At 34.3% G+C, this 57,671-nt stretch carries 51 protein-coding genes, 2 pseudogenes and 1 riboswitch (1 of these 54 running past the window's edge); of the genes and pseudogenes, 39 read left to right on the forward strand and 14 right to left on the reverse strand.

All coding sequences use genetic code 11. The features are described 5' to 3' along the window. Positions 1-84 (forward strand): annotated as a pseudogene (locus tag EC501_RS18780) (IS200/IS605 family transposase); the annotation flags it as partial. A 253-nt stretch (positions 85-337) separates the two neighbouring features. Beyond that, entirely contained in the window at positions 338-607 is a 270-nt protein-coding gene (locus EC501_RS04765; RefSeq protein WP_122971158.1) for a hypothetical protein, read from the forward strand. A gap of 33 nt (positions 608-640) precedes the next feature. Here the strand turns inward: EC501_RS04765 and EC501_RS04770 are convergent, their stop codons facing one another. After that, positions 641-934, reverse strand: a complete 294-nt coding sequence (locus EC501_RS04770; RefSeq protein WP_122971159.1) for a YxcD family protein — start codon at positions 932-934, stop codon at positions 641-643. Then, positions 922-1,380: a hypothetical protein gene (locus EC501_RS04775; RefSeq protein ID WP_122971160.1), complete on the reverse strand. Its 459-nt coding sequence runs from the start codon at positions 1,378-1,380 to the stop codon at positions 922-924. Before EC501_RS04775 ends, EC501_RS04770 begins: the two co-directional genes overlap by 13 nt. A 246-nt stretch (positions 1,381-1,626) precedes the next feature. Between EC501_RS04775 and EC501_RS04780 the strand changes: the two genes are divergently transcribed. From EC501_RS04780 to EC501_RS04790, 3 genes are all read left to right on the forward strand, one after another. Then, complete coding sequence (locus EC501_RS04780) at positions 1,627-1,890, forward strand: YhdT family protein (protein WP_122971161.1); 264 nt, start codon at positions 1,627-1,629, stop codon at positions 1,888-1,890. Further along, a complete protein-coding gene (gene panF / locus EC501_RS04785; RefSeq protein ID WP_174232652.1) occupies positions 1,890-3,335 on the forward strand; it encodes a sodium/pantothenate symporter in 1,446 nt (481 codons plus the stop codon). Before EC501_RS04780 ends, panF begins: the two co-directional genes overlap by 1 nt. A gap of 110 nt (positions 3,336-3,445) precedes the next feature. Further along, complete coding sequence (locus EC501_RS04790; protein WP_122971163.1) at positions 3,446-4,027, forward strand: transcriptional regulator; 582 nt, start codon at positions 3,446-3,448, stop codon at positions 4,025-4,027. A 40-nt stretch (positions 4,028-4,067) separates the two neighbouring features. On the opposite strand, the gene EC501_RS04795 is transcribed toward EC501_RS04790, so the two are convergent. Continuing rightward, on the reverse strand, positions 4,068-4,439 hold the full coding sequence (locus EC501_RS04795) for a nucleotide excision repair endonuclease (protein ID WP_122971230.1): 372 nt from the start codon (positions 4,437-4,439) through the stop codon (positions 4,068-4,070). Positions 4,440-4,615: 176 nt separating this feature from the next. On the opposite strand from EC501_RS04795, the gene EC501_RS04800 reads away from it, so the two are divergent. The 12 genes from EC501_RS04800 to EC501_RS04855 all read left to right on the forward strand — a co-directional run bounded on the left by EC501_RS04800 (position 4,616) and on the right by EC501_RS04855 (position 19,194). Next, positions 4,616-5,041, forward strand: a complete 426-nt coding sequence (locus tag EC501_RS04800; protein WP_122971164.1) for an acyl-CoA thioesterase — start codon at positions 4,616-4,618, stop codon at positions 5,039-5,041. A 145-nt stretch (positions 5,042-5,186) separates the two neighbouring features. Beyond that, entirely contained in the window at positions 5,187-8,975 is a 3,789-nt protein-coding gene (locus EC501_RS04805) for a DEAD/DEAH box helicase (RefSeq protein ID WP_122971165.1), read from the forward strand. Positions 8,976-8,987: 12 nt separating this feature from the next. Beyond that, the gene (locus tag EC501_RS04810; RefSeq protein ID WP_122971166.1) at positions 8,988-9,764 is read left to right on the forward strand and encodes a hypothetical protein; all 777 of its coding nucleotides are present in this window, start codon (positions 8,988-8,990) and stop codon (positions 9,762-9,764) included. 51 nt (positions 9,765-9,815) lie between these two features. Further along, positions 9,816-9,926, forward strand: a riboswitch (SAM riboswitch). Positions 9,927-10,035: 109 nt separating this feature from the next. Next, complete coding sequence (metA, locus tag EC501_RS04815) at positions 10,036-10,974, forward strand: homoserine O-acetyltransferase MetA (protein ID WP_122971167.1); 939 nt, start codon at positions 10,036-10,038, stop codon at positions 10,972-10,974. A 151-nt stretch (positions 10,975-11,125) separates the two neighbouring features. After that, positions 11,126-11,635 carry a sigma-70 family RNA polymerase sigma factor gene (locus EC501_RS04820; RefSeq protein WP_122971168.1) on the forward strand — a complete coding sequence of 170 codons (510 nt, stop codon included), beginning with the start codon at positions 11,126-11,128 and terminating at the stop codon, positions 11,633-11,635. Further along, entirely contained in the window at positions 11,632-12,933 is a 1,302-nt protein-coding gene (locus EC501_RS04825) for a DUF4179 domain-containing protein (protein ID WP_122971169.1), read from the forward strand. The genes EC501_RS04820 and EC501_RS04825 overlap by 4 nt, the downstream gene beginning before the upstream one ends. Positions 12,934-13,025: 92 nt before the next feature. Beyond that, a complete protein-coding gene (locus EC501_RS04830) occupies positions 13,026-13,886 on the forward strand; it encodes an MBL fold metallo-hydrolase (RefSeq protein WP_122971170.1) in 861 nt (286 codons plus the stop codon). 299 nt (positions 13,887-14,185) lie between these two features. Further along, positions 14,186-15,496, forward strand: a complete 1,311-nt coding sequence (locus tag EC501_RS04835) for a GntP family permease (protein ID WP_122971171.1) — start codon at positions 14,186-14,188, stop codon at positions 15,494-15,496. Positions 15,497-15,516: 20 nt separating this feature from the next. Continuing rightward, entirely contained in the window at positions 15,517-16,452 is a 936-nt protein-coding gene (locus EC501_RS04840) for a 3-hydroxyacyl-CoA dehydrogenase family protein (protein WP_122971172.1), read from the forward strand. Between the two features lie 151 nt (positions 16,453-16,603). After that, entirely contained in the window at positions 16,604-17,293 is a 690-nt protein-coding gene (locus tag EC501_RS04845; protein ID WP_122971173.1) for a CoA transferase subunit A, read from the forward strand. After that, positions 17,280-17,930 (forward strand): 3-oxoacid CoA-transferase subunit B, encoded by a 651-nt coding sequence (locus tag EC501_RS04850; protein WP_122971174.1) that lies wholly within the window; start codon positions 17,280-17,282, stop codon positions 17,928-17,930. Before EC501_RS04845 ends, EC501_RS04850 begins: the two co-directional genes overlap by 14 nt. Then, positions 17,920-19,194: an MFS transporter gene (locus tag EC501_RS04855; RefSeq protein ID WP_241559275.1), complete on the forward strand. Its 1,275-nt coding sequence runs from the start codon at positions 17,920-17,922 to the stop codon at positions 19,192-19,194. The genes EC501_RS04850 and EC501_RS04855 overlap by 11 nt, the downstream gene beginning before the upstream one ends. Positions 19,195-19,251: 57 nt before the next feature. On the opposite strand, the gene EC501_RS04860 is transcribed toward EC501_RS04855, so the two are convergent. After that, entirely contained in the window at positions 19,252-20,646 is a 1,395-nt protein-coding gene (locus tag EC501_RS04860) for a hypothetical protein (protein WP_122971175.1), read from the reverse strand. A 362-nt stretch (positions 20,647-21,008) separates the two neighbouring features. Here EC501_RS04860 and EC501_RS04865 point away from each other — a divergent pair, with 362 nt between their 5' ends. The 11 genes from EC501_RS04865 to EC501_RS04915 all read left to right on the forward strand — a co-directional run bounded on the left by EC501_RS04865 (position 21,009) and on the right by EC501_RS04915 (position 34,434). Further along, a complete protein-coding gene (locus EC501_RS04865) occupies positions 21,009-22,028 on the forward strand; it encodes a CapA family protein (RefSeq protein WP_277749709.1) in 1,020 nt (339 codons plus the stop codon). A gap of 111 nt (positions 22,029-22,139) precedes the next feature. Then, positions 22,140-22,349 carry a hypothetical protein gene (locus EC501_RS04870; protein WP_122971177.1) on the forward strand — a complete coding sequence of 70 codons (210 nt, stop codon included), beginning with the start codon at positions 22,140-22,142 and terminating at the stop codon, positions 22,347-22,349. A gap of 55 nt (positions 22,350-22,404) precedes the next feature. Then, the gene (locus EC501_RS04875) at positions 22,405-23,298 is read left to right on the forward strand and encodes an alpha/beta hydrolase (protein WP_122971178.1); all 894 of its coding nucleotides are present in this window, start codon (positions 22,405-22,407) and stop codon (positions 23,296-23,298) included. Positions 23,299-23,411: 113 nt separating this feature from the next. Beyond that, entirely contained in the window at positions 23,412-24,422 is a 1,011-nt protein-coding gene (locus EC501_RS04880) for a VanW family protein (protein ID WP_122971232.1), read from the forward strand. Between the two features lie 250 nt (positions 24,423-24,672). Next, positions 24,673-26,673, forward strand: a complete 2,001-nt coding sequence (locus EC501_RS04885) for a methyl-accepting chemotaxis protein (RefSeq protein WP_158599667.1) — start codon at positions 24,673-24,675, stop codon at positions 26,671-26,673. Between the two features lie 136 nt (positions 26,674-26,809). Next, positions 26,810-28,375, forward strand: a complete 1,566-nt coding sequence (locus EC501_RS04890; protein WP_122971180.1) for a spore germination protein — start codon at positions 26,810-26,812, stop codon at positions 28,373-28,375. After that, positions 28,372-29,481 (forward strand): GerAB/ArcD/ProY family transporter, encoded by a 1,110-nt coding sequence (locus EC501_RS04895; RefSeq protein ID WP_122971181.1) that lies wholly within the window; start codon positions 28,372-28,374, stop codon positions 29,479-29,481. Before EC501_RS04890 ends, EC501_RS04895 begins: the two co-directional genes overlap by 4 nt. After that, a complete protein-coding gene (locus EC501_RS04900) occupies positions 29,478-30,599 on the forward strand; it encodes a Ger(x)C family spore germination protein (RefSeq protein ID WP_122971182.1) in 1,122 nt (373 codons plus the stop codon). The genes EC501_RS04895 and EC501_RS04900 overlap by 4 nt, the downstream gene beginning before the upstream one ends. Before the next feature lie 124 nt (positions 30,600-30,723). Next, complete coding sequence (locus EC501_RS04905; protein WP_241559276.1) at positions 30,724-31,668, forward strand: VanW family protein; 945 nt, start codon at positions 30,724-30,726, stop codon at positions 31,666-31,668. A gap of 170 nt (positions 31,669-31,838) precedes the next feature. After that, entirely contained in the window at positions 31,839-32,681 is an 843-nt protein-coding gene (locus EC501_RS04910) for a DMT family transporter (RefSeq protein WP_122971183.1), read from the forward strand. Positions 32,682-32,850: 169 nt separating this feature from the next. After that, positions 32,851-34,434, forward strand: coding sequence for an amidohydrolase (locus EC501_RS04915; RefSeq protein WP_122971184.1), 1,584 nt, complete (start codon positions 32,851-32,853; stop codon positions 34,432-34,434). Positions 34,435-34,481: 47 nt separating this feature from the next. On the opposite strand, the gene EC501_RS04920 is transcribed toward EC501_RS04915, so the two are convergent. Then, on the reverse strand, positions 34,482-35,402 hold the full coding sequence (locus EC501_RS04920; RefSeq protein ID WP_122971185.1) for an oxidoreductase: 921 nt from the start codon (positions 35,400-35,402) through the stop codon (positions 34,482-34,484). Between the two features lie 174 nt (positions 35,403-35,576). On the opposite strand from EC501_RS04920, the gene EC501_RS04925 reads away from it, so the two are divergent. Next, complete coding sequence (locus tag EC501_RS04925; RefSeq protein WP_122971186.1) at positions 35,577-36,224, forward strand: glycoside hydrolase domain-containing protein; 648 nt, start codon at positions 35,577-35,579, stop codon at positions 36,222-36,224. A gap of 41 nt (positions 36,225-36,265) precedes the next feature. Here the strand turns inward: EC501_RS04925 and EC501_RS04930 are convergent, their stop codons facing one another. Further along, entirely contained in the window at positions 36,266-37,162 is an 897-nt protein-coding gene (locus tag EC501_RS04930; protein WP_122971187.1) for a 3-hydroxyacyl-CoA dehydrogenase, read from the reverse strand. A 185-nt stretch (positions 37,163-37,347) separates the two neighbouring features. Here EC501_RS04930 and EC501_RS04935 point away from each other — a divergent pair, with 185 nt between their 5' ends. The 3 genes from EC501_RS04935 to EC501_RS18785 all read left to right on the forward strand — a co-directional run bounded on the left by EC501_RS04935 (position 37,348) and on the right by EC501_RS18785 (position 40,903). After that, complete coding sequence (locus EC501_RS04935; protein ID WP_122971188.1) at positions 37,348-37,920, forward strand: flavodoxin family protein; 573 nt, start codon at positions 37,348-37,350, stop codon at positions 37,918-37,920. A 365-nt stretch (positions 37,921-38,285) separates the two neighbouring features. Next, on the forward strand, positions 38,286-40,343 hold the full coding sequence (locus EC501_RS04940; RefSeq protein WP_122971189.1) for a thioredoxin domain-containing protein: 2,058 nt from the start codon (positions 38,286-38,288) through the stop codon (positions 40,341-40,343). A gap of 308 nt (positions 40,344-40,651) precedes the next feature. Further along, positions 40,652-40,903: a DUF3221 domain-containing protein gene (locus EC501_RS18785; RefSeq protein WP_421930385.1), complete on the forward strand. Its 252-nt coding sequence runs from the start codon at positions 40,652-40,654 to the stop codon at positions 40,901-40,903. 64 nt (positions 40,904-40,967) lie between these two features. Here EC501_RS18785 and EC501_RS04950 read toward each other — a convergent pair whose 3' ends face one another. Next, positions 40,968-41,258, reverse strand: coding sequence for a HesB/YadR/YfhF family protein (locus EC501_RS04950; RefSeq protein WP_122971190.1), 291 nt, complete (start codon positions 41,256-41,258; stop codon positions 40,968-40,970). Between the two features lie 34 nt (positions 41,259-41,292). Continuing rightward, positions 41,293-41,895, reverse strand: coding sequence for a glycerol-3-phosphate 1-O-acyltransferase PlsY (gene plsY, locus EC501_RS04955; protein WP_122971191.1), 603 nt, complete (start codon positions 41,893-41,895; stop codon positions 41,293-41,295). 374 nt (positions 41,896-42,269) lie between these two features. On the opposite strand from plsY, the gene parE reads away from it, so the two are divergent. Beyond that, positions 42,270-44,246: a DNA topoisomerase IV subunit B gene (gene parE, locus EC501_RS04960; RefSeq protein WP_122971192.1), complete on the forward strand. Its 1,977-nt coding sequence runs from the start codon at positions 42,270-42,272 to the stop codon at positions 44,244-44,246. Next, positions 44,243-46,684 (forward strand): DNA topoisomerase IV subunit A, encoded by a 2,442-nt coding sequence (gene parC, locus EC501_RS04965; RefSeq protein ID WP_122971193.1) that lies wholly within the window; start codon positions 44,243-44,245, stop codon positions 46,682-46,684. The genes parE and parC overlap by 4 nt, the downstream gene beginning before the upstream one ends. A 68-nt stretch (positions 46,685-46,752) precedes the next feature. Here the strand turns inward: parC and EC501_RS04970 are convergent, their stop codons facing one another. The 3 genes from EC501_RS04970 to EC501_RS04980 form a co-directional block, all read right to left on the reverse strand. Next, a complete protein-coding gene (locus tag EC501_RS04970; protein ID WP_122971194.1) occupies positions 46,753-46,968 on the reverse strand; it encodes a hypothetical protein in 216 nt (71 codons plus the stop codon). Positions 46,969-47,079: 111 nt separating this feature from the next. Beyond that, the gene (locus EC501_RS04975; RefSeq protein ID WP_122971195.1) at positions 47,080-48,624 is read right to left on the reverse strand and encodes a solute symporter family protein; all 1,545 of its coding nucleotides are present in this window, start codon (positions 48,622-48,624) and stop codon (positions 47,080-47,082) included. Next, positions 48,621-48,950, reverse strand: a complete 330-nt coding sequence (locus EC501_RS04980) for a DUF485 domain-containing protein (protein WP_122971196.1) — start codon at positions 48,948-48,950, stop codon at positions 48,621-48,623. The genes EC501_RS04975 and EC501_RS04980 overlap by 4 nt, the downstream gene beginning before the upstream one ends. A 756-nt stretch (positions 48,951-49,706) precedes the next feature. On the opposite strand from EC501_RS04980, the gene EC501_RS04985 reads away from it, so the two are divergent. Next, entirely contained in the window at positions 49,707-50,363 is a 657-nt protein-coding gene (locus EC501_RS04985) for a potassium channel family protein (protein ID WP_122971197.1), read from the forward strand. A 1,156-nt stretch (positions 50,364-51,519) separates the two neighbouring features. On the opposite strand, the gene EC501_RS04990 is transcribed toward EC501_RS04985, so the two are convergent. Both EC501_RS04990 and EC501_RS04995 read right to left on the reverse strand, forming a co-directional pair. Further along, complete coding sequence (locus EC501_RS04990; RefSeq protein WP_122971198.1) at positions 51,520-51,846, reverse strand: YnfA family protein; 327 nt, start codon at positions 51,844-51,846, stop codon at positions 51,520-51,522. Between the two features lie 229 nt (positions 51,847-52,075). Beyond that, entirely contained in the window at positions 52,076-52,381 is a 306-nt protein-coding gene (locus EC501_RS04995) for a YciI family protein (RefSeq protein ID WP_122971199.1), read from the reverse strand. A gap of 271 nt (positions 52,382-52,652) precedes the next feature. On the opposite strand from EC501_RS04995, the gene EC501_RS05000 reads away from it, so the two are divergent. Continuing rightward, positions 52,653-53,144: a hypothetical protein gene (locus EC501_RS05000; protein WP_122971200.1), complete on the forward strand. Its 492-nt coding sequence runs from the start codon at positions 52,653-52,655 to the stop codon at positions 53,142-53,144. Between the two features lie 152 nt (positions 53,145-53,296). Here EC501_RS05000 and EC501_RS05005 read toward each other — a convergent pair. Further along, a pseudogene (locus tag EC501_RS05005) lies at positions 53,297-53,804 on the reverse strand (sulfite exporter TauE/SafE family protein); the annotation flags it as partial. Positions 53,805-54,419: 615 nt separating this feature from the next. On the opposite strand from EC501_RS05005, the gene EC501_RS05010 reads away from it, so the two are divergent. The 3 genes in view from EC501_RS05010 to EC501_RS05020 are tightly spaced (at most 1 nt apart) and all read left to right on the forward strand, a layout consistent with a single transcriptional unit that may run on beyond the window. Beyond that, complete coding sequence (locus EC501_RS05010) at positions 54,420-55,538, forward strand: GerAB/ArcD/ProY family transporter (protein WP_122971201.1); 1,119 nt, start codon at positions 54,420-54,422, stop codon at positions 55,536-55,538. Between the two features lies 1 nt (position 55,539). After that, a complete protein-coding gene (locus tag EC501_RS05015; protein WP_122971202.1) occupies positions 55,540-56,997 on the forward strand; it encodes a spore germination protein in 1,458 nt (485 codons plus the stop codon). Further along, positions 56,994-57,671, forward strand: partial view of a Ger(x)C family spore germination protein gene (locus tag EC501_RS05020; RefSeq protein WP_122971203.1) — the 5' portion only. 465 nt of this gene lie beyond the right edge of the window; 678 of the gene's 1,143 nt are visible here — the first part of the coding sequence; its start codon is at positions 56,994-56,996; the stop codon falls past the right edge of the window. The genes EC501_RS05015 and EC501_RS05020 overlap by 4 nt, the downstream gene beginning before the upstream one ends.

Consider the following 57,671-nt stretch of genomic DNA (forward strand, 5'->3'; position numbering starts at 1 on the left):
TACATTAGGGAACAAGAAGCTGAAGATCGATTACGTGATCAAATGACGAGTAGAGAATATATAGACCCATTTAAACGAGATTAAAGAACAAATACGGTTGACGGTCAATTAAAAAAGCCCCTTTAGGGGCAGTTAGTAAGGAGCCCTTATAGGGCGTTACTAAAACCGCCTGTTTTACAGGCGGATATTTATTATAATTAAAACTCTTTTATATAATAGGGAATGAAAAATTCAATTTACATACGATAGAAATTTTTATTGAAAAGGATACTTACTGTTAATAAAATAAAAGAAATAAAATATATTATTTTATAACGAAAAATAAGAGGGAGGAATTATGAATAATAGATATAGCATTCTTGCGAAGTTTCGAGATGGGCGTTATTTTTATTTAAACTTTAACAATCCGAACATATTGGATTGTTTAGAACAAATTCCTCCACCTCAAGGATTGCTAGCATTAGCAAAGTGGCCCGTATATAAACATGCAGAAATCGAATTTTTCGTAGAATTAATCAATGGGAATATTAAATATTATCATTTAAAAGATCGCAATACGAACGTTAGAAAAACCGTTACATTAGATAAAACCGAATTAGATTATTAAAAAAGAGGTGTCTACTAGGACACCTCTAATTTTTTACCATTCAATATGCGCAATGATTCCTTCTTCATCATGAAGATCTAACATAATTCGAGCGGCAATCGAATCACGGTGTAATTGTTCATCAAGATAAAGTCGAATAGCCGTAATAAAATTCACAGTATTATAGAAATCCATTTGCCCATTCACATAAGCTTCAGCAGTAAAACCAGCCGCATCATCATACATTAATTCAACTTCTACATCTGTCGGTTGAACATGCTTAAATTTTGCGTGGAAATAGCAAAGAGCGTTGATTACTTCTTGTTCAGATAATGTTATCTTTTCCAACTGTCCGTTACCTCTTTATCTTTTTTACGTTTCATCATTTGATATATTTTCATACAAATGAAAACAATCAAAAGAATGGCCGCTGCATTGATCGCAAATCCTAAAATGTTCCCGATCAATCCCATATCAGAGAAAAGGCTACCAAACAATAATCCAGCTAACCCACCAACGAATAATCCTTTCATAAGACCACCGCTAGTAAAGCCACCTTTCGTAGTAGTACTAGTTGATTTGTTTGTAGTAGAAGTTGATTTATTTACAGTAGAGTTTGTCCCTGTATTATTATCTTGGAAATTATTCGTTGTACCAGTATTATTATTGTAGCTTTTTTTACCAGACTTGTACGATTTTGCTTCAACTGTTTGAACATCATCAACAAGCATAACAGTTCCTACACTTGAGAAAGCTAAAGCAAAGGCCATTAAAATTGCAGAAAGTTTTTTCATAACGTAAATCCTCCATCCTAATTAACACACAATAACGTGTGAATACTCTATTATTATAACAAAATATGTTTGCGTAAAAAAACAATTTCCCTCTAGTAAAACGTTTTATTTCTCTTTCCTTCATATTTTGAATAATTAGATGATGAACTATACAAGAAAAATGGCTCATTAAAATCTTCCATTTCCATAAATGACAAAGTATGATAGAAAAGTATCCAAGTTTTTTTGATGAAAGGATGAATGATGTTGCAAGATAAGCGTTTTCAAATTGCAAATCGCGAGGCGTTAATTGGCGTAGCGCTTGTAATAATTAACTTTGCTATTTGGTTTGGATGTGCATATGGATTAGGTTCCGGTGATCCAACAGAATATCAATATATTTTAGGTTTTCCCACTTGGTTTTTCTTTAGCTGTATAGCTGGATCTATTTTTATGATTATTCTCATTTGGTTTACAATGAAAGTATTTTTCAAAGATGTACCCTTTGAAGATGGGGAGGGAGATCAATGATTCATTGGCAAGTAATTATTCCGCTCCTGCTCTTTTTAGCAATAATTTTTATTATCGGTTTTTGGGCCAATAAACAAGTTCGTACTTCTAATTCTTTCTTACAGGAATATTTCTTAGGTGGTCGTGAGATGGGAGGATTCCTACTTGCGATGACGATGATGGCTACTTACGGTAGTGCATCAAGTTTTATCGGTGGACCAGGGGTTTCATATAATTTAGGACTCGGTTGGGTTCTTCTTTCGATGGCTCAACTTCCAGCAGGCTATTTTGTTTTGATGATTTTAGGTAAGAAATTTGCCATTATTTCTAGACGTTATGAAGCCATTACATTAATTGACTTCTTAAAAAAACGATATGAAAGTAATATTGTTATTTTTATTTCAGCTATTAGCATCATTGTTTTCCTCTTTGCATCCATGACTGCCCAATGGGTAGGGGGAGCACGATTAATTGAATCATTAACGGGACTTAATTATACCGCCGCTTTACTCATATTTGCTGTGACAGTACTTGTCTATGTTATTATTGGTGGATTTCGTGCTGTTGCCTTAACAGATGCAATGCAAGGAACGGTAATGATTATTGGAACGGTTATTTTATTAATTGGGACGATCATGGCAGGTGGGGGATTGGATAATATTATGAACTCCCTTGTAACAGAGGATCCTGAAATGTTATCACCCTTTGGTTCTGATGGTTCTCTAACTCCTTTATATGTTTCAACCTTTTGGATTTTAATCGGATTAGGAGTAATTGGCCTACCTCAAATCGCTGTTCGTGCAATGAGCTATAAAGATTCCAAAAGCTTGCATCTAGCCATTTTAATCGGAACAATTGGTATTGGAACAATTATGTTCGGTATGCATTTAATCGGCGTACTTGCTCGACCTGTCGTACCAGGAATTGAAGTGGCAGACACAGTCATGCCAATATTGACACTAGAAGTACTTCATCCCGTTTTAGCTGGTATTGTGTTAGCAGCACCGATGGCAGCAATAATGTCGACGGTAAATGCTTTGTTGATTCTTGTAAGCTCAACGGTGGTGAAGGATATTTACCTTAATTTCATTAATCCGAAGGCATCAGATAAACAAATTAAAAATAGAAGCTTTCTCGTCACAACCGTAATTGGACTAGCAGTCGTTTTCTTTGCATTAAAGCCACCTGAATTTTTAATCACGTTGAATCTTTTTGCCTTTGGCGGTTTAGAATCTGCCTTTTTATGGTCTGTCGTGTTCGGACTATATTGGAAAAAAGCGAATAAATATGGCGTTATTTCTTCAATGATTACAGGTCTTTTGCTTTATATTTATATTACGCGTGAATTTCCGAACATTTTTGGGATGCACAGTGTAACAATTCCTGTGCTAGCATCCTTCATTGTATTTATCGTCGTAAGTTTATTAACCCAGCATAAGACAAAATTAACCTCAACGGATATTTAGAAAAGCTTTTAAATGACGTTGTCTATCTTTCTATGGTAATGTCATACATGATGATATAAGGGACTTTCTTTACGAAATGACCAAAACAAAAACGAAAGGGGTCATTTCATATGACAAATAAGGTAACAACACAATATAACGGTATGATTTTACTAACAGGTTATTTACAGCGATTATTCGTTGCTGAAACCATTTATCGAAGAGTAGGGGAAACATATGAGCAAGAGCGGTATGATAAAGTAAAGGCACTTTTAGATGAAGCCTATACGATTTTACCAGTATTTGAAGAAACCCATACTTTAACAGCTGCACAAAAAATCCAACTTCAGTTAATCGCACACCAAACAGAAGAATTAATGAAGACTTATTTTAAACAAATGCCGTTATCCTTTAATCAAAAGCTTGCTATTGTAGGTTCATCATTATACGCTGAACAACATGTAAACGCAGGAATTATTCGTTTAGGAAAAATGTTTAATGTGGAAATAAATAAAGATTTCCACCAACGTACTAAATTTTATGAAGAACGCACAAAAATGATTGATTACTTAGTTTTTGTTCTCCATCATGAAGAACAACCAGAGGAACAATTTAAAAAACCAATTGATCCATGGTTTAACGATGTAATAAAAAATAAAGATTTCGTATTAGAAGATTTTAAACAAATTGCTGAAATGCTAGAATTCAACTAAAAAGAAGCTGATTGGTGAGTTTCCCAATCAGCTTCTTTTATTAATAAAACACTTTCTCTACGTTATATTTTGCACGTAAAGTATTTATCGCATATGTTTCATAAATTTCCCGTTCCATTGGATCTTCGATTTCATATACTTCAATTTTATAAATTTCATCCCGATGATTTTTCATCGGAGAAACGTTATCTTCAAAATGTTTCTTAATGCGTTGACGAATTTTACGTGCTTTTCCTACAAATAATAACTCGTTTTCTTTATTGTAAAAGAAGAAAATTCCGCCTTTATCACGGGTAATTTTGTGAAAATCAATAAAGCCATGGTAAGGTGTAATCGGCACGTCCCCTTCCTTTAATTGTTGTTGTCGTTGATAAATGACAACATTCGGTTTTGGTAATTCAATTTTAATCAAAGTCATTTCACGTCCTTCATTTGTATAGAGTTTTATGCTACCATAAATGCCAAGCAATTGCTATAAAGGAAAATGTTCTTTCACTATATTTCAACATTATTATCACCCAATGTGTCAACTGTTATTATTGTTAAAAATAGAAGGAAATACGTTATAATAAATTTGAGGTGAAAGAAATGTTTGTAAGTGAAAAACAAATTGAAATACGGTATGCAGAAACAGATCAGATGGGTGTTGTATACCATGCAAATTATTTAGTTTGGATGGAAATCGGACGTACCCAATTAGTAAATGATATTGGCTTTAATTATGCCGGACTTGAAGAACAAGGATACATATCTCCTGTATTAGATTTATCCATTCAATATAAAAAAGCAATGCGTTATGGACAAGTTGCAACGGTTCGTACATGGGTTGAGTCCCATTCAAAATTAAAAACGATTTATGGCTATGAAATTTTGCATGAAGACGGTTCTGTTGCTGCAACGGCTACTTCACTTCATACATTAGTGAAAAAAGATAGTTTTAGACCTTATCCATTAAGTAAAGTAGACCCAGAGTGGGATACCAAATATTTAGAAATTGCCAAAGTAAATAATTAAATGGAAAAGATCAGGCTAGCCAAAAGCTAGTCTGTTTTATTTTTACCAAATTTCAAATTATTTTTGTCCGTCTACCACGATTCCTTGAATGTTGATATAATAATCTTTATGAGCAAAAAAAGAAAGACTGAAAGGAGGTGTGTTCATGGTACAACAAATGGGAGCAATGGAGACAATTAAATGTTTTATTTTGTTAACGAATACTGCCAGAGAAGCTTTGAAACAACATTTCCAGGATGAACACGCCTTCTTTAAATTGCAGCATGGCTTCGACGTATATATTGAAAAACAATCAGTGGAACAGACGACATTAAATTTAACTTTCTTTTTTGATAATAAACGGAACGAAAAATTAACAAAAAAATTTGGTGATCGTGTAGTTATCATCGACTGTGCCTTTGACTTAAAAAATGGGCTCGTTGCAAAAAGTTTTAGAACACGGGGAAGAAATACACCGGTTATAACGAATCGAAGACAAAAAATGCGCATTCATTTTGTGCCATCCCGTATTAGCGGTCATACATACTCCGATAAATTTATTTCGACAATTGCAGAACTTCCCGTTGCTCAAGAACGGTTTGATTATGTAAATAAACGAATTTCCAGTTGGGAAGGGTACTTAAAGGTTTTATATAAAAATGCTTCTATTGATGATATTGACGCTACCTTTCATTCCCTTCAATATAGTCAAGACTTTTCGAAAGTAACGATACGATGTAACGGCATTGACGATAAACAATGGAAACAACTAAAAGGCTTAAGTGCATATGTCAAAGGTTATCCTAGAGAAATTGGAGAAGTTATAAAAGTTCACCAACAATCGAGGACGATTGATATTGAATTAAACGCAAAAGTTGCTAAACTTGCCCGCACTAATGACTTTGACTTTACAAGTGAATACATTACATTTAGTAATGCTTCAACGAAATCCCAATTGAACCGACTTTTAAAAGGATTTGAACATTTAAAGGAAGGATTAGCCGCCAATCCAAATCTCGAAAATATTTTATTTGAAGATACTCCGAAAATCGCGGAACGTAAAAAAGATATTTCATTAGAATTCCATAATCCTTTAAATGAATATCAACGAGAAGCCGTTAGTGGAGCAATGTCAGCCGAAGACTTATATGTTATTCAAGGTCCTCCAGGAACAGGGAAGACGACGGTTATTTCAGAAATTTGCTATCAAAACGCAAAGGCTGGTTTAAAAACGTTAATTGCATCTCAGTCGAATCTAGCTGTTGATAATGCCCTTAGTCGATTATTAAACAATAAGGATATCCGTATTTTACGCTATGGCCGTACTGAAAGTATTGAAGAAGACGGTAAAAAATTTATAGAAGAAAATGTTGCTGATTATTGGAAAAAGCAAACTTACGAAGCTATTACGAAGGAAATTGAAGATCACCAACTAAAAGAAAAGCAATTGAAGAATGATATTACCCAATACGAGAAGGAAATTGAATCTTTAAAGCAAAAAGAGAGTCAATTACAAGAGGATATCGCAAAAAAGGAAGCTGCTGAAAAAGAGCTTAAAATTGTAACAGAAGAAATCGGTCAGCTGAAGAAACAAATTATCCCTCTGAAAAAAGAACGAGAAAAGACTGAACAAGCATTGGAAAAGCTTAGCGCTTCCAATGAACGCATTTCAGAAAAGATCAATGAACTAAATCATTCATTAGTTACCATTGGAACAAACGAATCGATTGATGAACAACTGTTTGAAGCGCAAGAAAAATTGAAAAAAAGTAAGCAACTTCTAGAATATATTCAAGTAACCCAACAACTCATGGAAATAGAGTTGCAGCTTGCAAATGTTCAGAAGGAATTGGAAGACATTGAAAGCAGTTCCGATACGATTAATTCCATTATCGAATCCGTTGAATCGATGAAAAAAATACATGAAATTGAATCTTTCATTGAAGATCAAAACATTCACCGTGGATATGTATTAAATCAACTGTTTCATGACATGGATAAAATTCATGAACAACTTTTACCTTTTAAATCTTTAAAGGAAATTACAATCCGTTTAGATAAGGCAATTGAATATAGTAAAACATCCCTCGGTATTGAAGGACAGATGAATCCTTTACCAAATAATCATCATTACTCCTTACAAGAAATCGAGGAGTTTTTAACGAAATTGAGCTATGCTTTTGCCCAAAAGAAAATAACGAGAGAAAATGGAGCCCGATCAATCCAAGGCCTCTATTTAAGAAAGCAATATTTAAATCAGTTAGTTCTTCGTTACAGAGCACTTGTAGATGAGTCCCTTCTAGTTTTTAGTAAAATAAAAGAAGAAGTATGTGATCAGCTTAAGCAAAGGGAAGAAGCAGATCAATCTTCTTTAAACCTTTTAAAAGCAAAAGAACAAAACTTATTACAATCTCAAGAGAAGTATAAAGAACAACTAAACACTTTCGAGTCTATCATTCAAGAGGATGACATTATCCCTTCTATCGAGGAAATTCATACGATTTGTGAAGCATTGGAAAATGAAATGCAAATATTATTGGAAAACAAAGAAAAAACATCCATTCTTGAAGAACAGTTATCAAAAAAACAACAGGAATTAGAAAGTGTTCAAAAGGAAATGACAAGTGGCCAAACATTATTAAAACAATTTATTTCCCAGTTAAAAGAACTAAGCTCGAAGGGATTACAGCTTGAAAAGAAATATGAACAACTTGAACAATTGACAAAACAACATCCGGAACTTGAACTGGAAAAAACAAAATCCAAAATGGAGTCAATTACGGTAGAAATTGATAAAGTCCATAAGAAAATTGAGATGCTTCCGATTGCTCAAAAAATGCAGCTTCAATGGAAAACATTATTAGAGCAAGCTACGGAACATGACTTAGATGAAATACGAAAACTTTATGTTAAACATGCAAATGTCATTGGTACAACATGTGTTGCTTCTGCCAACAAAGAGTTTATGGACAATTATCCGATTTTCGATGTTGTGATTATCGATGAAGTATCAAAAGCAACTCCGCCAGAATTATTGTTACCGATGTTAAAAGGGAAAAAGGTGATTCTAGTAGGCGATCATCACCAGTTACCACCACTAATTGGGGATGATACATTTGAAGAGACATTAGAAACGGTTTTAAAAGAAAGCGACACCTTTGAGGAAAAACGAGAATTAGAAAAATTACTAGAGGAGTCTTTATTCGAACGTCTATATAAAAACTTGCCTGCAACGAATAAAAAAATGTTAGCCATTCAATACCGGATGCATGAAAATATTATGCAAACAATCGCTCCATTTTATAAAAATGGCAATGATTCATTGAAATGCGGGCTATCTGATTCAGATGTATTACGGGATCATAAATTGGAAGGTCCATCTATAAAACGAACGGATCATTTACTATGGATTGATATTCCGAATAGACATCCGTATTTTGAAGAACGGATGAAGGAAGGTTCAAGTCTATATAATGAAGCTGAATTAGAAGTTGTTCGTACTATGTTGCTTGAACTAAATGAAGCGACTGCAAAAGCTAAATCGGAAGAATTAATAGCCCAAGATGAATTAAAATCTGTAGGGGTAATTAGTTTTTATGCTGAACAAGTAAAGCGGATTAACCGACTCATTGAACATGAGTTGAACATTCCTCATTTACATATTCGTACAGGTTCAGTCGATAAATTCCAAGGTATGGAAATGGACGTCATTTTAGTAAGCATGGTTCGTAACAACGATCATAAACACGGCGATATTGGATTTGCGAAGGACTACCGGCGACTGAACGTAGCCCTTTCCCGAGCTCGTGAGTTACTCGTATTAATCGGTAGTATAGAGATGTTTACGAATCGTCCTAAAAAGGAAGAAACGAGAAGCATGTACCGAAACTTGCATCAAATTGTCCAATCACAAAATGGTTACCGAAATCATAACGAATTACTAATTACAACGTAGTAAGGTGGATTTATGGAATTACTTTCATTACAACAATCATTATCTACTCAACTTTTAAAGAAATCGAATATCTCCATTTTGAAGACGGATACTTGGAGTGTACCTGTTCACAGTGTAAATATTACATATAAACCGATATCCCGTACAAAAATGGATATTTTAATGAAAATGATTCTTCAATCCGTTGCGAACAACGCCTTTGAAAATGCAGAACAGCTAAGTGAAATTCTTCTTGTAGAACAACTCTTCATACAAGATTTGTTATCTAAAATGCAAAAAACTGGATTAATTACGAAGGTGGATTCCCATTATCAACAAACGGAAAAGGGACAAAAACAATTACAAAGCGGTGTTTTTGAAGAAGAACAGGATATAAAAACGATAGAATTGCTTTATAGCCCATCCCACCATTTATTTTTAAATGGAGATATTGAAGAAGTACTAGAATATGAAGATTTTCCAGAGCAACTGTATCGATATCATAAACAAGAAGAGGAATTATCGATACAAAACGAACAGGTGATAAAGGAAATTCAAGCATTTGAACAACCCGATTTAGACGATAATGGGGAAAATTTGTCCGTAACCCCATCGATTGATTCTATCGAAGATATCCAAATTAATGATATTCCCTGTATTGAGTTTATTTTATACGACGAAGAACAGGATCATTTCACCGTACGCGTTTGGAATACATTAATTGATAATTGGGATGAAAAGCTCGAACAGGTAATATTCCAAAAAGAACAATCAACTTGGCGGGAAAATTATTTACAGAAAAATAATTAATGAATATTGCAAATATTAGCTTTACGTGATAGTATTATTTTAATTTCATCAATCTTATCAAGAGAAGCAGAGGGACATGGCCCAATGAAGCTTCAGCAACCTCTAACAACCGGTTAGAAAGGTGCTAATTCCAGCAAGACAATTTGTCTTGGGAGATAAGAGTGCGCGTATATAAAATTGTACCCTCTCATTCTCACGCTGGAATGAGGGGGTTTTTATTTATCTTCTCTTTTTAAGATGAAATGAAAGTTAAGAAATGGGGGAACAAAAAATGCCTATTAATATACCAAAGAGTTTGCCTGCTGGAGAAATATTGCGCAAAGAGAAAATTTTCGTTATGGAAGAAGACCGCGCACAAACACAACAAATTCGACCTTTGAACATTTTAGTTTGTAACTTGATGCCAGAAAAAGAGAAAACGGAGTTACAACTATTACGTTTACTCGGAAATACACCTTTACAAACAAATGTTACTTTTCTCAATACCGCTACATACTTATCTAAAAATGTTTCAAAATCTCATTTAGATACTTTCTACAAAACATTCAACGAGATTAAACATCGTCGTTTTGACGGGATGATTATTACGGGAGCACCCGTCGAACGAATGGAATTTGAAGATGTACACTATTGGAATGAAATAACAGAAATAATGGATTGGGCAAAAATCAATGTAACGTCTTGTATGTATATTTGTTGGGGAGCCCAAGCAGCACTTTATCACCATTTTGGTATCGGAAAATTCGAACTTCCTAAAAAATGTTCAGGAATTTATTCCCATGTCATTACCGATTTAACAGTAGATTTAGTGCGAGGGTTTAGTGACGAATATGTAGCGCCCCATTCCCGACACACTTCCGTATCCATCGAGGATGTACGCAACTGTCCTGAACTTCGGTTATTAAGCTTTTCGGAGGAAGCGGGTCCATTTATTATCCAATCTAAGGATACAAAACACATCATGATTACTGGCCACTTAGAATATGATGCTACTACTTTAGCAGATGAATATAAGCGAGATGTGGAGAAAGGTGAACCGGTAGAATTACCGGTCAATTACTTCCCAAATAACGATCCAAATAAAACACCAAAAAATACTTGGCGTGCCCATTCCCATTTACTTTTCTATAACTGGTTAAACTATTACGTTTACCAAGAAACTCCATATGATTGGCATTTTGTTGATGATATGATTGAATTTCACATTTAATAAGATAATGAAAACGGATGTTATGAAACCGATAAAAGGTTTACATCCGTTTTTTTATTTTGACTTAAAATTCAACAATTGAAAAATTTTCAATCATTTTAGTGAACGATTTCTCGTTTCAAAATGTCTAATAAGTATAGGGGGGAAATGAATGGAACAAATCGAATTGGCGAAAAAAGCAATCGCTGGAGATGAAACGGCCTTACTTCAAATTTTAAAACAAGAAGAAAGCACCCATTACCGAATCGCTTTTAGTTATTTAAAAAATGAACATGACTCCCTTGAAGCCATCCAAGAATTTACATTTTGCTGTTTTCGTAAAATACATACAGTAAAGCAAGCAGAATTTCTAAACACATGGCTCATTCGAGTGTTATTAAATGTATGTTCAGATATTCAAAAGAAAAAAAGGCGCTATGAATTAAGAAACGATGTAGCGGAAGGGACTTTCCAAAATGATGATAATCATCTTGAACTTTCTGAAGCTATTTCAAAACTAACTCCAAAACAGCAACAACTCATTTATTTAAAATATTATTGTGATTTAAAAAATAAAGAGATTGCAAAGGAAATGCACATTTCTGAAGGAACTGTAAAATCGAGGCTACATACTGCATTAAAAAAACTACGATTTTTATTTAGTGAGGGGGGACAGTCATGAACGAAAAGGATTTCGACAAGTTAAAGGAAGAGTTAACGAATATTGTAGTACCTACAGAAAAATTAGCTTCTATGCGACATAACGGATATGCAAAATATAAAAAAAGACAAAAACGAAATCGTCTCTTCTTCAAACAAGTTGCTTTAATAGCCGTTGTAGTCATTATATTTGTTAGTTCCATACGTGTCTCACCAGCTTTTGCAAATGCTGTTGCTAAAATTCCTGGCTTTGCACCCCTTGTTGAAATGCTAACAAAAGATAAAGGTTTAAAAGATATTGTGGATAACGAATACTTTGAAGAACTAAATATTGTACAAACGAAAAACAACATTACACTCACGATTCTCGGTACAATTGCTGATGAAACAGGTATTGTTATTTTTTACGAATTGGAAGCACCTTTTAATATTTCAAATTTAGAGACAAAAGAATTTCAATTAAGTCAAAATGGGGAAGTAATCAATAGTTCCTCGACTTCTGGCTGGCCTTATACAGAACCTACTAAAACCATTCAAGGAAAACTTGAAGTTATTGCAACATCGAAAATCGATTATTCCAAGCCGGATTTTGAAATTTATTTGAAATTTGATGATACAAAGGAAACTTCTTTCACGATCCCATTCACGTTAACAAAACCAATTCAACCGTCTAAAGTTTACGATGTGAACAAACCGTTAAAGATCGACGGTCAAACCATCTATGTACAATCATTAACGATTTCCCCATTAAGAGCAGAATTGAAATTAAAGGTGAACAGCCAAAATACAATGCAAATTTTACAAATCGATCATTTGAAAGTATTAGATGAAAAGGGCGAAGAGTGGGGTAAAGTTCAAGATGGACTTGTCGGACTTGGAAGTTTTCGAGAAGAAACCAATAGTATCTTTATTCAAAGTAACTACTTTAGAAAACCAAACAAAATAACCCTAGTATTAGATCAAATTGAAGCTTTACCAAAGGGAGAAGACTATGTTGAAATTGATTTCCTTCGTCAAAAAATAGTAAAAGTCCCGCCAATTGATGATTTCGATTTAAAGATTCTTGATTCAAACTCCATTGAAGTCACTTATAAATCAAAAGAAGACCATCATGTTCAACTGTTTAGTGACGTGATAGATGCTGAAGGTAATCAATTTTATCATAACAGTTTTAGCGTTTATGAAAATCATAATCGTTTTACAGAAAGTTCCTATCATTTCGATTTAAAAGGTGCTGTTAATCCTGTACAAATTTATTTCTTTAGTTATCCTCACTATTTGGAAGGTTCAACCAAAGTAGAAATTCCATTAACAGAATAATTTTAAAACCCACCGAGCAGTGGGTTTTTCTTTTACATAAATGAATAGGTTAGAATTTTTAAGAAAAAATAGTAGAGAAGGAAGGTGGAACTTTGAGTGAACAAATGAATTATGGAGAAGATTATAAATTCATCCCTGTAACTTCTGTAATGAGTGGATTGGGACAAGAAGTAACTCCAGATATCTACTCTTTAACAATCCAAGTCGTTAATCTTTGTATGGTCGGTAACACAAACCATTCCCAAGCATGGACGTTAATCGATGCGGGAATGCCTAAGTCAGCTGAAAAGATTATTCATGAAGCAGAAAATCGATTTGGTGCTGATGCCCGTCCAAATGCTATTGTTTTAACTCATGGTCATTTTGATCACGTCGGGGCCATTATTGAATTGATTGAACATTGGGATGTACCCGTATATGCCCATGAACTGGAAATTCCCTATTTAACAGGGGTTAAAAGCTACCCTGAACCTGATTCAACGGTAGAGGGTGGATTGGTTGCAAAAATGTCTCCTTATTTCCCTAATGAACCGATTAATTTAGGAAGCCATGTTAAGCCCTTGCCTTCAGATGGTACCGTTCCATCCATGTTAGAATGGCAATGGATTCATACACCTGGCCATTCACCAGGGCATGTATCGTTTTATCGACAATCTGATGGTGCATTAATTGCTGGTGATGCATTTGTCACAGTGAAACAGGAATCCTTATTTAAAACCCTCGTTCAAGATCAAGAAATAAGCGGACCTCCCCGATATTTTACGACCGATTGGCAACAAGCTTGGGATTCTGTGAAAACATTAAGTGATTTAAAACCTCAAATTGCCATTACCGGTCATGGCATGCCTATGAAAGGTCAAGAATTAACAGAAAATTTAACGAAGTTAGCTATCGATTTCGATGTCATCGCTATCCCCAAACATGGCCGTTATGTGGACGGCTCCCAAAATTAACTAATTTTAATTCAGGATGTTTGTTTTCATAACAAACATCCTTTTATTCTTTTCATGAATGAATATAACAACTGCTCGTCTAATATTATGAGTTAAATAATAAAAGGGAGGTTCCATTCGTATATCCATTCTCTTACTGAACTTTAATTGTGAATGATCAATGAAAGGATTAAGTTCTCACATTAAAATTTTAAGCGCTTTCAAAATTATTACCTAGTTGAAGGAAAGGAGTTGGATTTAATTAACTTAACGTTATCGAATTGAAGACAAGTGTATTGAGAAAGATGAGGTGAATAGTTATGTGGAGTTTAATTATTATTATCCTTTCGTTAATTTTATTAGTCGTTCTGGCAATGCGCGGATTTACTATTATTATCATTGCACCTGTTGTTAGTTTATTTGTCATGATTATGAATAATATGCCGATATTAGAAACTTTCCAAAACGCCTACATGAGCGGCTTTACAAATTATGTGAAAAATTACTTCCTAATTTTCTTATTTGCTGCGATGTTCGGTAAGTTTATGGAAGAGTCGGGTGCAGCTCGAACAATTGCTGAATATTTACTTAAACTGTCAGGGCGAAAAAGTAAGTTACGAGTTTTAGTGACAATTATGTTCATTTGCTCTCTTTTAACTTACGGTGGGGTTAGCTTATTCGTAGTTATCTTTGCAATTTTACCAATTGCTAAACCTATTTTTAAAGAAATGGATATTCCATGGCACTTATTTATTGCTGCCTTCTTCCCAGGAATAGCAACTTTCACAATGACGATGCTACCTGGAACGCCCGCTATTCAAAATATTATTCCAATCTCTTATTTAAATACTACCGTTACTTCCGGTGCTTTAATCGGGATTGTTACAACTATTGTCATTATCCCAATCCTTATCTGGTACTTAAATTTCGCATTAAAACGGGCCGAAAAACGCGGTGAAACTTATTTAAATATGAAAAACCTTGAAGAAGCTGAAAATGAACTGGCAAAAGATAAGTATGCCAATAAAAAACTACCAAATATCGTGTTAAGTTTAATTCCACCAGCTTTATTACTTATCCTTTTAAATTTATTTAAACTTGAAGTGCTTTACACATTAATGATTACGGTTGTTGCAAGCGCCATCATCTTTTGGAAGTATATTGACAAGAAAAAACAGGTGGTTAACATTGGCGCAACAAATGCTGTCTTACCTATTATTAACACATCTGCTGATGTAGGGTATGGGGCAGTAATTGCAGCTACTTCCGGTTTTGTTGTTTTTCAAGATATTGTGACAAATATTCCTGGTAATCCTTTAATCTCTTTATTTATTTCCACTAACTTATTAGCTGGTATTACTGGTTCTAGCTCAGGCGGTTTAGCGATTGCGATGGAAACTTTAACGGATCTTTATTTAAAATTAGGGGTTAATCCTGATGCCTTCCATCGAATTAGCGCAATTGCTTCTGGTGGATTAGATGCACTTCCGCATAACGGAGTTGTTATTACCACTTTAATTGTAGCTGGTTTAACCCATAAAGATGCTTATAAACATATTTTTGCAACTTCTGTCGTTATACCTTTAATTGCTGCAATCCCTGGTCTACTTGTCGCTATTATGTTCTATTAAGATCGTTGGAGGTTTGTAGAATGAAGAATATCGGTGTAATTGGTGCAGGTACGATGGGTTTTGGAATATCCTTTTATTTCGCTATTCATGGTATTCCTACACACGTTGTTGATATATCAAATATAGAATTAGAAAATGCAAAAGAAAAATTGAAAACCTATTATCGACTTTTTAAAGAAAATGGATTTCCTCTTCCATTTAGCGAAAAGGAAACGACATCTTTCTTATCCTTTTCTACTGAACTAAATCATCTAAAAGATGCGGATGTAATTATTGAAAGTGCATCAGAAAATCTATCATTAAAACAAGAATTATTTAAACAATTAGATAGTATCGCAAAAGAAGAAGCTATATTAGCTTCAAATACTTCCAGTTTGAAATTATCCGATATCGCCATATACGTAGAAAAACATCGTAACCGATTATTGTTAACCCATTTCTTTAACCCAGCACAGATTGTCCCATTAGTAGAACTACTCCCATTAGAAGAAACGTCCACACAGGTCGTAAATGACATGAAAACATTTTTTGAATCCATCAATAAAACACCTATTATCATCAAGTGCGAAGTACCTGGTCTAGCTGCCAATCGAATGCAAGTCGCTCTAGCTCGTGAAGCGTTATCCCTGTTAGAAGATGGTGTCCTGTCAAAGGAAGATTTAGAGAAAACTTTATATGATGGTCCAGGTTTTCGGTTTGCTGCAAGTGGACTACTAAAAATTATCGATTTTGGTGGATTAGACGTTTGGTCATCAGTGTTACAAAACTTGCAAAAAGAAATCGAATCTGAAGTAAGGGAATTTACCATTATAAAAGATTTAGTGGGAAATAACGCGCTAGGTGTTAAAAGGGGAAAAGGATTTTTTGAATATCCGAACAAAGGATTTGACGAATTTGTCCTTCAACGTGACTCAGAATTATTAAAACATTTGATCAATACTCATTATAACCGATGAAATAGGGAATGTGACCCGTTATAAATTAATAGGACAAGCCCATCTATTAAGAAAAGCAATTTTCCTTAATTTTATTAACCGATTAGCCGATTGTCTCAGTCGGCTCTTTTCATATGTTAATTATTATTTTACGAGTGGAAGAGGGGAAACGATGAAACAAAAAGTTTTAGAAGATCCACGTCATTTAATCTCGCTATTTAAAGACGGTCAAAAAATTTTAGCAGGCGGATTTGGTATTTCCGGCACTCCTTTAACGATTATCGATATGATTGCAGAATCAAAGGTAAAAGGATTACATGTTGTCAGCAATAATTTAGGGGACTATGGAATGGGGCTTCACCAACTATTTATTCGAGGCCAAATTGAAAAGGCAATTGGATCCTTTTTTACGATCAATCGTGAGGCAGTAGTTGCTTGGTCAAAAGGGGAATTAGCTATCGACTTGTTACCTCAAGGAACTTTAGCAGAAGCCATTCGTTGTGGTGGGGCAGGGATTGGTGGATTTTATACGAAAACAGGGGTTGGAACAGAATTAGCAAAGGGAAAAGAAGAGCGAGTTATTGATGGGGAACGTTATATTTTTGAAAAAGCAATAAAGGGTGATATCGCGATTATCCGTGCCAAAAAAGCAGACAAATTAGGCAACCTCGTTTATCATATGACAGCCCGAAACTTTAACCCTATGATGGCTACTGCAGCAAATATTGTCATTGCAGAAGTCGATGAAATTGTAGAAATAGGTGAAATTGATCCGGAACAGATTGTTACACCCCATGTATACGTTGATTATATTATCCAAACCGCTTACAAGAAGGAAGGAAATCAATATGTCAAACAATGATGTACGTTACAAAATCGCAAAACGTATTGCACAAGAATTAGAAGATGGGCAAGTTGTCAACTTAGGAGTTGGTATTCCAACATTAGTCAACGCTTTTATCGAAAAGAAAGAAGTCTATTTACAAGCTGAAAATGGTCTATTAGGAATTGGGCCACCACCAACTATTGATCAATTAGACATCGATTTAATTAATGCGAGCAAAGAACCTGTAACGATTGCAAAAGGTGCTTCTTTTTTTAACAGTGCTGATTCCTTCGCTATGATTCGTGGCGGACATGTGGACGTTGCGGTTTTAGGAATTTTACAAGTTGACACTACTGGTCAAATTGCGAATTGGGCAGTACCGAACCAGCCCATCCTTGGTGTAGGAGGCGCTATGGATTTAGTAATTGGCGCTAAAAAAGTAATTGGAGCAGCAACGTTGTTTACGAAAGATGGTAATTCCAAGCTTGTTAATACATTAACTTATCCGATTAGCGGAATACGAACCATTGATCTGCTTGTTACTGATTACGCTGTTTTTTCCTTTGAAAATGGTGAAGTCTTCGTCAATGAAATATTTATTGATATGCCCATTGAAAAATTAAGTGAAAAGATTGGCATCACATTAAAATGGAGGGAACTAATTGACAAATGATGCTATTATTAAATCCATTACACGGAAGCGCAACATAAGAATTTTACCTTTTATATTACTCTTATATATCGTCGCTTATTTGGATCGTGTCAATATGGGATTTGCCGCATTGGAAATGAATGCGGAATTAGCATTAACAGCTGAAGTGTTTGGCCTTCTTTCAGGTATTTTCTTTATCGGTTACTTTTTCTTTGAAGTGCCAAGTAATATGATTATGCATAAAGTTGGTGCCCGTGTTTGGATTGCTCGTATTATGATTTCTTGGGGCATCATCGTCATTTTAACCGGATTTATTCAAAATGCTACCCATCTTTATATTCTTCGCTTTTTACTAGGCGTTGCAGAAGCAGGTTTCTTTCCAGGAATCATTCTATACCTTACTTACTGGTTTTTAGAAAGGGAACGTTCCAAGGCAACGGCAGTATTAATTTTAGCGCTTCCTATTGGGGGGCTAATCGGTGCCCCTGTTTCAACTTGGATTATCGATCATATAACATGGGCAAATTTATCAGGCTGGCGTTGGATGTTTATTTTAGAAGGAATCCCCGCATTAATACTTGGGGTGATAGTGTTGTTTTATTTAACAAACCGTCCTCGTGAAGCTAAGTGGTTAACAGAAGAAGAAAAAAATTGGATTGAACAACAATTAGAGATCGAAAGAATCGCTAGTAGTAAAATGAATAAACCGACGAAATGGACAATGCTAAAAGATTTAACTGTTTGGAAACTATCTGCCTTTTACTTTGCAGCCTATACAGCCATTTATGGCTTATCTTTTTGGATTCCTACTATCATTAAATCATTATCAGAAGTGCATACTACTAATTTAGAAATCGGTTGGTTATCCATGTTACCTTCATTAGTCGCAATTCCTTCTGCATTATTTGTTGGTTGGAATGCAGATCGAACAGGAAATTTAAAAAAGCATTTAATTATCTGTTTAATCATTGCTATGGTTGGATTTATCGGCTGTGCCATCGTCACATCCGTGACACCTATGGTTATTTTATTATCCCTTACATCCATCGGTTTATATGGATTTACAGGATGTTTCTTTGCCTACTTAACCTTTTTCTTTACGGAATCAACTGCCCCTGTCGGAATCGCTTTAGTGAATTCATTCGCTGCTCTAGGAGGTTTTGTCGGTCCGACGATTCTAGGTATGTTTACTTTAACTTCTGGCATGTTCCTTTTAGCGGGTATATTATTAGTAGGCATTTTCATTTTACTTACAATGAAACGAACTCGTGAAATTAGTACGTAATTAAAAAGGGAAAACAATTTAAAGGTGGGCTTTTATCAAAGAGGCCCACCTTTTTATTTAAATTAAAAACATCGCTACAATTGTTGTTACTACTAATCCGACAATAACAGGAATAAGATTTCTTCGGGCAAGTTCAAAGGGACTTACATTACATATTGCAGCAGCTGGAATTAAAGCCCAAGGTACAAGGGTACCACCGCCTACAAAAATAGCAGCTATTTGACCTAAAGCAGTTAATGTAGCAGTGCCATCACCAATGGCAGTGCCAAATAAACTACCGATTGAACCTGCCAACGTTATTCCTGAAAAACCAGAACCGTCTAATCCGGTAATCGCACCTACTGCTGTTAGTGTTACGGCTGCTATTTCTCCTGTTAACGGGACAACTGAAGCTAGGGCAATACCTAAATCATTTACAATCCCTTGGGAATCATTTGGTAAATACTCGCCAATAATCGTTAAAAACCCGGAGTCTCCTAAATAGAAGAAAGCCGCAATTGGGATGACCGGACCAAATACTTTAAAACCAAATTGAAAACCTTCTATTAAGTAGCTCGTTGTTTTCTCCAACCCTTCATTTTTATGGGCAAAGAGAGCTAATAATATAAGAATGAAGACTGTCGTACCACCAATAAGTGCTGTTGCATCCCCGCCAGAAAGATTAAAAAGGGACATTGCCACGACATCTAATATGAAAGCAAGTGGGATTAATAAAGCAAAAAATTTTCGTTGTCCAATCGTTAATAAATTTTCATTCACTTTTTCATCCTGTTTTTCCTTATCAAATGTACCAACCATTTCAATTTTTCCGCGCTTCATATCCCGACGCAACATTATAAAGGCAACAACGGTCGTTACTAACCCCATGACGATCACTAACGGAATACTTGCTGACACGACGTCGGATACAGGTATTCCTGCTGCATCAGCGGTTAATTTCGGAGCACCTTGGATAATAAAGTCACTGGAAAGGGCAATTCCATGACCAAATAAATTCATTGCCACCGCTACTCCTAATGCTGGTAACCCAGCGCGTATAGCAACAGGAAGTAAGACTGCTCCAAGAAGTGCAACGGCTGGGGATGGCCAGAAGAACCATGAAATGATCATCATTAATATCCCAATCGTCCAAAAACCGAGGGTCGGATTTTTAATGACTTTTGTAAACGGGGCAACCATCACTTCGTTAATGCCGGTTTTCATTAATACCCTGCTCATTGCGACGATAATCGAGATAATCAAAATCGTCGATAACAGTTCTTGTATTGCAAAAATAAAGCTGTTAAAAACTCCACTAATGGATGCCGTAAAATCTCCAGTCGCAACAATCGCAAGAATAAAAATGCCTATAATACATATTAGCGTTGTATCGCGACGTTTTACCATAAATCCGATAATCAATACGATAAATACAACATAAATCCAATGAAGTGCGGACAATTCTACATTCATTCGCATATCCCCTCAATTCGTTTAACTTAGAATATGAGGTAAACGTCTAATGGGTGAGCGTACAACTTCATTGGAAGGGAAAATAAATTAAACAACCAACTCTGAACAAAGAATCAAAATTCATGAGCACCCTTCAAATATTTGTAAAAAAATAAAAATGATAATATTTGGTTATTCTATAGTTAAAGTTTCGTATTCTATTTAAATGGGAGGTATCATCTATTTTTAAAAGATATTTTTTATTTATATTCATATTACTTTTAGTTTCTTGTGCCGAAAACAACATATCGAAACAACCTTTAGAAAAACAAGAACAAGTTACACCTCCAATTCAAAAAGAACCTGAAATTTATACTGCTACTATTAACGCATTAGGAGATATTTTAATACATGAGCCAATTTACCAAGAAGCCTACATTGGTAATAATCAATACAATTTTTCTGACATGTTTGCACAAGTAAAACCATATTTAGAGAAAGCAGATATTACGATAGCAAATAGTGAAAGTATTATTGGTGGCCAAGAAATTGGGCTTTCAAGCTACCCACAATTTAATAGTCCATACGAAATAGGGGATGTTTTAAAGGAGGTAGGTGTTGATGTAGTCAACATGGCTAACAATCATACATTAGATCGTGGGGAAGAAGCTATTCAAAACGCTACAAATTATTGGAACAAACTTGGAATTACTTATATTGGAGCTTCGACAAGTTATGATGAAGCGGAGCAAATCAAAACATTAACGGTTAATCAAATTACATTTTCCTTTTTAGGTTACACTTATGGTACTAATGGACTCCAAGTACCTGAAGGAAAAGACTATTTAGTCAATTATATTGATGAAGAAAAAATGAAAAAGGATATAGAAAAAGCAAAGGAAATTTCGGATATTATCGTCCTAAATTTACATATGGGAGATGAATATAGCCGAAATCAAAATGAAGATCAAGAAAAAATAGCCCAGTTAGCAGCTGATTTAGGTGTCCATATTATTTTGTTCCATCATTCCCATGTACTACAACCGGTGAAATGGTACATAGGAAATACCGGAAATCAAACGTTTGCCATTCATTCTCTAGGCAACTTTTTATCTTCTCAAGACGAACTTTATCGACAAATTGGTGCTTTACTCGAATTAGATGTGAAGAAAACAATTACTTATGATAAAGAGGGAAAACCAAATACAACTGTTGAAATCAATCATCCTAAATTGCTGCCTACTTATGTTAAGTTTCAAAACTGGAGGAATTATGAGATTATACCATTATATTTAGTAACAGAAGAGCAATTGCCGAATGCGAAAATGATTTATGATGAAATAAAAACCCATATGTCTCAATACGTAACTAATCTCCAATTTATTGAATATGCATCGAAATAAACAAATACAACCAAGTCCAAAAGAAGTGATTCTTTTGAACTTGGTTTTTCTATGTGTAGAGATCTCATCATTGGATAACATAATGAATAAGAAATGATGAAGGTGGTTAAGATGAAGGAATTTAAAGTGACATATTTTTTTGATGAACAACATTATATTAGAAGATTTATACATGTGGAATCCCAAGAAATGGCCGAACAACTCATCCAAAGTGAACGGGATCAATATATTTCCTTTACTGATAGTAGAGGCATTTATCATGAATTAAATACAAAAAATGTCCGTGTCATACAAATTTCTGAATACCATCGTAAGAAGTAATTTAAACTTATCTGGTTATAAAAATACATAGGAAAAAGCTGAAGGGAGTTAAATTATGCCGTTACATCATTATATTGAACAATATTTCCAGCAACATCCAGAAGCAAGACAAAAGGGTATTCAAATTAAGTCTAACGAAAGAAAACCAAGCGTATTGAAAGTGGAAGAATCTTTTATTCAAGCGATGGCCAATCACATTCCAATTCGAATATATACGCCAGATGAAGAAGATGATTATTATCCACTTTTCTTATTTTTTCCGGGAGGTGGATTTATTAATGGTGATATAAATAGCTATGATACGTCTTGTCGATTGTTATCATCCCTTTCCGGATACAAAGTCATCGTTATTGATTATCGTTTTTCTCCAGAATACCCCGCACCTGCTGCTTTTCAAGATTGTTATGTTGCAACGAAATGGGTTGTAAACCATGCAGAAGATTTTGCAGGACGGTCCAACGATATTGTGGTTGGAGGTCCTAGTGCGGGAGCTAACCTTGCTACGATGGTCGCTTTAAAATCGATCATTACAGGAGAATTTCAACTTGCGAAACAAGTACTGCAATATCCAATTACCGATCTTGACATTCAAATAAAAGGAAGCGAATATCAATCAAGGGAACTGTATAATGGAAAATACGGAGTGGATATTACGAAAAGCAATGCCCATTTCATACAACATCAACAATCCGATATTCCTTGGGATTCGCCTATTTTTGTAGAAAAAAAATATTTAGCTCAAATGCCGAAAACGTTAATCTTTACTGCAGAATATGACCCCCTTTGTGATGAAGGGGAATTATATGCAGATAAGCTCAAAGAAGCGGGCGTTCAAGTAAGACTCGTTCGATTTGACGGAAATATACACGGATTTATGCAAAGCTTCCCAGGTTCACCTGACTATATGCGCGGTTATGATATTACTGCTGAATTTTTAAATAGTGATTAATTGGAGTAGTACGAAACCTGGAATGAGGATTCGTGCTACTTTTTTAGTTATATGAATAACCTACGGATGCCTTCATGAATACACTAGGGAGATATTTCGGTGTAATGAAGGGGATGGGTGTGAAAAGATTATTTATAATGGTTATTATATGTTCCCTTGCTTTAGTTGGATGTAGTGAAACTTTTACGAGTAAGGAACAGTTAAAAGAACGAATCGTTGAACTAGAACAAGAAATAGAAGAGTTGGAAAGGGAAAAGGAACAGGGAGATGCTGCTGAAGAGATAATAGAAAAAGGAACTTCTACAATTCAGTTAGTCGACCCATCATCAAAGGAAATCATTTATTCTTTTACACCTAAAGAACTCGGATATAATACAAATAAAAATTCCGAAAGATATAAAAAGGAAATTGAACAGTTAGCAAAGGAATTAGCTCGTGGTACCGACAATAAACGAGGATATGACCAAAGAATGGTACTGGATAAATTGAATGAAAATGGGGAACTCGTGAAAGGAAAACCACAAGTCATTTTAAAGGAAAAGGAACTTGTGGAAAAAATATTAGCTGCATCTAATACAGGTGGGAATGTTGAACTTCCAATTTATATTACCGAATCAGGTTATAGTCAAACCGAAATCGCGGATTTAGATAACGTTGTGATTGCTTCTTATACGACTTATTTTAATTCATCTGATGTAGGACGATCATCTAACATCAAACTTTCAGCGAATGCGATATCTCATGTAATTGTCGGAGTAGAAGATATTTTTTCCTTCAACATAACCGTTGGCCCTAGAACAAAGGAAACAGGCTATCAACCAGCATTAGAAATTGTTAACGGTGAGTTTGAGATGGGGATTGGGGGAGGTATTTGCCAAACCTCTTCAACACTTTTTAATGCGGTGGATCAATTGGGGGTACATTACGTTGAACGACATCATCATTCAATTGATATTGGGTATGTTCCTAAAGGAAGGGATGCGACCGTGTCGTACGATTCATTAGATTTTCGCTTCCAAAATACAACGGGAGTTCCCTTTATGATTCAAGCTACTACTACTAAAGATTCTATTACGATAAAGCTTACCACTTCAGAAAAGTATGCTGATCTTTTAAAAAACTAAAAAATGAAATCGATAGACACTACTATAATTTAGTGTCTATTTTTATTGGGTTAGAACTATAGTCCTTCATTTTCCATTCATTTTAATTTTCGATTTAGTATGAATGCTCTAATAATATCTTTAATTCCTACTATTTTCATTATATAATGTATTTGGATAATTAGTAGGAGAAAGGATGGGTTTCCAAATATTTTTTCCTATTCATACAGGTTATCTAATAAATCATGATGATCACAAAGGGGGAAAAGCTTTGAAAAAAAAGAAAAAACTAAGAAAAGGTACAGCGAGTATACGTATTAAATTTATTAGTGCATTTTTACTGATATCGATTGTTCCTTTATTAGCAGTTGCTTTCTTTATACAAAGCAACAATAGTTCAATTCTCATCGATGAAGAAAAAGATGCTATGCACAATCTTGTATTAAATAAAGCTCAATCCATTGATGATTGGTTTAAGTCCCAAATGTCAGAAATGGAGATTGCAGCTTCTACTGATGTTATGAAGTCAATGGATCCGGAACGACTCATTCCCTATATTACGTTTTTAGAAGATCGTTCTGATATTTTTGAAACGATGTATGTCATAAATCGAGCTGGTACTGTGATTGCCCATACAATGAAAGATAGTATCGGTCAAGATTATAGCGATCGTAGCTATGTACCTACTGCATTTGGTGGAAAATCGGTTTATTCAGAAGTATTGACATCAAAAGTGACAGGGAATCGAATTGTAGTTTCTGCAACTCCGATTAAAGATGATCGAGGAGTCATTGTTGGTATATTAGCCGGTTCAGCAAACTTTGACTTATTAGTAGATACATACTTAAACAATGAAGAAACATCCAATATGATTACCTTAGTAGATCAACAAGGATTTATACAAGTTTCTCCAGAAAAGGATTTTGTCGGTAAGAATATAAAAGAACTAAAAGTGGATGGCTTTAATAATATTTTAGAAAACAGTAGGTCGGATACAGGGATATCGAGTTTTTCCTATGACGGTGAACAATTTATTGGTACATATGCACCAATCAAGACTACTGGCTATGGATTAACAATTTATACACCAGAAAATAAAGTTTTAGCCGTTTCTAATTCTGTAAAAAACGTTAGCTTATTGATGATTGGAGCAGCTGCCATAATCATTATTCTCATTTCCATTCTGATTGTAAGAAGCATTACGAAGCCTATCCTGACAATTGCTTCTCGAATGGATAAGGTTGCTTCTGGAGATTTAACTGTCCAAGAGGTGGATTTAAAAAGGCGTGATGAATTTGGTCAACTTGCCAATAACTTTAACGTAATGATTCAAAATATTAAACATTTAGTTTCTGAAATAAATATTGCTTCCAATAAAGTTCTTTCATCATCCGAGGAATTATCTGCTAGTTCGGAGGAAACCGTTCGAGCAACTGAACAAATTGCAGCTTCTATTCAAACGATTGCATCGACTACCGAAACACAAGCTAATTTCACTGAAGATGCAAAATCCGTTGTGACGAATATTTCAAACGGTATTTTAACGATTACCGATAATATTCAACGAACAAATGCACTTTCAAATGAAGCAGTTTCTGCTGCAAATTCGGGTACAAATGTAATTGCGAATACGGTTAGCCATATGACAACAATTGAAAATAAAACAAATACAGCTTCAACAACAATCAATGGTTTAGGAAAAAAATCATCCGAAATCAACGATATTATTTCAGTTATAACTGGTATAGCAGATCAAACGAATTTACTTGCTTTAAATGCAGCTATTGAGGCTGCAAGGGCAGGGGAATATGGAAAAGGTTTTTCTGTTGTGGCAGACGAAGTTCGAAAATTGGCGGAACAATCTAGTCAAGCATCCGGACAAATTAGCCAATTGATTAAAGAAATTCAACAAGAAATCACACTTTCGATTTCAGCTATGAATGAAGGGAATATCGCTGTAAAAGATGGTAAGAAACAAGTTGAACGAGCTGGAATTGAATTTGAACATATTGCTCAATCGGTTCATAAAGTATCCGACCATATGAAAGAAATATTGGAAGAAAGCGAACAAATTAAAAGCGTCTCAGAAAAAATGGTCAAAGATATAAAACATATTTCTGAAATTTCAATGGAGGCATCAAGTAATACACAGGAAATCGCCTCTGCATCGGAACAACAAAACAGTTCTATGGAGGAAATTGCTGCATCTGCTGAAAGCTTAGCCTCTATGGCAGAAGAATTAAAAAACATAGTAAAAACATTTAAAATTTAATAAAAAAAACGAAGCAACCTTTTCGTACAAAACACGAAAAGGTTGTTTTTTAATTACGGTGGAATAAAGGAAAAATAGTATATTTTAACACTTTAAGGACAATTCTATTTATAAGATAGAAATTGGAGAGAATGTTATGTTTAAAAAGATACAGCAAAAAATCCTACCAAATGAAGAAAAACCTGAATATAATCCACCAAAGATTCCTGTTCCACCGTTAAAAAATGATTTTATCAATGAATTAAAAAAAATTATTCATTCTCCTGCTGATTTAGTTATTCGGTTTGTCACAAACAATATTACCATTGCATTTATCGATGGGTTAATTGAAACTCAATCATTAGATGACAATATTCTAGCGCGATTTGAAGATACATCGGATGAAACACCCAGTACCCTTCGAGAAAGAATTTCGATTCCAGAGGTAAACGTATTTGACGAAATGATCCAATGTATCGATGAAATGTTAATCGGTGCTGTTTTAATTCATATAAATGGACATCCGCAAGTTGTCCTTGCCAAAATTCCTTCTTACGAAAAGCGTAGTTTAGAAGCCCCAGAAAATGAATCACAAGTAATTGGGACACAAGTTGGTTTTAATGAGAGTCTTAATACAAATATAACGCTAATTCGAAGATTTATTACAAATCCAAATTTATGTAATGAGCACTTTACCCTTGGAAAAGAAACAAGAACTTCTGTTTCTGTTCTGTACATTCATGGCATTGTAGATGAAAAACATGTCAATACGGTTCGTCAAAGAATTAAAGATCTTGATATTGTGGATTTAATTGATAGTGCGATATTAGCGGAATTAATCGATGACAGTTCCAGCTCTATCTTTCCACAAACCCTTTTAACTGAACGCCCTGACCGTTTTTGTGATGGCTTATTAACAGGGAAAGTTGGAATTATTGTAAACGGGAGTTCCATGGGAATTATTTGTCCATTTAGCTTTTTAGAATTTTTCCAAAGTAGGGAAGACCAAAACTTACGTTGGCCAATCGCTTCCTTTATACGATTACTCAGATTTGCCGCTATCATCGTTTCGATTTTTTTCACACCCATTTATGTGGCTTCTTTAACATTTCATTATGAAGTTATACCACAACCAATGTTAGTTCCTTTAAGTGAATCGAGGGCAATTGTTCCGTTTCCGCCCATTATAGAAGCACTATTTTTAGAATTAGTTATAGAACTATTAAGGGAAGCTGGAGCTCGACTTCCAACTAAAGTCGGACAAACAATCGGTATCGTAGGCGGTATTGTTATTGGAACAGCAGCAGTTCAAGCCGGTATTACAAGTAATATTTTAATTATTATTGTAGCACTAGGAGCTTTAGCTTCCTTTACAACACCAAACTATATGATGGGTAACGTAATTCGAATTATACGATTCCCAATCATTGTGTTGGCAGGTTTTTGGGGATATTACGGAATTATGCTTGCGTTCTGTTTTTTACTCATCCATTTATTAAAACAATCAAGCCTAGGAGCACCTTACTTAGCACCATTTTATCCGCCTAGATTAAAGGATTGGCCGGATAGTATTGTTCGATTGCCTTTGCCCTTTATCAGTCGTCATTCGGTGAATTCTAGAAGTCGGAAAGAGATTGAAAAAAGCAAAAAAAAGAAGAATACAAAAAAACAAAGACAAAATTCAAATTTAACCCCTGAAAACAAAGAGAAGGTGATAGAGTGAAAAAAACTCTTTCGATAAGTGAAAGTGAATTAATTAATGCACCCCTTCTCTTTTTTATTATCAATGCCTGTCAAATTGGGGTTGGAATTCACGGATTTCAAAGACTGATTTACCAAGATGCAAAGCAGGATGCTTGGATATCCGTCATCATAAGTTTTATTTTTGCCCATTTTATAGTATTCATCATGATTAAAACTCTTGAAATGTTTCCGTCGAATGACTTATACGGGATCCATCAGGAAGTCTTTGGAAAATTTATAGGGAATTTTTTTAATCTTATTTATATTTTCTACTCCAGTTTCGCCTTTTTAGTTGTTTTGAAAAATTACATTGAAGTGATTAATGTTTGGATATTTCCCAACTTATCAGCGACTTTTTTAGGTGCTTCACTACTTATGATTGTTATTTATGCTTTTAACGGTGGGTTTCGAGTGTTAGTAGGAATCTGTTTTTTTAGTTTCATCTGTACGTTATGGGTACCTTCCATCCTATTTATCCCGATGGAGTATTCTGAAATTAGTCAACTTCTTCCATTATTTGATAATCATCTAAAGGACATTATTAAAGGGGCGTACGCGATGACCTTTACGATTATTGGATTTGAAATTATTAATATTGTTTATCCCTATGTGAAAGAAAAAAACAAAGTCCAAAGGTATGTTCATCTTGGTTTATTTGCGACATTACTTCTTTATCTTTCCATTATGTTAATCTCCCTTACTTATTTTAGTGGCCCCCAATTGGAAAAAACAATTTGGGCTACATTAAATTTATTTAGTATTATAAAATTCCCCTTTATCGAAAGGGTCGAGATTATCACGATTTGTTTATGGATGATTATCATATTGCCTAATTTATGTCTATTTGCATGGTCTACACACCGTGGCGTTATTCGTATGGTGAACATTAGTTCGAAAAAATTCATATGGATTTTTTCAACGGTTATGTTAATTTTCATTTTATTTATTAAGTCACGTAGTCAAATTAATCATATCAACAATATTTTTTCACATTTTGGTTTTGTTGTTGTATTTGTTTACCCTTTGTTCATTTATTTGATGGCATTAATACGAAATAGTTTCTTAAAAAGGAAGCGAACGAATTGAAAAAGAAGAAATGGTTTTTACTGTTCGTCATTGCATGCTTAATTCTTACTGCTTGTACTGAGTACCGAGTTCTTGAAAGAATTAGTTTAGTAACACTTATTGGTTATGACGTCGAAGATGGTGATGTGACGGCAACCTCAGTTGTTCGTCAAATCAATCCGGAATTTGAGAGTAGTATCGAAATTCATTCTGAAACAGCCGAAACGAGCAAAGGAACAAGGGTTAAAACAGATTTACAATCAGCTAAGAAACTAATGGCTGGACAACTGCGGGTTACTTTGTTTGGTGATGATTTAGCAAAGGAAGGCATTGAGGAAGCGATTCATACCCTTGCCATGAATTCCGAAATCACTACAAGTATTTATTTAGCGGTTGTAGATGGTAAATCAAAAACTTTATTGGAAGGACAATATCCAAACATTGCAGATGTAGGGCAACATATATTTAATTTAATTGATCACAATATTAATCAACAACAAATGATTTCTTCCACTTTACACGAAGTAGTACGAGATATATATGCTTCATTTCGTGACTTTGCCTTACCAAAAGTAAAAAAATCTGGTGAATATATTGATATTAGTGGAATTGCTTTATTTAAAGATGGGAAGATGGTAGGTTCACTCCCAGCTTCCGATTCCTTTTATGTATTATTAATTCGAGAAAATATTAATGACGGGACCCTTCAACTCGTTTTACCTGGAGAATTAGCAGAAAGTTCTAAAAACCCACCAAATTATCAACCGGAAGAACTCCCAATAGCTATCGATGCAATTAAAACAAAAAGGGACTTAAAAATAATTAATGAAAATGAAATCGATTTAAGCATTTCGTTAGATTGCCGACTATTGGAAATTCACTCCAGTTTGGCGATCAGTGATAAAAAAATTACAGAAAAAATTGAAAAGGAAATTAATAAAAAAATCGAATCAGAAATAGAAAGAATTATTAAATATAGCCAAGAAGTAAATTCAGACATTTTTGGTTTTGGTGAACATTTCTATGCCTTTACAAGAAACTCCAAACTTACAGAAGAAAAATGGAGGGAAATATATCCGAATTTAAAAGTAAATGTAAAAATAGATACAGAAATTATCCGAAGCGGTGTATTTGAGTAATAAAACATCTGATAAATGGCATTATCCATTTATCGGGTGTTTTTTCATTTCATATTCAAAGTTATTTTGGGAACGATAAATAAAGATACATATTTTAAATAATGGTGAGGTTGGGTTTTATCATATGAAAAAACAAAACGTTTGTTTAATCATTCTATTTACACTTTTGTTTTGCTTTAGTGACATGAAAGTATTAAAGGCAAATGAATTCGATTTATTTCAAGATGAATTAACAGATGGAAAGACAATAACGGTTATTGATCCAGATACGAAAATCGAAGTAAAAAAATTTACACCAGATATTTATCAAATCGTAACCAATTTAGAATCCTACCGTAAAGAAATTGAAAGGTGGGTTCATGAATTTGCCCATGGAACTCAAAGTCAAATCGGTTATAATAAGCCGATGATATTAGATCGAATCGATGAAAAAGGGAACATTATAAAAGGCAGACCGCTAACAACCGTTAATGAAAAGGAACTTATTGAAAAAATTTTACACCTTTCATTTTCTGGAGGTATTGTAGAAGTCCCTATCATTTATACAGAGAGTGATTATAGTGAATCGGACGTTCCCCATTTAAATGAGGTAGTACTCGCTTCTTATACGACCTATTTTAAAGCTTATAATTCCGGTCGAAGTAAAAATATCGAGCTCTCTTCAATGGCAATTAATAATGTTATTTTAGGACACGGTGATATTTTTTCTTTTAACTCTGTCGTCGGTCCAAGAGATGTCGCATCAGGCTATCAAATGGCACCAGAAATTATAAGAGGGAAAATGGTCATGGGAATTGGTGGAGGGATATGTCAAACATCTTCTACTTTATTTAATGCCATCGACCAATTGGAAATGAAAATCCTTGAACGCCACCACCATTCTAGAGATGTTGGTTATGTACCGAAGGGAAGGGACGCTACCGTCTCTTTTGGGGGACTGGATTTTCAATTTCAAAATACTACAGGGATTCCACTTATCATTAAAAGTTATTATCAAAAAGGAGCAATTACCGTTCAAATTAAAACTTCAAAGGAATATGAACAAATTTTAAAAAACGAATTTAGCTAAATGAATTTTTATTAATACCATTTATAACTGTGGGCTTCCATCGATGTCATGGAAGAACCCACAGTTTTTTAATTATTCATTATTATTTTTATATTAAAACGAAAATCCTATTGTAAAATAGTAGTTTTTCGTAATAGAATGAATTCAAATAAATAGAGAGAAGGATTAACATGTGGATTGTTGCAGCATTTATTACGATGATCTGTTTTGGTACGAATAACATGATTTTTAAATGGAGTACGACGAACGGCTTATCTAAAGTACATATTCAATTTATTTTTTATTTAATAGCTTTTATCATAACCGCTTCCTATGCGTTCATTACCGGAATCCATCAAATGAATATAATTACAGTTGTATTAGGAGTAATCATTGGAATTTTAAATGCAAATGGTAATATTCAAATGTCGAAAGCATTCGAAAAGGGACCTGCAAGTCTTACTTCTCCTTTAGTTAGTGTTAATACGATTATCCCAATATTAAGCGCGGCCATCATTTTTAACGAACATATTACGATTTTACAATGGGTTGGCATTATCATCATGCTTGGATCCGCAGTATTAATCCAATATTCGCCCCAATCGAATGGAAACAATAGTATACAGTACATGCCGTGGTTATCTCGAATTTTATTAGCCATTTTCTCATTTGGAATTTTAGGAATTTTAATGAAAACCTCTTCTTATTTACATATCGATTCATTAAATACGTTAATTTGCATGTATGGCGGAGGCGCCCTCTATTTGTGCATCAATAGCTTATTCGCGAAGGAAAATTGGCAAAAAGCAGAATTTAAATTCGGAACAATAGTCGGCTTACTTAGTATATTCGGTTATAGTTGTTATTTTTTTGCATTAAATACTGGAACGGCAAGTATTGTTTTTCCGATTGTTAGTTTAAGTTGTTTAGTCGTAGTATTAGGAGGTTGTTGGCTCTTTAAGGAACGATTGCGCTCCTACCAAGTAATCGGCGTATTATCAGCTGTGTTAGGTATCATTTTGACAAAAATTTAAATAATCCCTCTCATAAGTAACATCTTCATATTTTTGAAGGTGTTTTTTTATTGAAATCAAACAGAATAAAATCGAAATTAACTTGAGCATTCCCACATTCAATTGCATAATAAAATTAGAAAGAAAAGGAAAAAACAATAAATGGTTAGAATAGGAGGTCGTGATAAAAATGAAAAAGCTTTGGTATGGTGGTACTATCTATACGATGGAAAGAGAAGGGGAAACCGTTGAAGCAGTACTTGTAGAAGATGACAAAATCGTTGCCGTTGGAACAATGGATGAACTAAAAAATCAGGCAGACGAACAGATTGATTTGCAAGGTGCTGCTATGTATCCGGGATTTGTCGATAGTCACTTACATATTTTATTTCAAGGAGAAAAGCTCCTTCGTTTAGATTTGTCAAAGGCAACATCTGCAGAGGAAATGCTGGAATTAGTGAAAGCGGCTGCACAAACTACCCCTCCTGACAAATGGTTATTTGGGGAAGGTTGGAATGAAAATAATTTCGTAGATAAGCGAATTCCTACGATAGAAGAATTAGATGAAATTCGAAAAGAACCGATTCTTTTAACCCGTGTATGCCACCATGTAGCATTAGGAAATACTGCCGCACTTAGAGCTGGAGGAATCGATCAAACAACACCTTCCCCATCTGGTGGTGAAATTGGTCGAGATGAAAATGGCAATTTGAACGGCCTCCTTTATGATCAAGCAACGAACCTTGTTTCAAATGCTATTCCAAAAGAAGGAGATAGCTATATTCAATATTTAGTCGATGCGTTAAATTTATCCATTGATGATATGTTATCGAAAGGGTTAACGGGTGGTCATAGTGAAGATATGAGCTACTTTGGAAAATTTACGAACCCTTTAACTGCTTATGAAAAAGTAGTGGGTGAGAAACATCATTTTCGTGTAAACCTATTACGACATCATGCGGTTTTTGAAGAAATGATGGAGTCAAATGTACAATTTGATGATCCATTTATTGAACCCGGGGCAATGAAAATTTTTGTAGACGGAGCGTTAGGTGGTTCAACAGCTGCATTAATCGAACCTTATGCAGATAATCCGAACAATAAAGGACTATTTATTCATACCGATGACCAATTAGAAAGTTTAGTGAAACTTGCACGAAAATATAATGAAGCCATTGCGGTTCATATTATAGGAGATGCTGCTGCTCAACAGGTATTGAATGTAATCGAAAAATACCCTGCTCCAAAAGGAAAACGGGACCGATTAATTCATTGTTGTATTTTAAACGAACAATTAATTCATCGTATGACCAAATTGCCTGTAATTTTAGATTTACAGCCCGCATTTGTACCTTCTGATTTCCCATGGGCAATCGACCGACTCGGTGGAGAAAGATTAAAATATGCTTACGCATGGAAGACATTAATGAACCGAGGTTTAATGTGTGCAGCAGGGACAGATGCACCGGTTGAAGATATCGATCCAATCGCTACAATTTATGCTGCGGTCGAACGAAAAAAACCAACTGATGACCATGATGGATACCTTCCTCATGAAAAATTAACACGATTTGAAGCAATACGGGCTTATACAGTTGGCAGCGCACAAGCAATCGGTAAAGAAGAAGTGCGCGGGTTAATTAAAGCAGGATTTGATGCAGACTTTTCTATATTTGACCGGGATTTATTGAAAGGAACTTCGGAAGAGATGTTAAAAGCAAAAGCAGTCCAAACGGTTGTTGCTGGTCGAATTGTATTTAAACTTCCTCTATAACAGGTAAAATCTCCTCTGTGTTTCGCGGCAGAGGAGATTTTTTATGTTTAAAATAAATATTTCACTCCTGTTAAACTTTCAGAAAGTAACCATAAATTTGATGATACATTTTCATCAAATAACTCATCTAATATATTTAGTTCCGTCGGATAACCTTTTATTCCTTTTTTACCATCTGGTCCAATATATTCTCCGCCCCTTACAGAAGGTTCAGTAGCTGCATATAAAATAGGGTAAGCCCCAGCTTCCGCGCTCTGTCCAATTAATTTCAAAGAAGCTCGTGTTAATCTTCTCGTTAATTTACGTGATCCTTTACCAAATAAATACGTTTGGGCAATACCTGGATGACAAGCTATACTTTTTGAGTCTATATTTCGGGATCGGAAACGATATTGAAGTTCTTTTGCAAAAAACATACAAGCAAGTTTACTTTGTCCATAACTTTTAAATTTTTTATATTTCGTTTTCGTTCCGGTAAACTCTTTAAACTCTGGTTTTTGTTTATGGGCTGCTAAACTACCTAATGAAATGACCCTCGAATCCGGAGTAGCGATGATTCGATCTAATAGCAACCCTGTTAAGGCAAAATGACCGAGGTAATTTACCCCAAATTGGGATTCGAATCCATCCTTCGTCACACGATAAGGAGGAACCATAATTCCTGCATTATTAATTAACATAGATAAAGAACGAAATTTTTGTTTAAATTGTTGTGAAAATTCTCGTATACTAGCTAAATCATTTAAATCGAGTTGTAAAACATGTACATCAGCATTAGGGAATTCTCTTTTAATTTTATCGACCGCCTCAAAGCCTTTGTTTACGTTACGAACAGCGAGAACTACCGTGGCATAATTTTCAGCCAAAGCTAAACACGTTTCATAACCAATCCCACTGTTAGCTCCAGTGACAATTGCTACTTTTCCTGATAAGTCACGAATATTTGATTTTGTCCATTCCCTAGTCATTTATCACACACTCCTTACCTGTTTCATATAATTAGATGGAGATAAAATTACTGGTCAAATGTCTAGTAAATTATGTTCTATTATATGTTCTAAATAAAAAAACAGAAGAAATCTCGGCATTGTTTTGTAGGGAAGGTAAGTTTTATGGAAAATTATTAGAAAAGAGGTACGCAAATGGTTAATTATCATTGGGGTGTAGACTCTTCTCAACCAGTTACGAATGAGTTATATAATTCCGTTCTATCAACATTTGGAAAACCGGAATTCTGGGGAAGATACTTAACGAGGGTAGAGGGTTCAGTAGAAGGTTTAACTGAGGAAGAAATTGAACTCCTTCACAATAATGGTACAAAATTGCTTCCGATATATAACGATTTCCGTCAGGCAGTTGGGGAAAGTCATGCGAAAGTTGTAGGGATGAACGTTGCATACCAAGCGAAACGGTTAGGACTTAAAAAAGGAACGATGATATTTGCTAGTATGGAAAATGTTGAAGTAGATAGTCGTTGGATTAAAGGATATATCGACTATTTATATAATACGGATTATAAACCAGGTTTTTATTACAACCCTACAGAAGGAAAATTTGAAGAGGCATATTGTGAAGCTGTTGATCAAGACCCTCGCGTTGCTAATCAAGCAGTATTATGGAGTTCAGAGCCACATATTGGTGTAACAAATGAAAAAGATGCTCCGAAATTTGAGCCAACAACACCAAATTGTGATGCTAATGTTTGGGCTTGGCAATATGGTAGGGATACAGAAGAATTAGCAATAAATACGAATTTAATAGATAGCAGATTATTACCGATGCTTTACTAAAATAAGGGCGACACTCATTCTACATGTGTCGCCCTTACTATTTAACTTTCTAGAAAACCAGGTTGCAAGTAACTTGGATCAGGATATGAGTAAAAACCTTGTTTTGTTTCAGCTCCGAGTTTTCCTTTTTCGATATACTCAGATTTCAAATAATTTGCCAGCTTTTTAAATTCTTCATTTCCAGCCTCACCTTTAGCATTAGCAATATTATATGCTGTATTAATGCCTACTATATCTAAAATAGCAAAGGGACCTTTAGGGGCGCCCGTAGCAATCATCCAAGTTTTATCTATCGTTTCAACATCAGCAATTTTCTTTACTAATAACATTTGGGCTGCCTCTAAAAAAGGTACTAATAATGAATTCAAAATATAACCTGGCTGCTCTCGTTGTAATGGGAGTGCCACCATGCCAATTGCCTTTGCGAAGTCAATAACAAGTTCAAACACCGATTTTTCCGTATTCGGATGTTTCATTATTTCTGCAGTGTTGTTTAACCAAATTTCATTTGCAAAGTGAAGGGCTAAAAATTTGTGAGGTCTGCCCGTAGCTTCTGCGAATTGACTTGGCAACATGGTCGATGAATTGGTTGCGAAAATAGTTTTGTCCGGTGCTACTTGACTCAATTGTTCATAAAATTTCATTTTCACATCGACAATTTCAGGTACAGCTTCAATGACAAGATCAGCATCCTTTACTGCTTCTGCTAAATCCGTATGGAAGGACATACGGTTGTAAGCCAAGTTTACTTCTTCTTCTGTTGCCTTTAAATCTTCTTGATAGCGCACTTTTAAGTTCATCATACGATTTTTCGCCCGATCAATCGCTTCTTCATTTATATCGTATACGGCAACTTGAAATCCTTTAAAAGCTGTCTGAAAGGCAATTTGACTTCCTAAAACGCCACTTCCTGCTACAGTTATATGTTCAAAATTCATACCTTGACCCCCAACTTAATTATTTTTCGAAAACTTTAGTTCATTTTCATGATTGACATGTTACTATTTTTTAAACAGAATTCGAATTGTCTTTTCAAACTATTCCGTTCTATAAAGATTCGAAATTTGAAGTTCTTTCGTTCAGTTTATGGGAATATGATTCTACTAAAGGAGAGAGTGAATGTATGTCTATTGCGGTTATATACGGAAGTACTAGGGAAAAGGGAAATACAGAATGGTTAACGGAGTATGTGATCAGTGGCCTTCCTGTTGAGAAAATTTATTTGAGGGATTATAACATCCTACCAATTAAAGATGAACGACATACAGAAGCGGGATTTCAACCAGTGTTGGATGATTATCAAGTCGTCATTGAACAGGTTTTAAAGCATGAAATTCTTATATTCGCTACCCCAATTTATTGGTACAGTATGAGTGGAACGATGAAGTTATTTATTGATCGTTGGTCTCAATCATTACGGGATAAACATTTACCCGATTTTAGAGAAGGCTTATCGAAAAAGAAAGCGTATGTTATTGCAGTTGGAGGAGATAATCCTTCCATTAAAGCACTTCCTTTACTTCAACAATTTCAATACATTTTTGACTTCTTTGGCACGGCCTTCGAAGGTTATGTAATTGGTAAAGCAAGTAAACCAGGGGATATTCAAAAAGATAATAAAGCAATTGCCAATGCCATCCTTATGCAAAAGGTATTAGCAGAACAATTAAAGTCTTTAGAAAAAGAAAAGAGTTGAGCATTGATTCAACTCTTTTTAATATCACTTTTATCAATGTCTCCATACAACATCAGTTTCCTATTTATCTAATTCGAAAAAATTTTAAGTGTTAATTAAGTTCCTTCAACACTTCACTTTAAGCCATTTGCTTTGAACGATTTCCTAAATTCATTTATCCACTTCTAATTCCATCTCCAAATCTGTTTTTCCTTTGTTTAATGAAAATGAGAAAGCCAAAACTAGCTACTCTTGATAATTAGCTGGCCATGTAACAGATCATTTTTCAGCTCACTTATTAGTATTCAAATCCAATTTTTTCAGCCATGCTTTGCTTTTATATTTTATGGGTAAAGTAATAGTAAAACTTATAAAGAGGTGATCCGATGCCAACAAATAAGAAAGCAAATCGATTAATTCATGAAAAATCACCTTATTTGCTTCAACATGCATATAACCCTGTAGACTGGTTTCCATGGGGTGAGGAAGCATTTGAAAAAGCAAAACGTGAGGATAAACCTATCTTTTTAAGTATTGGCTATAGTACTTGTCATTGGTGTCACGTTATGGAGAAAGAAAGTTTTGAAGACATGGAAGTGGCAGAGTTAATCAACGAACGCTTTATTGCGATTAAAGTTGATCGTGAAGAGCGACCGGATATTGATTCTGTTTATATGACGGTTTGTCAGTTAATGAACGGTCATGGAGGTTGGCCACTAAATTTATTTTTAACTCCTGACAAAGTTCCATTTTATGCAGGTACTTATTTCCCAAAAAAAAGTAGACCGAGAATGCCTGGTATTAAGGAGATAATAACCAAGTTATATACTATTTATAAAAAGGATAAGAAACAAATTCAAGATGTCACCAAACAGGTGCAAACAGCTCTTCAACAGACCATTCAACTAAATACCGATGAAACAGTTTCCGAAATAGCAGTGGAGAATGGTTTTCGTTCATTTTTAAGTACTTTTGATGAAACGTTCGGAGGCTTCGGAACTGCTCCGAAGTTTCCAACACCCCATCAACATATGTTTTTACTTCGTTATTATTACTATACAAAAGATGAAAGAGCATTGAACATGGTTGTGAAAACATTAGATGGGTTAGAACGAGGGGGTATCTATGACCATATCGGTTTTGGTTTCGCAAGATATTCTACCGACGAAGAATTTTTAGTCCCCCATTTTGAGAAAATGTTATATGATAATGCCCTGCTAACAATCGCTTATACTGAATGTTATCAAGTGACTAAATCGGAGGACGCTAAAAAAGTTGCGAAAGATACGATTCGATATGTGCTAAGGGATTTAACCTCTCCAGAAGGTGGCTTTTATTCTGCTGAAGATGCAGATTCAGAAGGAGAAGAAGGTAAATATTATGTGTGGAGTTATGAAGAAATCTTAACTCTATTAGGGGGTCAGCTTGGTACATTATATTGTGCAGCCTATGGTATTACCGAAGATGGCAACTTTGAAGGTAAAAACATTCCAAATTTAATTGAAGTGTCTTTACCCCAGTTAGCTGAACAAAATGGTATGAATATAGAAGAATTGTTAGCACGTTTAGAAAAAGCGCGGACAATCCTATTTGAACATCGAAAAAAACGAATTCCTCCACATAAGGATGATAAAATCATTACTTCTTGGAACGGGCTAATGATCGCTGCATTAGCGAAGGCTTCTCGTGTTTTTCAAGAAAAGGAATATTTAACGAAAGCTATAAAAGCTATTGATTTTATTGAATCAAATTTATTCCTTTCTGGCCGATTAATGATTCGGTACCGGGATGGAGAAGTGAAAGAACTTGGTGTTATTGATGACTATGCTTATTTATTGTGGGCTTATATTGAACTTTACGAGGCAACATTCGATGTAAATTATTTATTGAAAGCTCAAAGGGTAACTAATCAAATGATTGAACTATTTTGGGATGATGAAAAGGGCGGCTTTTTCTTTTATGGAAAGGATGCAGAAGATTTATTAATTCGTCAAAAAGAAGTATATGACTCGGCATTACCTTCCGGAAACAGTGTAGCTGCTTTGCAAATGTTAAAACTTGCGCGGTTTACAGGAAATGCCCATTTGGAAGACAGAGTAAATAAAATATTTTCTGCCTTTTCTTATTCGATTCAGAATTATCCGATGGGTCATACCTATATGTTAATGGCTTTTTTAACAACGCTAATGAAAAGGAAGGAAATCGTTATTTTAGGGGAGATATCCGATGATCAACTACTATTTGTCGACGAATTATTGCAGGAGTTTTATCCGGAAATTACTTATTTAGTAAATAAGAAAACCGATGAATTGGCGTCGATTGCTCCCTTTATTAACAATTATAAAAGGGGAGAGGACAAGGCTTGGATCTATATTTGTGAAAACTATTCTTGTCATAAACCCGTTAAAGACATACAAGAAGCAAGAAACATGTTGCATGAATAATATTTTTTAACCCTTACGAACAATCCGTAAGGGTTTATTTTTTTGAGGACTCTAACGTATCTTTTAGAAAAGATGATAAAATGGAAGGGAAATAGTCAGTAAAATCTTAAAACTAAATTACTTTTTCCGTGAACAAATCGATTTAGAAAGTTTCGAAGGAAGGTGGGCTTATGGAAATCAAATTTCGTATGATTTTTTTGTCGTTTTTTGTTTGATTTCTATTAATTAGCTGTGACAATTCCCGTAGTCCGGAATCGGGGATTAATAGTGAAGAGATTGTACTAAATAGTACTAGTGAAGAAGGAATCATTCTATTTGAAAAAAATTCAGGAAAAAACTTATTAATTCAAGATTCAAATTTTCAATACAAAGATAAAGAATTATCTTTAAATGAATTATTAAATAAATATGATGAAGTATTATTTTTAAGTTTTAAAAATAAATCGATTGTTAAACAGGTTCAGTCCAGCCAAAAAGTAAAAATTTGGTATAGTGAAATTTTAGAATCGAACCCTCCTATCTACAAAGTAGAACAACTAGAAGTTTCTGAAGGGCAATAAAAGACCATGAGTGATTTTTTACCCATGGTCCAAAATTTGTGTACTTATAATCGAATGGCAATTTTCACTTCAAATAACTATATTGTAATTCTTCCAATTCTTTATTGACTTCAACAAATAGGTCATGTTCATTAAAGAACCATAGATCATCCTTTTCGATATAGAAATGAATGCCTTGTACAATCACTTCTGCTCCAATATCATGAGGCTCCTCACGATTCATTCCAATGGAAAAACCTTCGTGGAATGGGGAAGAACCTCCATATCTTGAATGAAAACGAATATAGTCCCCATCTTTTGCTTCCATTTCTTCTTGAAACCACTGTAATGCATCTTCAGAAATTTTAATATTCATCTTCTTTATCCTTTCAGATAAGGTAAAAAGCTAATTAAATCCATTTTACTTTTGGCTCAGTACCTTCTTTAATCCGTTTAATATTGGCACGATGACGGTAGAAAATAAATGCTGTTAAAATGATGACTAAAATCAGTAAGGATACATCTCCTGTAACAATCACATAAATAATGCTATAAATAAGCGCAATGATTGATACGAGCATTGAAGAGAGGCTAACAATCTTTGTAATTTTTAATGCAATTAAAAAACCTAACACTAAAATGATAAACAACGGCCAAGCATAGCCTAATAAAACACCACCAGATGTTGCAACCGCTTTTCCTCCACGGAATCCTGCAAAGAGTGGGAACATATGTCCTACAACTGCAATAGCTCCTAAAATTAAAGGATGAATCGTCGAATCATTAAAGTAAGGGATAAGTGGAAGTAATGTTGCCGCAGTACCTTTTAATATATCAAGGATTGTTACAACGGTTCCTGCTTTCTTACCTAATACTCGAAAAGAGTTGGTTGCTCCTAAATTTCCACTACCATGTTCTCTTATATCTGTTTTATAAAAAATTTTGCCAATCCATAGGCCAGAAGGAATTGACCCGATTACATAAGCACAAATTAAAATAATTGCATTAATCATAGCTTGTTCCTTTCAAAATTAATAGTTGGTACTAATAGTTGTAATCATAATATTACACCTTTTTTATTATATGCGGAAGATATATTTCCAAGTTATATAAAAGGGATTATACTTAATCATAACAAAATATTTTGAAAGAAAATGGATTTATAAGAAGGAAAAAGAAAATTTATCATGAATAGTTTTACTCTATAGATTTTTCTTTACTCATTTGTCAAAATATCGTTAAAATAATTTCAATTGAAGTTTGTTTGTATAGATTGATAGTAGTTTGATACAATAAATAAGCTTATGACATTTGACATAATTTGCTTTTGTCAGTACGATTGAAAAAAGATAGAGAACGGATGTTTGTATTTTGGAGGGGATTTGATTTGGCAATAAATCAGCCAGGGATCGCATATGATGACGATGCCATTCAAGTATTAGAAGGATTAGAAGCGGTTCGTAAAAGACCAGGGATGTATATTGGATCCACAGATGGTCGAGGCCTTCATCACTTAGTATATGAAATAGTCGATAACGCAGTGGATGAAGCACTCGCTGGATTTGGATCACATATCATCGTAAAAATCCATGAAGATGGATCTATAAGTGTTCGAGATTTCGGTCGAGGAATGCCTACAGGTATGCACAAGATGGGCAAACCTACGCCTGAAGTTATTTTTACGATACTACACGCTGGAGGTAAGTTTGGACAAGGTGGTTACAAAACAAGTGGTGGTTTACACGGAGTAGGTTCTTCCGTTGTAAATGCTCTATCTGCCTATTTAGAAGTAACAATCTACCGTGATGGTCAAATTTATCGTCAACGATTCGAAAATGGAGGGAAACCGGTTACAACCCTTGAAGTAATTGGGAAGACAAAAGAAACAGGAACGAATGTTCATTTCTTACCGGATAAAGAGATTTTCTCTGTTACGAAATATAATTACGATACGTTAGCAGAACGTCTACGTGAGTCAGCCTTTTTATTAAAAGGATTAAAAATTGAATTGATTGACGAACGTGGTGAAGGGAAATCGGACGTTTATTTTTACGAAAACGGGATTGAAGCCTTTGTTTCTTATTTAAATGAAGAAAAGGATGTGTTACATCCTGTTAAATACGTAGAAGGTACACAGGATGATATAGAAGTCGAATTTGCGTTTCAGTTCAATGATGGCTATACAGAAACGATTTTATCCTTTGTAAACAACGTGCGAACTCGTGATGGCGGTACCCATGAAACAGGGGCAAAATCTGCAATGACACGTGTATTTAATGAATACGCACGAAAAGTAGGATTACTAAAGGAAAAGGAAAAAAATCTTGAAGGTACGGATATCCGAGAAGGTCTTTCTGCGGTTGTTTCAGTTCGTATCCCAGAGCATCTATTACAATTTGAAGGTCAAACGAAAAGTAAACTCGGTACGATGGAAGCACGTTCCGCTGTTGAAAGTGTTGTATCTGAAAAAATGCTCTACGTGTTAGAAGAAAATGCAGAATTATCCGCTTCCCTTGTTCGTAAAGCTATCCGCGCTCAACAAGCACGTGAAGCTGCTCGTAAAGCTAGAGAAGATGCACGTACAGGTAAAAAGAAAAAGTCCAGTACAATCTTATCTGGAAAGTTAACACCTGCCCAATCACGTAATGCTAAAAGAAATGAATTATACCTTGTGGAAGGTGACTCTGCAGGAGGTTCTGCGAAACAAGGACGTGACCGCTCATTTCAAGCGATATTACCTTTACGAGGAAAAGTTATTAACACTGAAAAAGCAAAACTATCCGATATTATGAAAAACGAAGAAATTTCAACAATAATCCATACAATAGGCGCTGGTGTTGGGGCAGATTTTAATGTAGAAGATGCTGCTTACGACAAAATTATTATTATGACCGATGCCGATACGGATGGAGCACATATCCAAGTACTGCTTTTAACTTTCTTTTATAAATATATGAGACCGTTAATCGATGCTGGAAAAGTGTATATTGCTTTACCACCACTTTATAAAGTATCAAAAGGAACTGGCAAAAAAGAAGTCATTGAATATGCATGGACAGAAAAAGAGTTACAATCTGCCATTGATAAAGTAGGAAAAGGGTACATGCTACAACGATATAAAGGACTAGGGGAAATGAATGCAGACCAATTATGGGATACAACAATGAACCCTGAAACAAGAACATTAATCCGAGTAACAATTGACGATGCAGCAAGGGCTGAACGTCGTGTGACTACATTAATGGGAGATAAAGTTGAACCACGTCGTAAGTGGATTGAAACAAATGTAGATTTTGGTATGGAGGATGATTTGAATATTTTAGATAGTGAATTCATCCAACATGAGGAGGAACTAGAAGTATGACGGCAACCGAACGATTTCAAGAATTACCGCTAGAGGAAGTGATGGGCGATCGGTTCGGTCGTTATAGTAAATATATTATCCAAGACCGCGCATTACCTGATGCTCGGGACGGACTGAAACCGGTACAGCGCCGTATTTTATTTGCGATGTTTAATGAAGGAAATACGAATGATAAACCGTTTAGAAAATCAGCAAAAACGGTCGGTCATGTTATTGGTAATTTCCATCCCCACGGTGATTCTTCCGTATATGATGCCATGGTGCGTTTAAGTCAAGATTGGAAAATGCGCCATATGTTAATTGAAATGCATGGGAATAACGGTTCCGTTGATGGTGACCCACCTGCTGCCATGCGTTATACTGAAGCTCGTTTATCAGCAATAGCTGCAGAAATGCTTCGAGATATTAATAAACAAACGGTTGAATTTATTCCAAATTTTGATGATCAAGATATGGAACCGACCGTTTTACCTGCAAGATTTCCAAACCTTCTTGTAAACGGCTCAACTGGGATTTCCGCCGGTTATGCAACGGATATCCCGCCCCATAACTTAACAGAATCCTTAGATGCTGTTTTGATGCGACTTGATAAGCCTAACTGTACTGTAGATGATCTAATGACTGTTATTAAAGGTCCTGATTTCCCTACAGGAGGTATCATCCAAGGGGTTGAAGGTATTAAAAAGGCCTATGAAACAGGAAAGGGCAAAATTATTGTTCGTGCTAAAGCAACTGTTGAACCTATTAAAGGCGGTAAAGAACAAATCGTCATTACAGAACTGCCTTATGAAGTAAATAAAGCGAATTTAGTGAAAAAAATAGATGAGCAGCGAATCGATAAACGTTTAGAAGGTATTGCAGATATTCGAGATGAGTCTGATCGTACTGGACTTCGTATTGTCATTGAACTGAAAAAGGATGTACAAGGTCAAGGTATATTAAACTATTTATATAAATCGACTGAACTGCAAATAAATTATAATTTTAATATGATTGCAATTCATAATCGTCGTCCAACGATGATGACTTTACCTTTAATGTTAGATTCTTATATCGCGCACCAAAAGGATGTAGTGATCAAGCGTTCCAAATTCGACCTTCAAAAAGCAAAAGATCGTTTACATATTGTTGAAGGTTTAATTAAAGCGATTTCTATTTTGGATGAAGTCATTGCGACAATCCGTTCTTCGAAAGATAAACGGGATGCGAAAACGAATTTAGAAAAACAATTCGGATTTACAGAAGTACAATCAGAGGCTATCGTTAGTTTGCAGCTTTATCGCTTAACAAATACTGACATTACAGACCTTCGTGCCGAACAAGAAACACTGCAAAAATCAATTACAGAATTGAATGATATTTTGAATAACGATAAACAATTAATCAAAGTCATCAAATCGGAGTTAACCGAAATTCGTAAAAAATTTAAGGAACCTCGTCGTTCTAGTATTCAAGCTGAAATCGAAGAAATTAAGCTTACATTGGATGTGTTAGTTCCAAGTGAAGAAGTAGTTGTTACGGTAACGAAAGACGGTTATGTGAAACGTACAAGTACCCGTTCCCACGCCGCTTCCAACGGTCAAGATTTTGCAATGAAAGACTCTGACTACTTATTGTTTGAACAAACTTTAAATACTCAGCATCATCTATTGTTATTCACAAACAAAGGGAATTACATTTATCAGCCTGTTCATGAATTACCAGACATTCGTTGGAAGGATCTAGGACAACATATTTCAAGTATTGTTCCTATTGATAAAGACGAAGAAATTATTGAAGCAATTGGTATTGAGAAGTTTGAACAAGAAAACGCCTTTATTCTTACTGCCACTAAAGAAGGCCAAATTAAACGCTCTGCTTTAGCTGATTATTCCGTTACACGTTATTCTAAACCGATAAAAACGATGAACATTAAAGATAACGATGAAATGATTTTTGCTAGTCTAGTGACAACTGAAACTGAGCTATTACTTACAAGTTATTTAAGTTATAGCTTACGATTTGATATTGAGGAAATCCCAGTTACCGGTGTCAAAACGGGTGGTGTAAAAGGTATTAACTTAAAAGATGAAGATATCCTTATTTCGGTAAATCCATTAGAATCAGAAGATAAACAAGACGTTATCATCGTCACACATCGCGGAGCAGTCAAACGTATGAGCGTTTCAGAAGTAGAGAAAAGTTCAAGAGCAAAACGGGGAGTTGTCGTTTTAAAAGAATTAAAAGCAAATCCTCATCGTATTTATACTGTTAAAGTCGTGAAAAACGACGATTCAATATTATTGGAAACTAACAATAATGTTCAAGAAACGATTGAAGTTAAATCATTAACAAGAGCCGATCGCTATTCAAACGGCTCCTTGAAGATCGACGTTTCAAATGATGGTGAATTAACGCTTGTAAAAGTCATTCCCCATGAAACGAAAGAAAATAATTAATCACTCAAAAGGATATGTGAAAGTTCAATGCTTTCACATATCTTTTTTATTAATAAATAGGAAGATTTCTAAATAAAAAACATAAAAGACATTTCCATTTGCTGACCTTGCTCTTCACGGAAATGCCTTTTATGTTTTTTAAATCCTTTTTCTAACGTTTCTAGTTTTGTTTTAGTCTTTCGTTCATGGGTACTAAAGTACGATTGTCCTCTTAACATCGTCACATCTTTACCATGTTGACGCATCATTTTCAATCGTTTTTTCTTTGCCTTTGATATAGCCAATTAATTCACCTCATATTCATTTTGTTAACTATTATTTTATCTAAAAGAACAATGAAAGGAAAGGGGAGGAAAAGAAAAACCTCGAGTCTTGAAAACTCGAGGTTTAGATTATTAGTGTGATACATCATGAACGGAAATACCAGTTTGAGCTTTTACCTCTACTTCACGGTATTTCGCTTCATCTGTCTCTTTCGATAATAGAGTTCCAATCCATCCACCTAAGAAACCTAGAGGAACAGATACAATCGCTGGGTTCGTTAAGAATATTAATGGATCTCCAACGAAAATTGCTTTTCCTGCTTCAGGACTCCAAACGTTTGGAGATACCGCTACTAGAACTAAGGCTGAAATTAAACCCGTTAACATTGCCGTTACTGCACCAGTTGTATTGAAACGTTTCCAATAAATTGTATAAATAATTACTGGTAAGTTTGCAGATGCGGCAATACAGAACGCTAAAGATACTAAGAATGCTACGTTTAACGTTTGTGCTCCTAGTGCTAAAACAATAGAAACAACAGAAATAATAATAGATCCTACACGAGCAGCAATAACTTGCTCTTTTTCCGTAACTTTACCTTTTTTAATAATTTGACCGTAAATATCATGGGATAGGGCAGAGGCACCTGATAATACTAATCCCGCTACTACGGCTAAAATTGTCGCAAAGGCAACCGCACATACAAAGGAGAATAAAATATCTCCACCTAATGCTTGAGCAAGAAGTGGGGCCGCCATGTTGCCAGCAGCATTTGCTTCTACAATTGTTTCTTTCCCAACGAATGCAGCAGCACCAAATCCTAAGAAAATTGTTAACACATAGAAAATACCTACAATCCAAGTAGCCCAAATAACAGATGAACGGGCAGTTTGAGCATCTTTTACAGTGAAGAAACGCATTAAAATATGCGGTAATCCAGCTGTACCTAATACTAAAGCGACTAACATGGAAATTGTATCAATCCCGTTAGTATATTTTAAACCTGGATTTAAATAAGCTTGTCCAGCATCCGTCGCCGTCGTCATTTCTGAGAACATCGTTAAGATGTTGAAATCAAATTTTGCTAATACTAAGAATGAAATAATAACTGTACCTAACATTAATAAACATGCTTTAATAATCTGTACCCAAGAAGTTGCAGTCATTCCACCAAATAGAACGTAGATTGTCATCATAAATCCTACAAGTAGTACTGCCATCCAATAATCAATACCTAATAATAATTGAATAAGTGCACCTGCACCAACAAGTTGTGCGATCATATAAAATAATACGATAACAATTGAACTTAAAGCAGCAGTTCCACGAACCTTTTTAGCGTCAAAACGAGCAGAAATCATATCTGCCAAAGTAAATTTACCAAGGTTACGTAATGGTTCTGCTACGATGTATAAAACAACTAAGTAAGCTACTAAATAACCTAATGAGAAGAAGAAACCATCAAAACCTGTTAAAGCAATCGATCCAGCAATACCAAGGAAAGAGGCAGCAGATAAATAGTCTCCTGAAATAGCTAGCCCGTTTTGCCATCCTTTTAAGCCTCCACCAGCAGTATAGAAATCGCTAGCAGTACTCGTTCTTCTTGATGCCCACCAAGTAATAGCTAATGTTAACCCGACAATCGCTAAGAACATGATTACAGCAGTTGCACTCATTTATTGACACCTCTTTCGTACTCCTCAATAATTGCTTTCGCTTCTTTATCGTAAGAGTTTGCTTTCGATACATACAAGTGTGCTAGTGCCCACGTCATAACAAATAGACCTGCAGAGTAAATCCATACCCAAGTAATTTCACCAATGGCTTTTTGATGTAAAATTTCAGTGAATGATGTCAAAATTGGCAATAGCAAGTAAATAATTAGGAAAATAGCTGTAAGAGTCCATAAAAATTTATTTTTCCTCTTTGATAATTGCTTAAAAGATTGCAATTCCGCAATTTTGTCATAATCAATTGGTGTCTGATTTTGATTTCCTGCCATACACATCCTCCTTTTTGTCCTTTTTTACTACATCATGTTCGTAAAATTCTATTTTAATAGTTTTTACAAGTTTCATTGTATTTACTCGTTCACAAAATTGCAATACTTTTTGCTCAAAAAAATTTTATATTTTCAAAAAGATTTGAGAATAATAGAGAAATTATAGTGCAAAACGATAAAATTAAGCTACAAAATGCCTAACAAATAGGTTTCCATCGATATGAATAAAGTAGAATTTTTTTAAATTATTAAGTATTGACAAATGATTAAGAAGTAAAATAACGAGTCAGATATAAGAATATATATAAAATTTAATATTTTAAGATAAATATTAATGTATATATTAAACACCGAACAATAGGAGAAACGTGTCAAAAGGGTGGTAGGAAATTTCTAAATTGATAGCGACATAATTAATTAAAATATACTAATTTTATTGACTACATGAAGATAAAGAATTCCTACGAAATATACGGAAACAATCGATTAGGTTTTGGATTAAATAATACAATTCGAATAATAAATATAATACATGGAAAAACTTATTTATCTAAGAAGATGGTATAAAATTGCATTTTGCAGTACTTTGAATGATTTATTCAACTAATAGCAAACTAATATATTAACCATACTTACGTTTCATTATTTCCAACCATTTGTTAGACCCAAAATAGGAATTACTATAAAAACAATTGAATCTTACGAACAACCAATGGGAAAAATAATTTTGGGAAATTACTATAGGAGTGAACAAATATGGCCAAAAAACAATATGCTGTAATTGGATTAGGGAGATTTGGAACGAGTATTGCTAGAAGGTTATATGAAGCTGGCCAAGAAGTTTTAGGTATTGATCTAAATGAAGAGAGAGTTGAAGATGCTGAAAAATACATTACACATGGTATCATTGCAGATTCTACTGAAGAAAAAGCCCTTAATTCCGTTGGCATATCTAATTTTGATTGTGTGATTGTCGCCATTGGTGATGATATTCAAGCTAGCATATTAACAGCTATGCTTCTTAAAAATCTTGGTGTCAAAAAGGTGATTGCTAAAGCTATAAGTAAACGACACGGTCAAGTTTTAGAGGCGATAGGCACAAACTGGATCATCTATCCTGAACGGGATATGGGTGAGCGCGTAGCAAACCAACTTCTTTCCCCAAATATGCTGAATTATATTGAATTATCAAAGGAATATAATATAGAAGAATTAATGATCCCTAATAAAATGGCTGGTAAAAGTTTGAAGGAGCTTGATTTACGTGCCAAGTTCAATATAAGTGTCATTGCAATTTTACGAAATGGAGAAATCATTATAACACCTTCACCAGAAGAATCGATTCATAGAGGAGATATCCTGGTATCGATAGGGAAACGAAATGATCTAGCAAGATTTTCTAATATCGAGTGAGTTGCACAATAATACGCTTACAATAAAAATTTTGCCCTGTAAATAAAATATAAACGTGCAGGGGCAAAATTAAACCGTATAGAAAAGGATAAATATATTGCGATTTTGATATGAAAATACTGCAGCAGAATTTAAGTAGAGATTTTGTAAAAGAAATAGTAAAATTTTGTACATTTAAGGAATAGTAAATGTTAAAAATGAAAATAGTAATACAAAAATAAAAAGTAAAAAGTAATATTTTAATAGTAAGCTTTAAATTTAGCGATTTATAAATTCATAAAAGTGTTATAAATCGGATATAAAATCTTCTAAGTCAGTTTAAACCGAACTAAGATAAATTTTATTAAAAGCAGCTTAGATAATTTAAAAACTTGAGTTTTGAACAAAATTTTTGATTCAGTCTCACTATTATAAGTATACTTTTGAAATGAAACACAACTTCATATAATTCATATTATGTAAACTAAAATTATTTAAAATAAAAAGAATCCACTTAAGGATCCTCCTCTTACTTGATTTTTTAAGTAATTCAACATACTTTGTTCAACAATATCACTAATGGTCATATTGTTCATTTTAGCCCACTGTTTTATTTGATTGATAAGATCCTCGTTAAATGTTGTTCTAAATTCAACGCGTTCCTTTTTTTGTTTTTATTATCGTATTGACTTTATTCTTCAGGATTTTAATAATTTCAGGTTCTATTAAATCATTTATAAATATTTGTTTTTCTTTAGCTAGCTTTTTAATTTACTTAATATATCCCTATTAATTCTAATTTTAATGCTACGCTTGCTTGAATTGTTAATATGTACAATTTGAGTGCCTGCAATTTCCCAAGCTTTCTTCTGTCTATTATCTTCAATAATAAACGGATTTTTAGAATGTTGTGATAAATATACTCTTTTATAAAAAAATAAAATCATCATGCTGACAAACAAAAGATGTTAATTTAATTATACGAACTTTTGTTCCTGTATTCAATTGTTAACAAAGATAGAAATGTATAAACATTAACTAATCAGCCTATCACATTAGTTTTCCTGTCATGCTGTTTGATGCCGCGCAGCTTGTCAACACCGAATAAAAATCAAATAATTTACTGGATTTTAAAGTTTGTTTGGCCCATACTTATTACCTTACCATAATCTAGGTTTTACTGGCGTGGTGCGAATAACATGACTGAAACACCAACTAAGCATATACCTGCACCAATAAAATCATATAAATCAGGTGTTTTTTTATCGATGCCCCAACCCCATAAAACAGATAATACGATAAATACTCCTCCATAAGCTGCATAAACTCGACCGAACGACGAAAAAGCTTGAAATGTAGCGATAACACCATAAATAACCAAAGCTAATCCTCCAAAGATCCCCCAATAAAATGCTCGACCTTCTCTTAACCATAGCCAGATTAAATATCCACCACCGATTTCTGCTAACCCTGCTAGTACAAACAAAACAATTGAATACATCATTATAAATTAACTCCTTAGATTCTATTAACATAATTTTAATTATCCCTATTTTACAATTTACCTATATTCGTATACTGTAAAAACTCTTTCTAAATTTTATAAAACCAATAACAAGCATCCACCGTTAGGATAATGGCAAAATAAATTAGAAAAGAAGCTTTCCTTATTGAAAAGCCTCGGATATGTGAAGGACATTAATTTTTCGATTTTACAAACGTCATAAGTTACTTCAATCATAAAGTTCCATAAAGATAGGCGCTACCTTGCAAGGCTTTATCTCTATTTTCTGCCACACATTCGCCACAACGTAAGGCTCGACCCTCAACCAATTTTCCAACTCCTCTCTTGATGGAAAATCGACTACCATCATCGATCCTCTCATTTTTCCATTATCATCAAGAATTGCGGCACCATATAAATGCTGACCTTCTTTTACTCTTTCTTCAACTGATTTTAAATGTGCTTCTCTAGCCATTAATCTTCTTTCGATTGCTTTCTCATCCGCGCCATCATAAGCTGTTATTATATACTGCATTTCTTCCCTATCTCCTTTTCTAATTTCCATTTACTACTATACTAAATGAAAACAACAAAATATTAAATCATTGGGAAAAGATCAGTTAAAGAACCCATTCATTCCTTTTGTACATATACTATCTAAGAAAATAACGATTTGGGATGTATTACATGGAAGTAACCAACTCTTAAAAGAACAAACATTCCCCCGCCTTTCATATTAAAAGCAGTAACCTATTCCATCTAGTTGGCTAAAACCAGAATTACTCCCACAATTTTGGAGGTATAAAATGACAAATTTTTATTCATTTCATGGAACGGTTACGGCCATTAGTGATTTTTTTACAGGGCAAAATGGAGAAAATGAAGGTTGTACTAAATTATTTACTGTTCAAAATGAGATGGGTGCAGTAGTAAACTTTGTTGTTACTCCCTCAACTTATTTCGTAGAGCATGAAATGATTGTTGAAGGTGACCGCGTAACAGGCTATTATGATGGAGACTTACCTACTATCCTTATTTATCCTCCCCAATATCACGCACTTGTAATGGTAAAGGATAACCCAAATCAAAATGTGAAAGTAGATTATTTTAATAACCAATTGATCAGTAGCGATGGACAATTACAATTAAATTTATCCAGCTTTACGCAAATGTTATTAACAAATGGACAATTCTTTTCGAAATATCCAGCAAACCGCGATTTAATTGTTATCTATGGACCTTCCACAAGAAGTATCCCAGCTCAAACAACACCTTATCAAATAATCATTTTATGCTAAGTGTATTCGTTTTTTATTTTTCCCAATTGAATGCATCGGAGATTCAATTAGCTTTGTAAGTTCCTATCACTAACATATAAAATCCGGGAGTTCTTGTCCTAAAACTTAGACAAAACTACCGGATAAAATTACGTCCCCAGTTTATTCATTTATTATAAAATATCCACCCATAATTTAATTGCTGTCCCTAAAACTAAAACTGCTAACATTCCTTGTAATGTCTTTGTATTCACCTTTTTGCTGATTTTCGCCCCAAGAGGAGCTGCTAAATTCCAGCGATAATCACTATAGAAGCAATTAAATATTATACTTGTCCTGTTGATATTTTTCCAATGGATCCTGCTATATAAGATATAAAGGTAATGGCTAAGCAGATGCAATTGTCATTCGTGTAGGAATTTTAAGAATTAATAACATAATCGGAACCAACAAAAATCCTCCACCCGCTCCTACTACACCAGAACCAATTCCAACAATAAATGCTAAACTAGCTGCTAACGGCTTACTAAAGCTCACTTCATCTAATGGTATATCATCAATTTGTTTTTTAGGAATAAAAAGTAATGCTAATATCCCGTAAACAATGTTTATTTGAACTTCGCTTAATTGTAATGACCCAAAACTACCAATCAATGTACCAATCGTGACTGATATAGCCATCCTTACACATTTTCTTAATCCATGCAGGAATATGCTAATGCTCATCGATTAACTAACATGAACTTCTATAATGTCAATCGAACATAAAGTATCCACTGCTTTTTTGCAAGGAAAATGGACATTGGAAAAACATAACTTTATTGATAGATTTCATTTTAAACTTTCTTTTTTAACTTCACTTTAATATTTTGTAAAGGAAAAGAAAAACTGTCCTACTTAACGTACTGCATCTCTCCATATAAAAATACCCCTTTAGGTATATGTGATGTTAAAAATAAAAAGTCAATAGTATTTATTGACTTATAACAATTCAATCCACAGCTTTTTCATTACCTTCTGCTTCTTGTAAAAAATCAAACAGTAGAAACTTGAGTGATGACAGATTTGCGTTCTTTACCTTCAACTATCATTTCATTTTCATTATGCCTCTGAGTGATCTTCTAATGGTTTATCTCGATTCCTCAGTTTAGCCTCATAAGATTCAAATGCTACAATTTCATATTTAATGCAGAAAATGTGAAAAAAGTTCGTTTTCCAAGTTTCTCATTTTAATACTAATTCCCCAATATTATGTCAAAACTAAGAGTTAATACTATCGTTTTTAAGGGGATTTATATGGGAAAAATTAGTTTGCTACATGTCGTATTTTTAGTAATGACCTTCATCGGATTAAAAAATCACGTAACAATTTTGCCACCTATTTTAGAAACAGCAAAAAGGGACGGATGGGCTTCCGTAATTTTAGCCGCTTTCATCATTTTCCCATTGTTATTTTTAATTATTTACATTCAAAATAAATCAAATCAGCAACCGATGAAACAATGGTTGAGAGAAAAAATCGGTCCTACTGGATCTACAATACTATTGTATAGCATCGTTATTTTTTTATTAATTTCAGCTGCCTTTACGATGCGTGAAACCATTCTTTGGATATCGGCCACCTTTTTACCACAAACCCCTCCAATCTTTTTATTAACGATTTATATCATCCTTTGTTTTTTACTCGTTTCTAAAAATATTTTAACGATTGTTATTGTGAATGGGTTTGTATTATTTTTTGTTGTCATTTTTGGTTTTTTTGTGGCCATTACGAATTTACAAGTTAAAGACTATAGTTATCTACTTCCTTTATTTGAAAATGGGTTTACACCAATAGCAAAAAGCATTTTTTTCCCTGCATCCGGTTTTATTGAGTTATTTTTACTACTTTTTCTTCATCATTATTTTAAACAAAAAATGAAATGGTATCATCTTGCGATTATGCTATTTATTTTGATGGGTTTAACTTTGGGACCGCTTATGGGGGCGATTACTCTATTTGGACCAGAAGAAGCAGCAAAACAGCGTTATCCGGCCTTTGAAGAATGGGGTCTAGTTTCAATTGGTGCATTCATTACTCACATGGATTTTTTATCGATTTATCAATGGCTAACAGGAACATTTATACGCGTGGGGTTATTATTATTTATTGCTGCGGACATATTAAATATAACTGAAGACAGTAAAAAAATATGGTCTTACATGATGCCACCCTTTTTCATCATCAATTTAATCCTTTACTTATTGGATGATAATTTATTTTTCAAATTAAATACCCATGATTTTTTAATTATTACATTCGTTTATTTCTTACTTTTATCGCTTCTTATAGGTGCTGTTGCCCTTATCTCTAATAGACAAAATAAAAACAAAGTCCGAAGTCCAAAAAACAAAACAGAAAGTAGTGAATCTTAAAATGGACACATCTGGACATTCTTCATTTAAGCACTTTGAATTAAAGCAACTATTCGAGAAATCTGAAGATATTATTTTTAACGAAATGACCTTTCAGCAATCGAAGGTTTTATTGATCAAATGCGATTCAATGGTCGACGAACAGCTGCTATATACTCTTGTTCTTCCGAATATAGAAAAACTTTATAAAAATTCTACAAATCAAATTACAGAAGAACAAATTAAGCAATTACCTATCCCCAATTTAAAGAAATTAACTGATAAGAAGGACGTTATTACATCTGCATTTAGTGGCAATCTCCTAATTTTCTTCGAAGATAATGAGCTTCTTTATTCTTGCAATATTGCACGAAAACCCAATCGTTCAATCGAAGAAACAAATATGGAAGTAATGGTAAAAGGGGCAAGAGATAATTTCATCGAAGACCTTGCTACAAATATTGCCCTTATACGAAAACGTCTGCCCACAAATTCATTATGTGTTGAAAAAATTGAAATAGGTAGAAGAAGTAAAACGAAAATTGCGCTTCTCTATTTTGATGATATTGCAAATAAAGATATTCTAACAGAATTAAAAACACGATTTCTAGAAATCGATACAGATATCATTATAAGCGGTGACTCTTTAATGGAATTTGTCGATAAAAAAAACTGGATTTTTCCTACATCAAACTATACAGGAACTGCAGAGTTTGCGGTCCAGTCATTGCTGAGGGGAAGATACGTAATTTTAGTGGACACTGTAGCATATGCCACTATTACACCGGTCAATTTTTTCTATTTATTAAAAGCGGGAGAGGATTTCGAAGTCGCGGGTATATATAGTGTTTTTGCAAGAGGCCTTCGACTTATTGGTACATTACTCGGAGTAGCACTTCCCGCCTTTTGGCTTGCTTTAACACTTTTTCACCAAAATCAATTGCCATTACAATTACTTGCGACGGTTGTTATGACAAATCAAGGTTTACCATTTCCAGCAGTATTAGAAATGCTATTAATTCTTCTTATGTTTGAAATACTTCGAGAAGCTGGCTTGCGGCTTCCTACTAAAATTGGCGGAATTATTGGCGTCATTGGAGGACTAATTATAGGTGATGCGGCGATTCGATCAGGTATTACAAGCCCTGCAATGGTCGTAGTAATTGCAACTGCAACAATTGCTTCTTACACCGTTGTTAATCGGGAATTAGAATCAATAATAAGTATTTTACGTATTTTCTGCATTCTTTTAACAGCATTTTTTGGTTTGTTTGGATTCTTCATTAGTTTATTTTTTCTGCTTCTATATACAGCAAACATACGTGTTTTCGGCATCCCTTATATAAATATTACAGCAGATTTAAGTTGGGATAATGTGAAACAGACGTTGTTTAGAGTTGCCAAGTATAAGTATAGAAAAAGACCCGATTTCTTAGAACCCCAAGATAAAACACGTAACAACGAAGGTAATAATCGATGAACAAAAAATATTTTATCATCCTCATACTACCACTTATCTTATTAGCTGGCTGTTGGGATTTAAATGAAAATGAACGCATGTATTATGCTTACGGTGTAGGTGTAGATTATCAAAATGATGAATATGTCATTTGGATTCAACTAATTAATTTTGCAACCATCGCAAAAACTGAGCAATCTACTATCGATGGGATGCAGTCACAAGTATCATCTGCTTCAGGAAAAACATTTGATGAAGCTCTTTTCAAGCTTTATCATGCAATAGATGAAAGGGTTTATTGGGGACATTTATCCCTTTTAATTTTTAGTGAAGAAGCGTTAAACCAAGGACGCGTGAACTCTGTTCTCAATACTCTAACCCGCTATACTGATACTCGTTACAATATTTGGGTATATTGTACTGATCAACCTTTAGATCAATTCTTGATTACTGTTCCAGTTCTCAATAAAGGAATCAGTTTAACTGTTATAGGCGACCCTTTAAATTCATATGAACAGGAATCTTTTATTGACCCAATTGATATCAGAAGATTAATTATAGATTTGGATGAGCCTGGTCACGAAGCGAACATTCCATATATAACATTGAAAAAGGATTGGAAAACACAAAAAGGTACTGAATCTACCATTAAAATTAATGGAGTCGGAGTTGTAACAACAAAAGGATTTAAAGGT

The organism is Lysinibacillus halotolerans, from assembly GCF_003711845.1.
Classification (GTDB): Bacteria; Bacillota; Bacilli; order Bacillales_A; family Planococcaceae; genus Ureibacillus; species Ureibacillus halotolerans.

What these genes read in the sequence shown, in the direction of transcription:
- EC501_RS04870 (WP_122971177.1), top strand. Translation starts at nt 22,140, where the DNA reads ATGAAGGAATTTAAAGTGACATATTTTTTTGATGAACAACATTATATT.
- EC501_RS04875 (WP_122971178.1), top strand. Translation starts at nt 22,405, where the DNA reads ATGCCGTTACATCATTATATTGAACAATATTTCCAGCAACATCCAGAA.
- EC501_RS04910 (WP_122971183.1), top strand. Translation starts at nt 31,839, where the DNA reads ATGTGGATTGTTGCAGCATTTATTACGATGATCTGTTTTGGTACGAAT.
- EC501_RS04930 (WP_122971187.1), bottom strand. Translation starts at nt 37,162, where the DNA reads ATGAATTTTGAACATATAACTGTAGCAGGAAGTGGCGTTTTAGGAAGT.
- EC501_RS04775 (WP_122971160.1), bottom strand. Translation starts at nt 1,380, where the DNA reads ATGAAAAAACTTTCTGCAATTTTAATGGCCTTTGCTTTAGCTTTCTCA.
- EC501_RS04880 (WP_122971232.1), top strand. Translation starts at nt 23,412, where the DNA reads ATGGGTGTGAAAAGATTATTTATAATGGTTATTATATGTTCCCTTGCT.
- EC501_RS04850 (WP_122971174.1), top strand. Translation starts at nt 17,280, where the DNA reads ATGTCAAACAATGATGTACGTTACAAAATCGCAAAACGTATTGCACAA.
- EC501_RS04920 (WP_122971185.1), bottom strand. Translation starts at nt 35,402, where the DNA reads ATGACTAGGGAATGGACAAAATCAAATATTCGTGACTTATCAGGAAAA.
- EC501_RS04860 (WP_122971175.1), bottom strand. Translation starts at nt 20,646, where the DNA reads ATGAATGTAGAATTGTCCGCACTTCATTGGATTTATGTTGTATTTATC.
- EC501_RS04820 (WP_122971168.1), top strand. Translation starts at nt 11,126, where the DNA reads ATGGAACAAATCGAATTGGCGAAAAAAGCAATCGCTGGAGATGAAACG.
- EC501_RS05015 (WP_122971202.1), top strand. Translation starts at nt 55,540, where the DNA reads ATGGACACATCTGGACATTCTTCATTTAAGCACTTTGAATTAAAGCAA.
- EC501_RS04915 (WP_122971184.1), top strand. Translation starts at nt 32,851, where the DNA reads ATGAAAAAGCTTTGGTATGGTGGTACTATCTATACGATGGAAAGAGAA.
- EC501_RS04985 (WP_122971197.1), top strand. Translation starts at nt 49,707, where the DNA reads ATGGCCAAAAAACAATATGCTGTAATTGGATTAGGGAGATTTGGAACG.
- EC501_RS04990 (WP_122971198.1), bottom strand. Translation starts at nt 51,846, where the DNA reads ATGATGTATTCAATTGTTTTGTTTGTACTAGCAGGGTTAGCAGAAATC.
- EC501_RS04790 (WP_122971163.1), top strand. Translation starts at nt 3,446, where the DNA reads ATGACAAATAAGGTAACAACACAATATAACGGTATGATTTTACTAACA.
- EC501_RS04805 (WP_122971165.1), top strand. Translation starts at nt 5,187, where the DNA reads ATGGTACAACAAATGGGAGCAATGGAGACAATTAAATGTTTTATTTTG.
- EC501_RS04835 (WP_122971171.1), top strand. Translation starts at nt 14,186, where the DNA reads ATGTGGAGTTTAATTATTATTATCCTTTCGTTAATTTTATTAGTCGTT.
- EC501_RS04995 (WP_122971199.1), bottom strand. Translation starts at nt 52,381, where the DNA reads ATGCAGTATATAATAACAGCTTATGATGGCGCGGATGAGAAAGCAATC.
- EC501_RS04845 (WP_122971173.1), top strand. Translation starts at nt 16,604, where the DNA reads ATGAAACAAAAAGTTTTAGAAGATCCACGTCATTTAATCTCGCTATTT.
- plsY (WP_122971191.1), bottom strand. Translation starts at nt 41,895, where the DNA reads ATGATTAATGCAATTATTTTAATTTGTGCTTATGTAATCGGGTCAATT.
- EC501_RS04800 (WP_122971164.1), top strand. Translation starts at nt 4,616, where the DNA reads ATGTTTGTAAGTGAAAAACAAATTGAAATACGGTATGCAGAAACAGAT.
- EC501_RS04905 (WP_241559276.1), top strand. Translation starts at nt 30,724, where the DNA reads ATGAAAAAACAAAACGTTTGTTTAATCATTCTATTTACACTTTTGTTT.
- EC501_RS04765 (WP_122971158.1), top strand. Translation starts at nt 338, where the DNA reads ATGAATAATAGATATAGCATTCTTGCGAAGTTTCGAGATGGGCGTTAT.
- EC501_RS04935 (WP_122971188.1), top strand. Translation starts at nt 37,348, where the DNA reads ATGTCTATTGCGGTTATATACGGAAGTACTAGGGAAAAGGGAAATACA.
- EC501_RS05010 (WP_122971201.1), top strand. Translation starts at nt 54,420, where the DNA reads ATGGGAAAAATTAGTTTGCTACATGTCGTATTTTTAGTAATGACCTTC.
- EC501_RS05000 (WP_122971200.1), top strand. Translation starts at nt 52,653, where the DNA reads ATGACAAATTTTTATTCATTTCATGGAACGGTTACGGCCATTAGTGAT.
- EC501_RS04975 (WP_122971195.1), bottom strand. Translation starts at nt 48,624, where the DNA reads ATGAGTGCAACTGCTGTAATCATGTTCTTAGCGATTGTCGGGTTAACA.
- EC501_RS04940 (WP_122971189.1), top strand. Translation starts at nt 38,286, where the DNA reads ATGCCAACAAATAAGAAAGCAAATCGATTAATTCATGAAAAATCACCT.
- EC501_RS04840 (WP_122971172.1), top strand. Translation starts at nt 15,517, where the DNA reads ATGAAGAATATCGGTGTAATTGGTGCAGGTACGATGGGTTTTGGAATA.
- EC501_RS04925 (WP_122971186.1), top strand. Translation starts at nt 35,577, where the DNA reads ATGGTTAATTATCATTGGGGTGTAGACTCTTCTCAACCAGTTACGAAT.
- EC501_RS04810 (WP_122971166.1), top strand. Translation starts at nt 8,988, where the DNA reads ATGGAATTACTTTCATTACAACAATCATTATCTACTCAACTTTTAAAG.
- EC501_RS04950 (WP_122971190.1), bottom strand. Translation starts at nt 41,258, where the DNA reads ATGAATATTAAAATTTCTGAAGATGCATTACAGTGGTTTCAAGAAGAA.
- metA (WP_122971167.1), top strand. Translation starts at nt 10,036, where the DNA reads ATGCCTATTAATATACCAAAGAGTTTGCCTGCTGGAGAAATATTGCGC.
- EC501_RS04980 (WP_122971196.1), bottom strand. Translation starts at nt 48,950, where the DNA reads ATGGCAGGAAATCAAAATCAGACACCAATTGATTATGACAAAATTGCG.
- parC (WP_122971193.1), top strand. Translation starts at nt 44,243, where the DNA reads ATGACGGCAACCGAACGATTTCAAGAATTACCGCTAGAGGAAGTGATG.
- EC501_RS04825 (WP_122971169.1), top strand. Translation starts at nt 11,632, where the DNA reads ATGAACGAAAAGGATTTCGACAAGTTAAAGGAAGAGTTAACGAATATT.
- EC501_RS04890 (WP_122971180.1), top strand. Translation starts at nt 26,810, where the DNA reads ATGTTTAAAAAGATACAGCAAAAAATCCTACCAAATGAAGAAAAACCT.